We start from the raw sequence: 57,142 nt of genomic DNA, 5'->3' as shown, positions 1-57,142 counted from the left end.
AAGGTCTCCGGCTCGGCGGCGGCTCCGTAGTCGACCTTCTCCAGTTTCGTGACGCCGTCGACCAGATAACGGACCTCCTCCCCGAACTGTTCCCGCACCTGCTCCAGCGTCACATCGGTGTCCTCGACCGTGTCGTGGAGCAGTGAGGCCGTCAAGGTGGTGGTCTCCGCGCCGAGTTCGGCGAGGATGAGGGTCACCGCGAGCGGGTGGGTGATGTACGGCTCGCCGCTCTTGCGCATCTGGCCGCGGTGCGAGGACTCCGCGAGCACGTAGGCGCGGCGCAGGGGGTCGATGTCCGCGTCGGGGTGGTGGGCGCGGTGCGCCTCGACGACGTGACCGATGGCGTCGGGCAGTCTGCCGCGGCCGGCGGGGCCGAGCAGCGCGGCCCGGCCCAGGCGGCGCAGATCGAGCCGGGGGCGGGACTTCCGGCGGACCGTCACCGGCAGCGCGGCCGCAGCGGATGCCGCGGGCGCCACCGGGCCGGGCGTCGCAGGGTTCGTGGCCTCCGCACTCATGGGCACCTCCGGCTCGTGGACCGGCGGACGGGGCCCCAGGGCGTACGCGGCTCAGGGATGGCGACGTTCCCCCGTCCGTGCCGGTGCTTGATGCTATCGAGCCCACCACGTGCGGTAGACCGCCTCTCGCCGAGCGTGAAACGGATCACCCATTCGAGCGACGGGAAAGAGGTTTAGCGTTTGCGCCACGTGCGCTGCGCTCGGCCGGGGTTTCGAACGGCCCCGGTGGCGCGTCACCGCTGATCCGGACGCCCGCAGCCGTCGCCCGAGCGCCTGCGCCGACTCAGCCGACGGCGTTTTCCAGCCATGCGCCGTCGATCTCGCCCTCGGCGACGATCACGGCGGGTCCGGTCATCTGGATCTCGCCGTCGGGCCGTTCGGTGATGACCAGGCGTCCGCCGGGCACGTCGACGGTGTACGTCACCGGGGTGCCCGTCACGGCCGGTTCGGCGCCGTCACGGCGGGCGGCGGCCACGGCGACCGCGCACGTGCCCGTCCCGCACGAGCGGGTCTCGCCGGCGCCGCGCTCGTGCACCCGCATGGCCACGTGGCGGGGGCCGCGGTCGACCACGAACTCCACGTTGACCCCGTCCGGGTAGGCGTCCGCCGGGCTGACCGGGGGCGGGGCGTACAGGTCGCCCGCGTGCGCGAGGTCGTCGACGAAGGCGACCGCGTGCGGATTGCCCATGTTCACGTTGCGCGCGGGCCAGCTGCGCTCGCCGACCCGCACCGTGACGTCACCCTCCGGGAGGCGGGCGCGGCCCATGCCGACGGTGATGTCTCCGTCCTTGGCGATGTGGACGGTCCGCACGCCCGCGCGCGTGGCGACGGCGAGGTCGCCCTCGGCCACATGCCCGGCGTGCTGGAGGTAGCGCGCGAACACACGGACGCCGTTGCCGCACATCTCGGCGATCGAGCCGTCGCCGTTGCGGTAGTCCATGAACCACTCGGCCTCGGCGGCCATCTCCCGGGCCTCCGGATGGGCCGCGGACCGCACCACGTGCAGCACCCCGTCGCCACCGATGCCCGCCCGGCGGTCGCACAGGGCGGCGACGGCGGCCGGGGGCAGTTCGAGGGCGTTGTCGGGGTCCGGGAGGATCACGAAGTCGTTCTCCGTGCCGTGACCCTTGAGGAAGGCGATCCGCGTGCTCATTCCTCGATCGTACGGGAGCGCTCCGCCGGGGAGCCGGTGGGCCGTGGGCGGCGAGCGGTGGGTGCTTCAGAGGAGTCTTGGGTGCTTCAGCGGAGTCGTGCGACGCGCCAGACGGCGAGAATCACCACTACGGCCACCAGCAGCATGTACCCGAGCACCACCCGCCAGTCCACCCGGCGGCCGGAACCGCGCGGGGGCAGCCCCGGCCAGGTGTGTCCCACCCGGCGGGCGGCCATCATGCCCCAGCCCGCGGCGCAGGAGCAGATCAGCAGGCCGAGCATGGCGATCACGGCGCCGCTGTCGCCGAAGTCGAAGGCGAGCGGGAACGCGAACATCAGGGACCCGACGGCGGAGAGCCCGACGATGGGCGCGAGCTGCCAGATCCGCAGGCGGCGCTGCGGGCGCAGCTCGACCTCGACCTCCGGTCCGTCCGGGTACATCTCCTCGGGCGCCGGACCGTCGGCGGTCACGCCGCTGGGGATCTCGTCGGGGCCGTCGTCGGTCAGACGGACCTCGCCGAGCCGGGCCTCGCCGAGGTGGGCCTCATCGAGACGGTCTTCGGCCGGACGGTCGCCGGTGAGGCGGTCGTCGCCCCGGCCCGGGTCGTCACTGTCGGTGGTGACGTGCTCGGTACTCTGTGCGGTGTCGCGAGGGCCGGCCTCCATCGCCACGCGCCCTCCCAACTAGGCTCCACTTGGTCGATCGAAGCTCGATGATGGCACGGCCCCGGAGGCCCGGATGACCGGCGGCGCATCCCGATGCCATCACGTGATCAGGCTGTGACCGGTCGTTCGACCAACGTCAGGGCCTGGTGCGGAAGTTCCCCGCGGTCCGCCGCGGCCCCGCTCAGCCAGTGCACCCGGGGATCGCGCCGGAACCACGAATCCTGGCGGCGCGCGAAGCGCTTGGTGGCGCGCACGGTCTCCGCGCGGGCCTCCGTTTCGGTGCACCCCCCGGCGAGCGCCGCGAGCACCTGCTGGTAGCCCAGCGCGCGCGACGCCGTACGCCCCTCGCGCAGGCCCTGCGCCTCCAGCGCGCGCACCTCGTCCACGAGGCCCGCCTCCCACATCCGGTCGACGCGCCGCGCGATGCGGTCGTCCAGTTCCGGACGAGCCACGTCGACACCGATCTGAACGGTGTCGTAGACGGAGTCGTGGCCCGGGAGGTTGGCGGTGAAGGGCTGGCCGGTGATCTCGATGACTTCCAGGGCCCGGACGATACGGCGGCCGTTGCTGGGCAGGATGGCGCGGGCGGCCTCGGGGTCGGCGGCGGCCAGCCGGGCGTGCAGCGCGCCCGAGCCGCGCAGCGCCAGCTCCTCCTCCAGACGCGCCCGGACCTCGGGGTCGGTGCCGGGGAACTCCAGGTTGTCGACGGCTCCGCGGACGTAGAGGCCGGAGCCGCCGACCAGGATGGGCCAGCGGCCCTCGGCGAGCAGGGCGTCGATCCGGGCGCGGGCCAGCTTCTGGTACTCGGCGACCGAGGCGGTGACCGTCACGTCCCAGATGTCCAGCAGGTGGTGCGGGACGCCGGCGCGCTCCTCCGGCGTCAGCTTGGCGGTGCCGATGTCCATCCCTCTGTACAGCTGCATGGAGTCCGCGTTGACGACCTCCCCGCCGAGCTGCTGGGCCAGGAAAACACCCAGATCGGACTTACCGGCCGCGGTGGGTCCGACGACGGCGATGACGCGGGGGGCGGGGAGTGCGCTGCTCACCGCACCAGTCTCGCAAACCTCAGGGCGAGGTCTCGAACGAGTTACGTGACGGTGCGCATCCCTGGTCGTTGCCCGTGGCGAGATACCGCCCCCGGTTCGCCGGAGGCGGTGACCCGGGCGGCGCAACCGTACGCACCGGGTGACGCGGGAATTCGCCCGCACGAGTACCGTATGGAGTGGATATGGGCGTGTTTGCACGACTCCTCGGCAGGTCGAAGGCGACTCAGGAGGCGTCGGCCGCCGAGGCTCAGGCCGGCACGGAGCCGGCCGGGGCCGAGGCGGAGGCAGCGGAGTCGGCGAAGGCAGCGGAGTCGGCGGAGGAAGCCGGGGCGGCGGAGGCGAAGGCATCGGCCGGCGACGGGCGTGAGAACGGGCACGAGGACGTGCCGGCCCGGTCGGACGCCGGTGCGGACGAGGCCTCCGAGGGCACCGGTATCCCGAAGCAGCAGTCCGCCGGGGAGGCCGCCGACAGCGAGGCCGGCGAGGGCGCCCGCAGGTAAGTGTCCCGCGAGGGAAGGTGGACCATGGGTCTGTTGGACAACATGAAGGCCAAGCTCGGCCCGGCCAGGGACAAGGTGTCGGACCTCGCGCGGCAGCACGGGGACAAGGTCCAGCACAGCATCGACAAGGCCGCGAAGGCCGTCGACGATCGGACCAAGCACAAGTACAGCGACAAAATCCATGCGGGTACGGGCAAGGCCAAGGAGGCGATGGACCGCCTTGCGCACAAGGAGGGTCCGCAGACGGCCACCGACCCGACGACCCCGACACGGCCGGAGGGTCCACCGCCTGCGTCATGAGGCTCTCGGGACTCGCCAGGCTCTCGGCGGGATGATCGGCGGACGGTCGCGGAGCCGAACGGCTCCCGGCCGTCCGCCGTTTTGTGGACGTACGCCGTTCCGCGCGCCCGCCGCTACGACCAGGTGGCCACCAGGTACCCCACGCCGTACGGCGCGTCCTCGTACAGCAGGGCGCCGCTCAGGCCCGCGTCCTCCGCGGCCCCGGCCAGGACCTGCCAGGGGGCCCGGCCCGCGGCCTTCAGCTCGACCGCCAGCTCCGCGTCCAGGGCCTTCACGGCCGCCACGTCCGCCGCTCCCAGCGCACGCGCGACCTCCGCGTCGAAGGGTGCCGCCCGCTCGTCCAGATACCCCGGCGCCTTGACCGACCGGCACGCGCTGGCGTCTCCCAGCACCAGCAGTGCCACCCGTTCCGCCCGGGCGCCGATCTCCCGTCCAGTCTGGATACACCGCTCGGGCGCGAGCGGTTCGCCCACACCGAGCCCCTCGATCGGGGCATCCGCCCAGCCGGTGCGCTCCAGCAGCCAGGCGCCGACGGCCAGCGAGGCCGGCAGCTCGCGCTCGGCGGCGCGATCGGGGGCGTGATCGGGGGCCTGATCGGGGGCCTGATCGGTGCCCAGCGCGGCCCCCAGACGTACGGCCAGGTCCACACCGAATCCGCGAAAGCTGCCCGCCGTCCCCTGCGCGAACGGCCCGCCCCCGCTCTGTTCGGCGGGTCCGACGACCACCAGCAGGTCCGGGCGCGCGGCGGCGAGCACGCCGAGCGCGTCCACGCAGGCCGCGCGAGCGGCGTCCAGTTCGGGCGCGGCGCCGGCGGCGACCTCGGGCACGAGCAGCGGAGGGCAAGGACAGACTGCGGCGGCGACAAGCATGATCGGCAGGGTAACGCCGTACGCGCGGGAGACGGCACTCCGGGGCGAAAGGAGGCAGCGCTCCGGGCGACTGGACACGGCGCTCCGTGGCGGCCGGACACGGCACTTCGTGGCGGCCGGACGCGGCGCTCCGTGGCGGCCGGACGCGGCGCTCCGTGGCGGCCGGACCGAACGTTCCCGGGCCACCGGGCCCAGCCCTTCCGGGGGGGGCGACCTCACTCCATCGGCGCGGCGGGCGGTTCCTCACCGCCGCGCCCTTGGCCCCTTTGCGCTCCGGCCCGTCCTCGGCCCCGCTGCGCTCCGGTCAGTCGCAGCCGCAGCCGGTGCCCGTGGCGACCGGCAGCGGAGCCGGTACCCCGATCTTCGGCAGGCCCAGCATGACACCCGCCGGCTTGGCGGCCTCGGCGGCGTTGCGCTTCTCCCAGGCGTCACCCGCGCGCGTGCGCCGCACGTCGAGGACCGGGCCCTCCGCGAGAAGGTGGTGCGGGGCGGCGTACGTCACCTCGACGGTGACCACGTCACCGGGGCGCACCTCCTGCTCCGGCTTGGTGAAGTGGACCAGCCGGTTGTCGTGAGCGCGACCGGACAGGCGATGGGTGGCGCCGTCCTTGCGGCCCTCGCCCTCGGCGACCATCAGCTCCAGGGTGCGGCCGACCTGCTTCTTGTTCTCCTCCCAGGAGATCTCCTCCTGAAGGGCGACGAGCCGCTCGTAGCGCGCCTGGACGACCTCCTTGGGGATCTGGTCGTCCATGGTCGCGGCCGGGGTGCCGGGGCGCTTGGAGTACTGGAAGGTGAAGGCCTGCGCGAACCGGGCCTCGCGGACGACGTGCAGGGTCTGCTCGAAGTCCTCCTCGGTCTCGCCCGGGAAGCCCACGATGATGTCGGTGGTGATCGCCGCGTGCGGGATGGCGGCGCGCACCTTCTCGATGATGCCGAGGTACCGCTCCTGCCGGTACGAGCGGCGCATCGCCTTCAGGACCGTGTCCGAGCCGGACTGCAGCGGCATGTGCAGCTGCGGCATGACGTTCGGGGTCTCGGCCATGGCGGCGATGACGTCGTCGGTGAAGTCGCGCGGGTGCGGGGAGGTGAAGCGGACCCGCTCCAGGCCCTCGATGGTGCCGCAGGCCCGCAGCAGCTTGCTGAACGCCTCGCGGTCGCCGATGTCGGAGCCGTAGGCGTTGACGTTCTGCCCGAGCAGCGTGATCTCGGAGACGCCCTCGGCGACCAGCGCCTCGACCTCGGCCAGGATGTCGCCGGGGCGGCGGTCCTTCTCCTTGCCGCGCAGGGCCGGGACGATGCAGAAGGTGCAGGTGTTGTTGCAGCCGACGGAGATCGACACCCAGGCCGCGTAGGCGCTCTCGCGCCGGGTCGGCAGGGTGGAGGGGAACGCCTCCAGCGACTCGGCGATCTCGACCTGCGCCTCCTCCTGCACGCGCGCGCGTTCCAGCAGGACCGGCAGCTTGCCGATGTTGTGCGTGCCGAAGACGACGTCCACCCAGGGCGCCTTCTTCACGATGGTGTCGCGGTCCTTCTGCGCGAGGCAGCCGCCGACCGCGATCTGCATCCCGGGCCGCGACGCCTTCCTGGGCGCGAGCCGGCCGAGGTTGCCGTACAGGCGGTTGTCGGCGTTCTCCCGGACCGCGCAGGTGTTGAACACGACCACGTCCGCGTCCCCGTCCGCGCCCTCGGGGGCCCGCACGTACCCGGCGTCCTCGAGCAGTCCGGCCAAGCGCTCGGAATCGTGGACGTTCATCTGGCACCCGTAGGTGCGGATCTCGTAGCTCTTGGGTGCGTGAACGTCCACTGCCGGGCTCCGGTCGCTGCTGCTGGTCATGCCTCAAGGGTAGGCGGTCCCCGGGAGGCCTCCGTCCGGGCTGCCGACGGGGGGCGCACGCCCGGTACGCCAGGGCCGGGCCCCGGGAACGGCGGGCAGGTGAGCCGGGCGGCCCCCCGAAAACCCGGTGGAGGTTGCACGCCCCCGCCCCTATGGTCGCGAGATGAGTACCCGCACCTTCCGGATCACCGTCCGCGGCGTCTTCGACGGCCTCACCGACGAACAGCGCGCCGCGCTGCTGGCCGACGCCGCCCAGCACGACGTGCTGCGCGCCGCTTTCACCCCCGAGGGCACCCTCACCTACGACATCGCCGCCCGGCCGGCCTTCGTCTTCCGCTTCGCCGCCACCGGGGAGGAAGAGGAGGACATCCTGGAGGCCACCGAGCAGGCCGAGGAGACGGCGAAGGCATGGCTCGGCGAGCGTGGCTACGGCTTCAAGAACCTCCGCTCCACCGCCGAGGACCTCGCCCAGGCGCCGCTCGGCAAGCGGCAGCGGCGCGCCGCCCGCGCGAACGGCTTCTGACCTCGCCCATAAACTTGAGCAGTCAAGGAGATGGCAATGAACATGGCGGGGAACGGCGTGACGAGGAACGGCGCGCCGAGGAAGGCGAGGAAGGGGGACGGCCGGACATGAGCGAGCCCCTGGACGCTGCCCTGCGGCTGATGCGGGCCCAGGCCGCGCTCGTACGGCGGTTCGACGCCCGGCTGAGCGGTCTGCACGGGGTCAGCCTCGCCGACTTCACCCTGCTGCTGCGGCTGAGCCGGGCTCCCGGCGGGCGGATGCGCCGGGTCGACCTCGCGGAGGCATTGGGACTGACGGCCTCCGGGGTCACCCGGGGGCTGGCCCCGCTGGAGCGGATCGGGCTGGTGAGCCGCGAACCGGATGCCCGGGACGCGCGCGTGGCCTACGCGTCGCTGACCGGTACGGGCCGGGAGCGGCTGCGGGAGATGCTGGCGACGGCGGAGGAGACCGCGGCGGACCTCTTCGCGGCGCCGGGCTGGAACACGCAGGACATCGCACTGCTCGCGGGCCTGCTCAGCCGCCTCGGCGGCACCGGTCTGCTGTGAGCACCCGGTTTCCGGTCACCGACACCACGGCCTGAACTCGCCGTGGTTCAGGTCACGTTGAGTTGTGGCCGGAATGTGAGGGGCCTATGAGCATGTGCGTGGCATGCTCATGGCCCGTCACCGAGTTACCGCCCGGTTCTACCCCTGAGTAGCCCGAGCGTCGGTACCTCTCTGCCACCCCCCACCTTTTCCAGGACCTACCTTGCGCAGACGCACGAGGCACAGGCGTAGCCTGCTGCCCGCCTTCGCCGTGACCACCCTCTTCCTGGCCGCGGCCTGCTCCGCGCCCGCGCCGCACGCCGAACAGCCCGCGGCTGCCGAGCAGTTGCGGGCCACACCCTCTCCCTCCGACGGCACGCGGCACTCGCTCACCGTCGCCGCCGCTCCCGCCGCGACCGCGACCGCCACGGCGGGCCCGACCGGTTCCGCACGGCGGGCGCACCGGACCACGCTCGCCGTCAGCTCGTACGACGGCCACACCCGACGGGCCGTCATCACCGACCGGCCTCCTCACCGGCCCGGTCAGGCGAACTCGCCCACCCCTTCCGCGCCCTCCCCCACCTCCGCCCCCTCGCATCAGGCCACCGTGGGCGACGTGATCGCCAGCGCGCCCGCGCCGGGGGCGCCGCACGGACTGCTCGCCAAGGTCACCAAGGTGCTCGGTGAGACGGACCACGGCACCGAGGTGCAGACGGAACCGGCCACCCTCAACGCGTTGTTGGGCGACGACACGGCGAGGGGAGGCGTTCCGGTCGACCCCTCGTCCTTCGCCGTCGACAAGCTGTTGCCCGATGTGAAGGTGTCCTGGTCGAAGGCCGGTGACGTGCACATCGGCCCCCAGGGCGCGAAGGTTCCGCTCGGCAGCCTGAGGCTCGACGTGCGCGCCCAGGTGCCGACGGCAGCGGAAGCTCCGGCCTCGGCGACCGCTTCCGTGGACGGGTTCGTCCAGGTCGCTCCTCAGGTCGACTTCGCGTACGGCGGCACGGGAACCGACGCGGCGCCCGGATCGGCTTACCTCGGTGTGTCCGGCCGATGGACCTCCGGCTGGGCGGTCAGGGGCCGGGCCGCGGCGGCCACCGGTACGCCGCTGCGGATCCCGTTCGCCAAGCTGCACGCCGACCCCGTCCTGCAGGTCGGCCCCGTCCCCGTCGTCGTCAACCTCGACCTGACCTGCTACGTCCAGATCAGTGGCGACGGGAAGGTCACCGTCGACGTCGAGCAGAGCCTCAAGGGCGGCTTCACCGCGGGCGGTACCTTCGCCCCGGCCAAGGGCTGGACGCCGGTCAGCTCCTCGGACCTGTCGAGCACGCCCGTGCACGCCTCCGTCACCAGCGCCGGGAACGTGAAGACGGCACTCGGCGCCGAGGCCTCGGTGGGCCTCTACGGCACCGTGGGCGTCACGGCCGACCTGGCCCCCTATCTGCGCGGCGAGGCCACCGCCTCCGCCGAGAGCGGCGGGGCCGCCCCCCAGGCCGACTGGGCGGTGTACGGCGGGCTCGACCTCTCCGGCACCCTGCGCTTCCAGCTGTCCGTCTTCGGCACCCCGATCATCCGGCGGGACGTGCCCCTGGGCACCCTGCATCGCGAGTGGAAGCTGGCGGGCGGCACTCTGCCGGGACAGGGGGCACGAGGGAGTCGGTAGACCGGGCGCGGGCCCGCCGGGGCTCGTACGTCTCTTCCGGGCGGAAGGACCTTCCCGCGCGCCGGCGGAAAGGCCTGCTGCGGGCGCGCGGAAAGCCCTGCTGCGGGCGCGCGGCGAGGGCGCGGCCCGGGGCTCCGGGGCTCCGGGCCGCCGAAGCCCCTCCCCCCGGCGCGCCGGCCCCGGCGAGCGCCCGCCGGCCGCTCCCGCCCCCAGGTCCTTTCCTTCGGATCAGGCCGGCTCCGGCCGACAGGGCTTTCCGCGCGACCCCGGCAACGTCCGAAGGAGATGGCCTAGCCGCACCCGCCCGGCGCACCCTGCTGCGCCGCCGGTCTCCAGCCCTGCCGGCGCAGTACGGCCGACACGTCCGGGGTCCGGTAGTGCTCGCCCTTGAGGACCTTGCCGTCGGCCCGGCGGGCGACCTGTCCGTCCGGGCCGAGCTTGCTCATGTTGGCGCGGTGGATCTCCGCGATCACCTCGTCCAGGTCGATGCCGTGGACCAGAGCGGTGCCGTACGCCACGTAGACGACGTCCGCCAGCTCGTGCGCGAGCCGGTCCAACGGGCCCTCGACGGAGACCTCGGCCACCTCCGCGGCCTCCTCGGCGAGCAGCTCCCCACGGTGCGCGGCGAGTTGGGGGGCCACCTCCGTCGGCGTACTGCGGGCGTCGAGGCCGAAGGCGCGGTGGAACTCACGGACGAGGTCGGCGGGCGAAGGGCTCATACGGCGACTCTAACGGCCACCACTGACACCGCCCGCCGCCCCGCGCCCCTGCCACCGGCCCGCCCCTCACGTGCCCGCGCTCCGTCCCTCAGGTACTCCCGCGAAGTGACCCCGGCCCTGTTCAGGGCAGCGTCCCACTGGCAGGATCGCCGCATGTCCAAGGTGTTCCCCCGTGTCAGCAGGCGTCGAACGCTGCAGTGCGCGGCTGTCGGTGTCGTGGCTCTCGGGCTGCTGGCGTGGTGGCTGCTGCCCCTGGGCGAGAAGCCGCCGAGCGGGACGATCGTCTTCAGCACGGGCACGCCCCGGGGCGTCTACCAGGAGTACGGCGAGCGGCTGCGCAGCGAGCTGGGCAGGGACATGCCCGGTCTGAAGGTGAAGCTGCTCAACAGCGCCGGATCGCAGGAGAACGTCCAGCGCGTGGCGACCGGCAAGGCCGACTTCACCATCGCGGCGGCCGACGCGGTGGAGGCGTACGAACTGCGCCACGGAACCGGCGCCGGACGGCTGCGCGGCGTGGCCCGGCTCTACGACGACTACGTGCACCTCGTCGTGCCGAGCGGCTCGGACGTCCACAGCGTCGCCGATCTGCGGCACAGGCGGGTGGCGACCGGGCTGCCCGACTCCGGGGTGCGGCTGATCGCCGACCGGGTGCTGAAGGCCGCCGGCATCAACCCGCGGAAGGACATCACACCGGTCGCGGACGGCATCGACACCGGCCCGGACCAGCTGGAGCAGGGGAAGATCGACGCTTTCTTCTGGTCGGGTGGCCTGCCCACGAAGGGGCTGCTGTCGCTCGCGAAGAAGGGCGCCTTCAGGTTCGTACCGATCGACGGGGAGGTCGTCACCAGGCTGCACGGCCAGGGCGAGGAGGCGCGCTACTACCGGGCCGCCAACATCCCCGAGTCGGCCTATCCCACCGTCCAGCAGGGCACCGAGGTGCCGACGATCGCCGTGTCCAACGTGCTGATGACCCGCACGGACGTGGATCCACGGCTGACGGAATGGATGACCCGTACGGTGATCAAGAGCCGCGACGGCATCGGCGCCCACGTCCACTCCGCCCAACTGGTCGACGTGCGCACCGCCATCTACACCGATCCGCTGCCCCTCCAGGAGGGCGCCCGGCGCTACTACCGCTCGGTGAAGCCCTAGTCCGCGGGATCGCCCTCCACCTGTCTGGGCACGCTCACCGTCACACACAGTCCCTTCGGCTCGTGGTGCGCGTAGGCGATGGACCCGCCGCCCGCCGCGAGCAGGGCGCGGGTGATGGACAGGCCCAGACCCGAGCCCTTGATGTTCTGGTGACGGCCGCTGCGCCAGAACCGGTCGCCCACGCGCGCGAGTTCCTCATCGGTGAGGCCGGGCCCGGTGTCCGTGACGACGACGGTCGAGGCGTCGCCGTCGGAGGCGACGGTCACCGTGACCGTGCCGTCCTCGGGGGTGAACTTCACGGCGTTGTCGATGATCGCGTCCAGCGCGCTGGACAGGGTGATCGGATCCGCCCAGGCGGTGGTCGGCGGGCAGTCACCGGTCAGCCGGACGCCCTGGGCCTCGGCGGCCGGCGCCCAGGCGGCGACCCGCTCCTCGGCCAGCGCGCCGACGTCGGTGAGCCGCAGATCCGCCTCGGCGTGCTCGGCCAGCGCCAGGCCGAGCAGGTCGTCCAGGACCTGCGCGAGGCGCTTGCCCTCGGTGCGGACCGAGGCGATCTCCTCGTTGCCCTCGGGGAGTTCGAGGGCGAGCAGTTCGATGCGCAGCAGCAGCGCCGCGAGCGGGTTGCGCAGCTGGTGCGAGGCGTCCGCGACGAAGGCGCGCTGCTGCTCCAGCACGTCCTCGACGTTGTCCGCCATCTCGTTGAACGAGCGGGCCAGCCGTCTGAGTTCCGGCGGCCCGCCGGCCGCGGCGACCCGGGACTTCAGCCGGCCCGTGGCGATGTCGTGGGTGGTGGCGTCCAGGACCCGCACGGGCCTGAGCACCCAGCCGGTCAGCCGCAGCGCCGCGCCGACGGCCAGGAGCATCGCGGCGCTCTCGCCGGCCGCTATCAGCAGCCAGCCGCGCAGCGTCTGTGAACGCATCTGCCCGGTGGGTGAGTCGGTGACCACGACCGCCACCACGTCCCCGTCCCGGATCACCGGCGAGGCGACGACCAGTCGGCTGTGCTGCCAGGGCCACACCTGCCGCGGGTCGTGGCTGCGCCGGCTGAGCAGCGCCTCGTCGAACGCCTCGCGCACCTCGCCCTTGCGCGGTACGAACCAGTCGCCGGGTGCGTTGGCCATCGCGGAGCCGTTGCGGTAGAAGACGCCCGCGCGGATGCCGTAGACGCCGTAGTAGCTCTGCAGCTCGCTGCGCAGCGCCTCCCAGCGCTCGTCCGTGCTGGTGCGACGGGAGCCGCTGGGGCCGTCGGTGACGAACTGGGCGAGCGCCGCGAAGCGTGCCGTGTCGTCGATCCGGTCGACGACGACCTTCTGCTGCTCGGCGGCGGCCACGCTGAGGGCGAGCGGCACGCCGAGCGCGAGCAGGACGGCCGCCAGCAGGACGATGAGCAGCGGCAGGAGGCGTGCGCGCACCCGTCCCCGCTAGGCGGCCGGGGCGACGAGGCGGTAGCCGACGCCGCGTACGGTCTCGATCAGCGCGGGCATGCGCAGCTTGGCGCGCAGGGAGGCGACGTGCACCTCCAGGGTGCGTCCGGTGCCCTCCCAACTGGTGCGCCAGACCTCGCTGATGATCTGTTCCCGCCGGAAGACCACGCCCGGGCGCTGGGCGAGCAGGGCGAGCAGATCGAACTCCTTGCGGGTCAGTTGGACGACCGAACCGTCCACGCTGACCTGCCGGGTGGGCAGCTCGATGCGGACGGAACCGAGGTGCAGGGCGCTGTCGCCGCCGCCCGCCGGGTCCTCCTGGACGGTGCGCCGGCTGACGGCGTGGATACGGGCGAGCAGCTCTCCGGTGTCGTACGGCTTGACCACGTAGTCGTCGGCGCCCAGGTTGAGCCCGTGGATGCGGGAGCGGACGTCGGAGCGCGCGGTCACCATGATCACCGGGATGCTGGTGCGCTTGCGTATCTTGCCGCAGACCTCGTAGCCGTCCTGGTCGGGCAGGCCGAGGTCGAGCAGCACGACGCCGAAACCGTCGCCCTCGGGGACGAGGGCCTGCAGGGCTTCTTCGCCGCTGCGCGCGTGGGTCACGTCGAAGCCGTGCCGGGCCAGGACGGCGGACAGGGCCGCGGCGACGTGGTTGTCGTCCTCGACGAGCAGCAGTCTCATCCCAGCCCCCTCCGGTTCAGCGGTCGTACGGTCCCGGTTCTCATCGGTCTCGTAGCGCACACGCGCGCGTGCACCATGGCAGTGACGCCGATGGATAAGGACGGCGTCAAGAGGCATCCGGTTGCCCGGCGCTTTAGTTATCCGGCCGATACGCGCGCGTGGGACAACTGCTACGACACGTGTCCGATTGCTATCGGATCGTGATGCTCAGATCTCCCTCAGATGTGATGACGCAGGTCACAGCCGCTTACTACTGTCCTGCGAAACCGAGGAGGACGGAGCCCGAGAGCGATGACCAAAGTATCGGTGGCCAAGGAAGACGGGGCCGCTTCCGACGAACTGGTCGTCCTGAAGAGCGTCAACAAGCACTTCGGCGCGTTGCATGTGCTCCAGGACATCGACCTGACGATCGCCCGCGGCGAGGTCGTCGTGGTCATCGGGCCCTCCGGGTCCGGCAAGTCGACGCTGTGCCGCACCATCAACCGCCTGGAGACGATCGATTCGGGCACCATCACGATCGACGGCAAGTCCCTGCCCCAGGAGGGCAAGGAGCTGGCCCGGCTGCGGGCCGACGTCGGCATGGTCTTCCAGTCCTTCAACCTCTTCGCGCACAAGACCGTGCTCGAGAACGTGATGCTGGGTCAGCTCAAGGTCCGCAAGGCGGACAAGAAGCAGGCCGAGGAGAAGGCCCGGTCCCTGCTGGACCGAGTCGGCGTAGGCACACAGGCCGACAAGTACCCCGCCCAGCTGTCCGGCGGCCAGCAGCAGCGCGTCGCCATCGCGCGGGCCCTGGCGATGGGCCCGAAGGTCATGCTCTTCGACGAGCCGACCTCGGCGCTCGACCCCGAGATGATCAACGAGGTCCTCGAGGTCATGCAGCAGCTCGCCCGTGAGGGCATGACGATGGTCGTCGTCACCCACGAGATGGGCTTCGCGCGTTCGGCTGCGAACCGGGTGGTCTTCATGGCCGACGGCCGAATCGTCGAACAGGCTGCGCCCGACCAGTTCTTCAGCAACCCGCGCAGCGACCGGGCCAAGGACTTCCTGTCCAAGATCCTGCACCACTGACGGTGCGGGCCCGGCTCCCGCAGCCCAGGGTCGCTTTTCCCAACGGACCTCGTTCCTCACCATTCGAAGGATGTTCAGCATGAAGCTCCGCAAGGTCACCGCCGCGTCGGCCGCCGTACTCGCCCTCACCGTGGGCGCCACCGCGTGTGGCGGCAACAAGTCGGACAGCGGCTCGGACAGCGGCAAGAAGATCAAGATCGGCATCAAGTTCGACCAGCCCGGTCTCGGCCTGAAGCAGCCCGACGGTTCCTACTCGGGCTTCGACGTGGACGTGGCCACGTACGTCGCCAAGGAGCTCGGTTACAAGCCGGGCGACATCCAGTTCGTGGAGACCAAGAGCGCCGACCGCGAGAACGCGCTGGCGCGCGGGGACGTGAAGTTCATCGCCGCGACCTACTCGATCACCGACGAGCGCAAGGCCAAGGTCGACTTCGCCGGCCCGTACCTGCTGGCCCACCAGGACCTGCTGCTCAAGAAGAGCTCGAAGATCGTCCAGGCCAAGGACCTCAACGGCAAGAACCTGTGCTCCGTGACCGGTTCCACCTCGGCGCAGAACATCCACGACACGATCGCTCCGAAGGCCAACCTGAAGGAGTACAGCTCCTACTCGGAGTGCATCGCCAGCCTCCAGAGCGGTGCCGTGGACGCGGTGACCACCGACGACTCGATCCTCGCGGGCTTCGCCGCGCAGGACAAGTACAAGGGCCAGTTCAAGCTCGCCGGTCTGAAGCTGAGCAACGAGAACTACGGCGTCGGCGTCAAGAAGGGCGACTCCGCGACCCTCGACAAGATCAACAAGGCGCTGGAGAAGATGGTCAGCGACGGCTCCTGGAAGGCCGCCGTGGCGAAGAACTTCGGCCCGGCGAACTACAAGAACGAGCCCGCGCCGAAGATCGGCCAGATCGTCAAGTAACGCGGAACTCCGCCGGCGCTCACTCCGGCGGGTGACGCAGGGTCCGAAGGCGCGCCGCCGCCGCTGTCCCGGCGGCGCGCCCTGCCCTCCACGTACGCCACACACCCGGAAGCGCGGGAGATCGTGTTCGACTTTCTTCAAGATTACGACGTCCTTGGGGCGTTCTGGATGACGGTGAAGCTCACCGCGCTCTCCGCGGTCGGCTCCCTGGTCTGGGGCACCCTGCTCGCCGCGATGCGGGTCAGCCCGGTCCCGATCATGCGCGGATTCGGCGCGCTCTACGTGAACATCGTCCGCAACATCCCGCTGACGATCATCATCCTGTTCGCCTCCCTCGGTCTCGCCGACATCTTCCGCATGACGCTGGGCGCTTCCGATTTCAAGGTCCAGGGCTTCCGTCTCGCCGTCCTCGGGCTCATCGCCTACACGGCCGCGTTCGTCTGCGAGGCGATCCGTTCCGGCATCAACACCGTGCCGCTCGGCCAGGCCGAGGCCGCCCGCGCGATCGGACTGAACTTCCATCAGACGCTGCGTCTGATCGTGCTGCCCCAGGCGTTCCGCTCGGTCATCGGCCCGCTGGCCAACGTCCTGATCGCCTTGACGAAGAACACCACCGTCGCGGCCGCCATCGGCGTCGCCGAAGCCGCGACCCTGATGAAGACCATGATCGAGAACGAGGCCCAGACGCTGGCCATCGGCGCCGTCTTCGCCCTCGGGTTCGTGATCCTCACCCTGCCCGTCGGACTGCTCCTGGGCTGGCTCGGCAACCGACTGGCGGTGAAGCGATGAGTTCCGTCCTCTACGACACTCCCGGCCCGCGCGCCAAGCGGCGCAACGCCCTCCTCTCCGTCGTCTTCCTCGTCCTGCTGGCCGCACTGGTCTGGTGGGTCTGGCGGACGATGGACGACAAGCAGCAGCTGAAGTGGGCGCTGTGGCAGCCGTTCACCACCTCCGAGGCCTGGACGACGTACCTGCTGCCTGGCCTCACGAACACCCTGAAGGCGGCGGCTCTGGCCATGGTCATCGCCCTCCCGCTGGGCGCCGTCTTCGGCATAGCCCGCCTGTCGGACCACCGTTGGGTGCGCATCGTGGCGGGCGTGGTGGTCGAGTTCTTCCGGTCCATCCCGGTGCTGCTGCTGATGCTGTTCGCCAACGAGTTCTACAACCGCTACACGCAGGTCACCAGCGACGACCGGCCCCTGTACGCGGTGGTCACCGGCCTGGTGCTCTACAACGCCTCGGTGCTCGCCGAGGTCGTCCGCGCGGGCATCCTCTCCCTGCCCAAGGGGCAGGCGGAGGCGGCGTACGCGATCGGTCTGCGCAAGGGGCAGACGATGAGCTCCATCCTGCTCCCGCAGGCGGTCACCGCGATGTTGCCGGCCATCGTCAGCCAGCTCGTCGTCATCGTGAAGGACACGGCGCTCGGCGGCGTGATGATCGGGTTCGGAGAGCTGCTCAGCGAGCGCGGCACCCTCGCGGCCAACTACGCCAACGTCATCGCCAGCTTCATCGTCGTCGCGGCCATCTACATCGTGCTCAACTTCGCCCTGACGTCCTTCGCGAGCTGGCTGGAGCGCCGGCTGCGGCGCAGCAAGCGCAGCACGGGTGCGGTGCTCGGCGCGGACGACATGGAAGAGCTGAACCCGGCCGCGGTGGGCGGCACCCTCGGCACCGGCACGTACGCCTGACGCTCCGGCACTCACCCGTACGGCTCACAGGGGCAGTGGCATGATCGCCACTGCCCCTGGTCGCTTGACGCAAACTCTGCCAATGGGTTGCATACGTTCTGTGATCGTGCACCCCGCTCCACCTTCCTGTTCACTTGTCTCCGTCAGGGCATCGTCACGGGCAGGGGGCGCCGCGCCGTGGACCCGGTGATCATCGTCGGAGCGGGGCCCGTCGGGCTCACGCTCGCCCTGGCGCTGGCCCGCCAGGAGGTGCCCTCCGTCGTCCTGGACGAGGGACCGGGCAAGGACGAACCACGTCCGGCGCGCACGGTCGTCCTGCGCGAGGACACGGCCGCCCTGCTGGAGCGGCTGACCGCGGCGGCGCTCGGTGAGCAGGGCGTGCGTTGGGCCGGATGGCGCTCCCTGCGGCGCAAGCAGGTGATCAACGAGTTCACCTTCGACGAGGCGGACCCCGCGGCCCCGCTGCACGTCGCCCAGCACGTGCTCACCCACGCCCTGCGCACGGCCGTCGCCGACGAGCCCTTGGTGAAGGTGGTCGTGGACAGCCGCCTGGACGCGATCGAGCAGGAGCGTTCCGGCGTCACCGCACACACGCGTGGCGACAAGGGCACCTGGTGGCGCGGCAGTTACCTCGTCGGCTGTGACGGCCCCCGTTCGACCGTGCGCAAACTCCAGGACATCCGTTTCCCGGGCCGTACGGCGGTGGAGCGGCACGCGGTCGCCGCGCTGCGTGCGGAACTTCCCGGGGAGGGCCGGACGTTGCTCCATCGGATGCCGCCGTGGCGGCAGTCCGGGCCCTCGGCCGGGGAGGTGACCGCCCGCCCCCTCCCCGGCGGTGTGTGGCGCCTGGACTGGCTGCTGCCGCCGGGCAAGGACCTGGTCACGCCCGAGGTCCTGCTGGCCCGGATCCGCGAGACCCTCGCGGGCTGGACGGGCGTTTCCGAACCGGCGTACGAGCTGCTCGACACGGGTGTCCACACGGTGCACCACCGGCTGGCCCGCCGGTGGCGCGTCGGCCGGGTCTTCCTCGCCGGGGACGCGGCCCATCTGCTGGGCGCGCTCGGCACCCAGGGGCTGGACGAGGGCCTCAGGGACGCGGACAACCTCGCCTGGAAGCTGGGTACCGCCTGGCACCACGGCGCACACGAGGCGCTGCTGGACAGCTACCAGTCCGAGCGCCGCGCGGTGGTCGCGGCCCGGCTGCGCGCCGCCGACCAGGCGCTGCCGGTGCTGCGCGGGGGTGGCGGTCTGCGGCAGATCGTCCCGGGCGCCTCCCGGGGACACGACGCGCTGCTCACGGACGGTCATCTGGGGCGCGGCTCGGTGGGAGCGCCGGGGGCGTACGCCGACTCGCCGCTCGCACCCCGGCATCTGGAGGCCGAGATCGCGGTCGACACCTCGCCGGGCGCCGCGGTCACCGACGTGCGGGTCACGGCGGAGGACGGTTCCTTCGTTCAACTGCGCGATCGGCTCGGCCGCGGGGCCCTGCTCGTCGTGCTGATCGCACCGGGTACGGGCGTGTGGGACCGGAAGCACTGGATGTCCGCCGGAGTGATGCCCCGGCTCGCGGCCGCCGTGACCGCGCTGCCGTGTCGGGCGGAGCTGCTGGTCGCCGAGAGCTACCCGGGTGCGCCGGCGCACAGCGTGCTGCTCGTGCGCCCCGACGGCCACCTGGTCACCGCGCTGAACGGGGTACGGCCGGCCGACCTGTACGCGGCGGCGGAGGCCACCCTGGGCGGCGCGGTGAAGGAGGAGGCGCAGGCCGGCTCCGGCGTGCGCTGACCGGGAGACCCGTCGCCCCCGGTCCACATGGTGACAGTGAGTTGACCGCGCTGCGGCCGCATGCTGTACTCCGGATCGTGACCGACACCTGTGTGCGCCTGTGGCGGAGGGTCCATATGGACCTCGTCCGCTATGCGGGCTGCGTGTGTCGCCCGTCCTGCTGAAATTCGCATCCCTTTTCTCCGGGCGCCGTCGCGCGCCCGTTCGGCGAACCTTCATCAGGCCTCAGGACGGTGAACGTGTCTGTCTCCTCTCCTTCCACGTCCCCTGCTTCTTCCGCGTCCCCTGCTTCTTCCGCGTCCCCTGCTTCTTCCGCTTCCCCCGCTGCCGGCGGCCCGGCGCCCACCCAGGCGGACCTTCTCGACTTCGTGCGGCGTACGGCCGCCGACGCCGAGCTGATCGCCTCCCTTCCGCTCGACCCGGAGGGCCGCACCTGGGTGCGGCTGAACGGGCCGCGCGGCAGCGAGGCCTGGCTGATCGGCTGGCCGCCCGGCACCGGCACCGGCTGGCACGACCACGCCGACTCGGTCGGCGCCTTCCTCACCGCCGCCGGCGAGCTCAAGGAGAACTCGCTCGCCGCGCGGCTGCCGACCGACGGCTGGAAGACCCTGGAACTGGCCGAGGGCGTGGACCGCGAACGCCGGCTGTCCGCCGGACAGGGCCGCGCGTTCGACCGTCACCATGTGCACGAGGTGCTCAACGAGTCGCCGGACCGACACGCGGTCTCCGTGCACGCCTATTACCCGCCCCTGCCGCAGATGCGCCGCTACAGTCGCGCCGGCCAAGTGTTGCGCCTGGAGCAGGTCGAGCGCCCGGAGGACTGGCAGTGAGCACCACCACCCGTCGGCCGCCGGTCGGCATCGACACGTTGCTGGAGCGTGTGCGCGCCGGATACCAGCGCATCGAGGCACCGGAGGCGCACGAGGCGGCGCAGAACGGCGACGCCTTGCTGGTCGACATCCGGTACGCGGCCCTGCGTGAACGCGACGGGCTGATCCCCGGCGCCCTGGTCGTGGAGCGCAACGAACTGGAGTGGCGCCTCGATCCCCAGGGCAGCCACCGTCTCCCGGAGGCCACCGGGCACGACCTGCGGGTCGTGGTGATCTGCAACGAGGGCTACGCCTCCAGCCTCGCCGCCGCTTCCCTGCACCAGCTGGGCCTGCACCGGGCGACGGACCTGGTGGGCGGATTCCAGGCCTGGCGGACGGCGGGGCTGCCGGTGGAGCCGGTGGAGCCGGTACGGCCATGACGGCTACGGGGCGCTGCCGACGGTACGGGTGACGTACGTCGGCAGCGCCCCACCGCCCCCTCTTCGCGCTATTCCTGTGCCGTGGCCACCGTCACCGCGCGCACCCGCAGCGCCGCACGCCCCGGTACGGCACCGGCCGCCAGTGCGAGGAGGCCGGCCACCGCGACGACGCTGACGTAGAGCAGCGGCGTGACGCTGGGGGCCGCCCGGCCGGTCATGCCGAGGCTGAACGCGGTGAGTACGGCGAGAGCGATTCCGCTGCCGAGCGAGGTGGCGAGGAGCAGCACGGACAGCGTCTCGGTGCGCAGCATGCGCAGCACCTGGCGACGGGTCGCGCCGGCGAGGCGCAACAGGGCGAACTCCCGGACACGTTCAGCGACGGACATGGCGAGGGTGTTGACGACGGCGATGGCGGTGAACGCCAGGACGAGTCCCATGGCCAGGTAGTTGACCTCGGCGTTTGTCTGCTGCTGCTCGGCGTGGAGGCCGTCGGCGGCGGCCGGCGAAAGAATTTTCAGCCCCGGGAACTCACGGAGTGTAGTCGCGAGTTGTGTCTGTGTACGGGTTGAGCCGACGAGGACGGAGGAGGCGAGCGGGTTGTCGACGTGGCGGGCGATGAGGTCGTGGGCGAAGGTGAGGTCGCCGAAGCCGAGACCGCGGGCATAGACGGCGGCGACGGTGAGCGTGGCGGGCGTGCCGTCGCCGAGCGTGACTTTCAGGGTGCTTCCGGGCTTCAAGTGGTGCTGGTCGGCGGCGAGTTTGCTGACGGCGACCGTTGCGGGGGCGAGCCGGCCGAGGGAGCCGGCGGTGACCTCCGGGTCCCAGGTGCGGGTCAGCCCGGCCGGGGTGACGCCCTGCGCGGGGTACTTGTCGAGGCCGACGCGGACGGTCGTGCGGACCACTTCGGTGACGGTGTCGTGCTGGGCGCGCAGCCGCTGTGCGGCCTCCCCGGGGACGCCGGGGCCCTGGGCGGCGACCACCCAGTCCGCTTTGACACCTTCGCGCGCCTGGGTGCGGGCGGCGTCGCCGAGGGTGGACTGGACGAACAGGACCGTGCAGGTCATACCGACGAGCAGGGTGAGAGGGGTGACGACGGAGGCCATACGGGCGGCGTTGGCCCGCAGGTTGGCGGTGGCGAGCCGGCCGCCGTGACCGGTGAGCCGCAGCGGTCCGGCGAGAAGCAGCGCGGCCGTCCTGACCAGCAGGGGACCGAGGAGGGCGACGGAGGTGGACAGGATGATGACGGCGAGGAAGGTGACGGGGGTCGAGGCGGCCTCGGTGCGCAGGGCGCCGAGGACGGCGACGAGGACACCTCCCCCTGCGAGCAGCAGCAGTCCGGCCGCGAGGCGGCCCCAGGCGGGGCGGGCGCGCTCGGTCTTGGCCTCGGCGAGGGCCTCGGCCGGGCGGATCCTCGCGACCCTGCGCGAGGCGATCCGGGCAGCGGCCCAGGCACCGAGAAGGGTGGCGGCGAGGCCGGCGAGCGGGGGGAAGGCGCTGACGGTGCGCTCCAGCGTGGCGGGCACGGCGCCGAGGGCGACGAACCGGGAGTACAGCCAGCCGCCCAGCGGCAGCCCGAGGAGTGCGCCGGTGGTGCCCGCTGCCGCGCCGACGATCAGCGCCTCCCGGCCGAGCAGCGTACGGATCTGTCCGGACGTGGCGGCGATGGCGCGGAGCAGGGCGAGTTCGCGGTGGCGCTGCTGGACGGTGAGCGCGAAGGTGCCGACGACCACGAGTACGGCCACGAGCAGCGAGGTGCCACCCATGGCGCCGCCCATGCTGACCAGACGGACACGGGCGGCGGCCGCGTCCAGGAACTCGACCGGTCCGCGGGCGTCTCCGGTGCCGACCTGGGCGGTGGTGCCGTGCAGCGCCCGGACCGCCTCCTGCCGCACTCGCTCGGGGTCGGCTCCCTTGGCCGGCAGCACCCCGAACGCCGTGACCTGGCCCGGGTGTGCGGCCAGCCGGCGGGCCTCGGCGGTGGAGAAGAACAGGGACGTCTGGTGGCGTACCGCGGTGGCCGGAGTGGCGACACCGGTGATCCGGTACCGGCGCGGGGCCTGCGTGGACTGCACGGTGAGACGGTCGCCGGGGCGCAGATGCGCCCGTGCCGCGAGGTAGTCGTCGACGACCAGGTCGCCGTCGGAGGTGGGCGGGCTGCCCGCCGTCAGCCGGTACGGCGTCAGCGCGGCCGAGTCCCAGGCATGCCCGTAGGCGGTACGGCCACCGGTTCCGGCCGGGGTCGACGGCTGGGCCAGGAAGGTGAGTTCGGGTACGACCCGGGCCGCGCCGGGGAGGCGGGCGAGTCTGCTGCCCAGGCGGGCGGGCAGCCAGGCGCGCTCGGCGATGGGCTTCGCCTTGTGCTTGACCTTGGTCTTGCCGTGCTTGTGCTTGACGGTGGTCTGGTGGACGTACTGGTCGCCGGAGACCACCACGGGAGTGGCGGCGTAGCGCTCGGTGGGGATGGTGCCGCGCAGGCCGGTGTCGAGCAGCGTCCCGCACGCGGTGATCAGAGCGGCAGCGCACATCAGGGCGAGGAAGGCGCCGAGAAAGCCGGCCTTTCGGGCGCGGACTGTCCGGAGGGCGTAACGCAGCATCATCGGGGAGGGCTCTCTTCTGTTGTGCGTGTGGGTTGTGTCGTACACGTCCGGCCTCGGCCGTGTGTGCCGTGGTCCGGAGTGTGCGTACAGACTCGCCCGCGCGGGGGTGGGAGAGCACTGCGGTGGCCCGGCGTCTTCGCCGGGGGTTACCCCCACCAAGACGACATGCCCATGACAATCATGCGCGCCCGACCGGTGGCCCTTCGTGGCACACACCGATGGCCGTCCGGCCGGCCCCGCCGCGCCGGACGGGGCACCCGGACGTCAGAAGTCCCCGTCTCCGAGGAGTTCCGCGTCCTCGCCCTCCTCCGCCAGAGCCTGACGGACGACACGGAGGGCCATGCCCTCCGGATAGCCCTTGCGGGCGAGCATGCCGGCGAGGCGGCGGAGCCGCTTGTCGCGGTCGAGGCCGCGGGTGGCGCGCAGTTTGCGGGCGACGAGGTCGCGCGCGGTCGCCTCCTCCTGTTCGGAGTCGAGCTGGGCGACTGCCTCGTCGATCAGCGTCGAGTCGACCCCCTTGGTGCGCAGTTCCTGGGCGAGTGCGCGCCGGGCGAGCCCCCGGCCATGGTGCCGGGACTCCACCCAGGCGTCCGCGAACGCGCCGTCGTCGATCAGGCCGACCTCTTCGAACCGCGACAGCACCTCCTCGGCCACCTCTTCGGGGATCTCCCGCTTGCGCAGGGCGTCCGCGAGCTGCTTGCGGGTGCGCGGGGTCCCGGTGAGCAGGCGCAGGCAGATCGCCCGGGCCCGCTCAGCCGGGTCCCCTGAAGACTCCCCCCGCTCGGCCCTCGACGAGGAAGGGGCGCCTTCGTCCTCACCGGGCGCGTCCCCGAAGCCGCGCCGCCGCCGACCGCCGCGTCCCCGCCCGCCTCGCGGACCGGCGGGGCCCCCGGCGCCACGGCCGGGCGAGCCGCCCCCGTGCGGCTCGTCGGCCGCGCCGTCCGGGTGGATGCCGTCGCCCTCCTGGGCACCGGCGGAGCGGTACGCGCCGTGCTCGTCACGTCCGTACCCGCCGTCACCGTCCGCGGCGGAGTCCCCGTGATCCCCGGTGCCCCTCCCCCGTGGGGCACCGGGGGTGGCGTACTCGTACTCGGCCCAGTCGGTTCGTCGTGTCACGGGTCAGCTCTTGGCTGCGGCGGCCTTGGGCTTGGTGGCCTTGGCGGCTGCCGTGGCGGGCGCCGCCTTGGCGGAGTCCTCGGCCGCGGTGGTCACCGCCGCGTCCGCGCCCGGCTCGGCAACGGGCTCCTCCGGCCGGACACCGACGCCCAGCTTCTCCTTGATCTTCTTCTCGATCTCGTTGGCCAGGTCGGGGTTGTCCTTGAGGAAGTTGCGCGCGTTCTCCTTGCCCTGGCCGAGCTGGTCGCCCTCGTACGTGTACCAGGCGCCGGCCTTGCGGACGAAGCCGTGCTCCACGCCCATGTCGATCAGGCCGCCCTCGCGGCTGATGCCGTGGCCGTAGAGGATGTCGAACTCGGCCTGCTTGAAGGGCGGCGCGACCTTGTTCTTGACGACCTTGCAGCGGGTGCGGTTGCCGACCGCCTCGGTGCCGTCCTTGAGGGTCTCGATGCGGCGGATGTCGATACGCACCGACGCGTAGAACTTCAGCGCCCGGCCACCGGTCGTGGTCTCGGGGGAGCCGAACATCACGCCGATCTTCTCGCGGAGCTGGTTGATGAAGATCGCGGTGGTCTTGGACTGGTTGAGCGCACTGGTGATCTTCCGCAGCGCCTGGCTCATCAGCCGGGCCTGGAGACCGACGTGGCTGTCGCCCATCTCGCCCTCGATCTCCGCGCGCGGGACGAGCGCGGCGACGGAGTCGATGACGATGAGGTCGAGGGCGCCGGAGCGGACCAGCATGTCCACGATCTCCAGGGCCTGCTCGCCGTTGTCCGGCTGGGAGAGGATCAGGTTGTCGATGTCGACGCCGAGCTTCTTCGCGTACTCGGGGTCGAGGGCGTGCTCCGCGTCCACGAACGCGACCTGGCCACCGGCCTTCTGGGCGTTGGCCACGGCGTGCAGGGTCAGGGTCGTCTTACCGGAGGACTCCGGTCCGTAGATCTCGACGACACGGCCGCGCGGGAGGCCACCGACACCGAGGGCGACGTCGAGTGCGGTCGAGCCGGTCGAGATGACCTCGATGGGCTCCTTCGACCGCTCGCCCATGCGCATGACCGCGCCCTTGCCGAATTGCCGTTCAATCTGTGCGAGCGCGGCGTCGAGCGCCTTCTCGCGGTCGGTTCCTGCCATGGGTTCCACCCGGTTTGCTTGAGTCGATCGCTTCACGTCAAAGACGCTAACGCCTGCCACTGACAATGCGCCCCGACGCAGGCCCAGCCTGTGGATAACCGAGGTACTTCTCCCCGCAAATCGGGACGAAGTCTCTTGCCGAAAGCCTCGCCTGAGCCTCCATGAGAATGGATGTTCGATTTTGGTGTCAAGCGCGCCACGACGGCACCCCGAGGCCGGCGCGGGGAAGCGGGGCCGTCGGCCCGGACCGGCGGTCGAGCCCCTACTCCCGGCGGTGCAGCGCGACTGCCTTCGGCCGGAGGACGACCTCGCGGCCCGCTCCCGGGAGCCTTGGGCCATGAAGATTCCGCGCGCCACCGACCGTCTCTGTCATGCGACGGGACTGTTCCTCGTCCTGTCGGGCCTCGCGCACCTGGTGGTGTTCGCGGTCGACGGCGGCCCCTGGGACGGCCCCGTGTCCTGGCGCAAGCCGGTCACCTTCGGGCTCTCCTTCGGGCTGACCCTGATGGCGATCACCTGGGTGACGTCGTATCTGCGGGTCGGCGCGCGGCTGCGCTCGGTCCTGCTGCTCGTCTTCGCCGCCGACTGCGTGGTGGAGGTGGGCGGCATCACCCTCCAGGCATGGCGCCGGGTGCCCTCGCATCTGAACATGGAGACCCCCTTCGACACGGCGGTGTCCATGACCCTCGCGGTGGGCGGCGGTGTACTGGTCGCCCTGCTGACCGTCTTCGCCGTCGCGTCCTTCCGGCACCGCCCGACGGGCCCCGCCGGCATGTCCCTCGCCGTCCGCTCCGGCTTCGCGATCCTGCTGGTGGCGCTGGCCTCGGGTGCGGCGATGATCGCGCGCGGGGTCGTACTGACCCGGACCGGCCACCAGGAGGCCGCCTTTCACTCGACAGCCCCGCTCAAGCCGTTGCACGGCGTGAGCCTGCACGCGGTCCTCGTCCTGCCCCTGCTGGCCTGGCTGCTGTCCCGCTCCCCCTGGAGCGAGCCGGTGCGCCTGCGGATCGTCACCACGGCGGCCGGCTGTTACGCGGCGGCCGTCGCCGGAGCGATGGTGTGGGCGGTGCTCACGTACTGAGCGGCTGAAGACGCCCGGCGGACCGGGCCCAGGCGGGCCGGCCTACGACGACTCCTCCAGGCCTGGCCGCCCGTCCCACAGTCGCCGCACCCGCGCGATCAGCCCCGGACCGCCCGGCCCGCGGCCCCGGTGCCCGTGCACCCGCGGGTCGTCCGTGACGGCGTACCGCTTCACGTAGGCCCCGAGGAACGCCTGCAGGGTGGCCACCGCGGGGATGGCGATCAGCGCGCCGACGGCGCCCAGCAGCGCGGTGCCGGCGATGACCGAGCCGAAGGCGACCGCCGGGTGGATGTCGACCGTCTTGGCGGTCAGCTTGGGCTGCAGCATGTAGTTCTCGAACTGCTGGTAGACCACGACGAAGACCAGCACCCACACCGCGTACCAGGGATCCACGGTGAACGCGATCAACATGGGCAGGGCGCCCGCGAGGTACGTCCCGATGGTGGGGATGAACTGCGAGACCAGGCCCACCCAGACGCCGAGCACGGGCGCGTACGGCACGCCCAGGGCCTGGAGCAGGATGTAGTGGGCGATGCCGGAGATGAGCGCCATGAGGCCGCGCGAGTAGAGGTAGCCGCCCGTCTTGTCGACGGCGATCTCCCAGGCGCGCAGCACCTCGGCCTGGCGCGCGGGCGGCAGGACGGAGCACAGGGCGCGGCGCAGCCGGGGGCCGTCGGCTGCGAAGTAGAACGAGAACAGCCCGACCGTCAGCATCTGGAACAGCCCGCCGAGCACCTGTGCGGACACGTCGAGGACGCCGGCCGCGCTGTTCTGCGCGTACTTGCGCAGCCAGTCGGAGTGGAGCAGGCCCTCCTGGACGTCCACTCTTCTGAGCTGCGTGTGGAACGTCTCGTTGATCCAGTGGATGAGCGAGTCAAGGTAGTCCGGGAACCCCTCGACCATCTTGATGATCTGGCCGGCCAGCATGGAGCCGAGCAAGGCGACGAACCCCGCGGTCACGACCGTCAGCGCGAGGAAGACCAGGAAGGTGGCGAGCCCCCTGCGCATGCCACGGGCGGCCATCCGGCTCACCGCCGGCTCGATCGCGAGGGCCAGGAAGAACGCGATCAATATGTTGATCAATAGCCCGGTCAGCTGGTGGAAGGCCCAGCTGCCCAGCTGGAACGAGGCGATCAGCGCGAGTGCGAGCACCATGGCGCGCGGCAGCCAGCGCGGCATGCGGCCGGCCGGGGCGACGGCGCCGGGGGCCGGAGGCCGGTCATGCGGTGTCGTACCGGTCGGTGCCGTGTACCGGGTGGGCGACTCGTTGTCCTCGTCAGTGGGTGCCACGGACCCAGTCTCGCCCACGTCACCGACAACCGGCGCCCACCTGCGGTTTTCGTGACCGATCAGTGCCGTAGCGTGCAACCCTTCCCGGACGATCGGGTCATTTCGGTCACCGTTCCGCGCCCCGTCCGCAGGAGGGGAAGGACGCGAGACTCCGAGGTCCGCGTCAGCGCCTCTCGCCCGGCACGTTCATGACCGTGCAGACGACGCGCCAGACGTCCCTCGCCTCCCAGCCGGCGTCCAGCGCCTCGTTCACGGTGCGCCCGCCCAGCTCCGACATGACGTGATCGCGCGCGAAGGTGTCGGCGTACCCCGGACCGAAGTGTTCCGCCATCCGCTGCCAGAAGACCGTCAACCGCATGACTCCAGTATCCCGCCCCTGGGGGTGGGGCCTGCCCGGGACGGCCTTGCGAGAACGCTTTCCGCCCTACGGTCTGACGCATGGCCGAAACCGGAGCTTCCCCACTCCCCTGCACGCCCCCGGCACGCTCCCCGCTGTTCCGCGCCGAACAGTTCGTGTGGCTCACCGCGCGCGTGCTGGAGCAGCACCTCTTCGCGTACCACTTCCTGAACGGCGCCGCGGCCGCGGTGGAGACGGCGCTGGACGCCTATCGCAACGAGGACGGCGGCTACGGGCACGCGCTGGAGCCCGATCTGCGCGGACCTGTCAGCCAGCCCCTGCACACCGCTCACGCCCTGCGGGTCCTGGACGCCGTCGGGCGGTGCGGCGGGCAGCGGGTGGAGCGCGTGTGCCGCTATCTGACGTCCGTCTCGACCGCCGACGGCGCCCTGCCGGCGGTCTGTCCCAGCCAGCGCGGCTATCCGGCGGCACCGTTCGTCCCGGTCGTCGACGACCCTCCCAGCGAGCTGCTCGCCACCGGACCGGTGGTCGGGCTGCTGCACCGCAACGAGGTGTGGCACGCCTGGCTGTTCCGGGCCACGGACTTCTGCTGGCAGGCGGTGGAGAGCCTGGACAAGTCCCACCCCTACGAGGTGGAGGCGGCCGTGGCCTTCCTGGACACCGTTCCCGACCGCCCACGTGCGGAGGCCGCCGCCGACCGGCTGGGCCGCCTGGTGCGCGACCAGCGGCTCGCGGCACTGGACCCGGACCGGCTCGAGGCCTACCCGGTCGCCTCCGGCTACGCCCCGGGCGAGCACCACTTCCCGCACGACTTCGCCAGAACCCCGGACTCGCTCGCGCGCGCGTGGTTCACCGACGACGAGATGGCGCGTTCCCTGGACCGGCTGGCCGCCGAGCAGGAAGAGGACGGCGGGTGGCCGGTCCGCTGGCGCCACTGGGCAGCGGCCCCCGCGCTGGAGGCACGCTCCATGGTCACGATCGAGGCGCTGCGCACGCTGCGGGCCCACGGCCGCTTCGTGGGCTGAACCGGCTCCTGCCCCCCTCCGGCGGGCCGCCGTTCACCCGCCGAGAGCCCGTACGCCCGCCGTCACCACCACCGCGGCGGCGACGACCAGCAGGAACGGTGCCCGTAGCACCAGGGCCACGGCGGCCGCGCCGAGCCCGGCGGCCCGGGCGTCCAGCACGAGCGCGTGCCCGTCGGCGAACGACTGCTGTGCGGTGAGCGCGGCGAGGAGGGCGACCGGCAGCAGGGCGGCGAGCCGCCGCACGACCGGTCGCTCCAGCGCGCCCGCGGGCACCAGCAGCCCGGCGAGCTTGACGGCGTAGCAACCCAGGACGGTCACGCCGATCGCGATCCAGGTGTTCACCGGTCCTCCTCCGATCCTTCCGGTACGCCCGAGGCGGCCGGTCCTGCCTGTACGCCGGACGCGGCCGGACCCGCCTGCGCGCCCGACGCGGCGTCCCCCTCCTGCACTCCCGATACGGCGGACCCTCCCTGCGGGCCCGATTTCACGGACCCACGGGGTCCACCCGGTACGTCCCCGCGCGCACGCCCCTTGCGCCGGCCCTCGGCGTAGAGCGCGACCGGTGCCGCCAGCGCCGCCGCCAGGACCGGCACACCGGCCGGCAGGACCGGCAGCAGGCCGAGGCCCAGCAGCACCGCGAGGCCCGCGACCGTGCGCTCGGTGGCCGTCTTCAGCATCGGCGCGAGCAGGGCCAGGAACACGGCGGGGCCGGCCGCGTCCAGGCCCCACGCGCGCGTGTCGCCGATGGCCTTCGCGCCCAGCACGCCGAGCAGCGTGGTGAGGTTCCACAGCACGTACAGGGAGAGCCCGGTGACGGTGAACCCGATGCGCGCGGCGCGCCGGGTCGGCTGCGCCAGGGTGACCGCCGTGGTCTCGTCGATCACCCACTGGGCGGCGAACGGCCGCACCGCGCGCGGGAGAGCGAGCACCTGCGACAGGCGCAGCCCGTAGAACGCGTTGCGCACGCCCAGGAAGAAGGCCCCGGCGGCGGCCGTGAACGGACCGCCCCCGGCGGCGAGCGCTCCGACCAGCGCGAACTGGGAGGCACCGGTGAACACCAGAAGGCTGAGCGCGCAGCTCTGGAGCAGCCCGAGTCCGCTGCCGGCCGAGGTCACCCCGAAGGCGAATCCGGACAGGCCCACGGCGATGCCGACCCCGAGGGCGTCCCGCACCACCGCCTTGTCCGGCTTTTCCGTTTCCTGCGCACCGTCGGCGGTCATGTCCGCGCGTGCTGTCTGCTGTGCCACGCCCCGGACGCTACGGGTGGCCGTCAGCCGGCGTCTTGTACGTTCTTGCGCTCGCGCTGGTAGGCGCCCGGGGGCACGCCGACGATCCGGGCGAAGTGCCGGGTGAGGTGGGGCTGGTCGGTGAAGCCGACGGCGACGGCCGCCTCGGCCGGTGTCGTCCCCGCGTCCAGCAGCAGCCGTGCGCGGCGCACGCGGGCGTCGGTCAGCCAGGTGTGCGGCGGCATGCCGTGGACGTCACGGAACGCCCGCAGCAGCGCGAACGGGCCGGTCCCGAGGTCGGTGGCGAGCTGTTCGAGGGTCGGCGGCGCGGCCATCCGCTCTTCCAGCACGGCACGCGCGCGGTCGGCGACGCGGGCTCCGGCCGGCCGGGTCCGCCGCTGCGGCAGCGGTCCGCCGTTGAGGCGCAGCAGCCGGGTCACGACGACCCGCAGCAGTGTGTCGGCGGCCAGCGCGTTGCCCTCGTCGGCGGCCCGGAGCACCTGGTGGACCAGGCGGACGGTGTAGGGGTCGTCGAGGACGGGGCTGACGAAGCCCGGGGTGCCGCGGATGGTGGTGGTCTCGGCGGCGATCGCGGCGACCACGTCGGGCGAGGGGTAGACCGCGCCGTACCGCCAGCCCTCGGGGACGCCGGCCCGGCCGGTGTGCGGGGTGTCGGGGTTGACCAGGGCGAGGGCTCCCGCGCCCACGGACACGTCGGAGCCGCGGTGCTGGAAGACCTCGACGCCGTCGGCGACGGCCGCGATCACGAAGTGCTCGTGGGTGTGCCGCACGAAGGTCTTGTGTATGTACCGGGCCCGCAGCAGATCGACACCGGGCAGTTCCTCGTACCGCCAGTGCCGCGCCCGCTCCGCCGGCCGCCGGCCCCGGTCATCGGCCGCCCGGTCGTCGGCCGCCCGGCCCTCACCCGGCCGGTCCCCGCGCCGTCCCGCTGTACCCGCCATGCCCCCATTCTCCGCCCCACCGCCCGCAGCCCGCTGCGCCCCACCGCCAGGAGCCGGCCGCGGCTCCCGCCCGACGGCACGACGTCTACGCAGGTCAGCGCGATTGTCAGTGGCCGGGTGCAGGATGGACGCATGGTCAGCTCCGCACATCGAGCCCTCGACGGCTTCTCCCCCGCGACCCGCGGCTGGTTCACGGGGGCCTTCTCCGCGCCCACCGCGGCCCAGGCGGGCGCCTGGCAGGCCATCGGCGAGGGCTCGGACGTGCTGGTGGTCGCGCCGACCGGTTCCGGCAAGACGCTGGCCGCGTTCCTCGCCGCCTTGGACCAGCTGGCCTCGGCCCCGCCGCCGGCCGACCCGAAGAAGCGCTGCCGGGTGCTGTACGTGTCACCGCTGAAGGCCCTCGCGGTGGACGTCGAGCGGAATCTGCGCAGCCCGCTGACCGGCATCCGCCAGGAATCCGTGCGCCTGGGCCTGCCCGAGCCCGAGGTCAAGGTCGGCATCCGCTCCGGCGACACCCCGGCCGCCGAGCGCCGCGCGCTGTCCACGCGCCCGCCGGACATCCTGATCACCACGCCCGAGTCGCTGTTCCTGATGCTCACCTCGGCGACGCGGGACGCGCTGACGGGTGTGGAGACGGTGATCCTGGACGAGGTGCACGCGGTCGCGGGCACCAAGCGCGGTGCGCATCTCGCGCTGTCCCTGGAGCGGCTGGACGAGCTGTTGCCGGCACCGGCCCGCCGGATCGGCCTGTCGGCGACCGTCCGCCCGGTGGACGAGATCGCCCGGTATCTGTCCCCGCGCCGCAAGGTGGAGATCGTCCAGCCGGAGTCCGGCAAGGAGTTCGACCTCTCCGTGGTCGTCCCCGTCGAGGACATGGGCGAGCTGGGCGGCGCCCCCGCCGCCGACGCCGGCGAGGGCGCCGAGCGGCCGTCCATCTGGCCGCACGTGGAGGAGCGGATCGCCGACCTGGTCCAGGCCCACCGCTCCACGATCGTGTTCGCCAACTCCCGCCGGCTGGCGGAGCGTCTGTGCAACCGGCTCAACGAGATCGCCTACGAGCGCGCGACCGGCGAGACCCTGGACGAGCACCACGCTCCCGCCGAACTGATGGGCGGCTCGGGGGCGGCGCAGGGCGCGCCCCCGGTGATCGCCCGCGCGCACCACGGATCGGTCTCCAAGGAACAGCGTGCCCTGGTCGAGGAGGACCTGAAGGCCGGGCGCCTGCCCGCGGTGGTCGCCACCTCCAGTCTCGAACTCGGCATCGACATGGGCGCCGTCGATCTCGTCGTCCAGGTCGAGTCCCCGCCCTCGGTCGCCTCCGGGCTCCAGCGCGTCGGCCGCGCGGGCCACCAGGTCGGCGCCGTCTCCACCGGTGTCGTCTTCCCCAAGTACCGCGGTGACCTGGTCCAGGCGGCCGTGGTCACCGAGCGGATGCGCTCGGGCTCGATCGAGTCCCTGAAGGTGCCCGCGAATCCGCTGGACGTGCTCGCGCAGCAACTGGTCGCCATGACGGCTCTGGACACCTGGCAGTTCGACGATCTGCTCGCGATGGTCCGCCGCGCCGCCCCGTTCGCCTCGCTGCCCGAGTCGGCGTTCACGGCGGTCCTCGACATGCTCGCCGGCCGCTACCCGTCCGACGCGTTCGCGGAGCTGCGCCCCCGCGTGGTCTGGGACCGCGTGGCCGGCACCGTGACCGGCCGGCCGGGCGCCCAGCGGCTCGCCGTCACCTCCGGCGGCACGATCCCCGACCGCGGCCTGTTCGGGGTGTTCCTCGCCGGTTCCGACCCCAAGAAGGGCGGCGGCAGGGTCGGCGAGCTGGACGAGGAGATGGTGTACGAGTCCCGGGTGGGGGACGTCTTCACCCTGGGCACGAGTTCCTGGCGCATCGAGGACATCACCCGCGACCGCGTCCTGGTCTCCCCCGCGCCGGGCGTGCCGGGCCGACTGCCGTTCTGGAAGGGCGACCAGCTGGGCCGCCCGCTCGAGCTGGGCCGCGCGGTGGGCGCGTTCCTGCGTGAGGTCGGCTCCCTGGCCAAGGAGGACGCCCGGCCGCGGCTGCTGGCGGCGGGCCTGGACGCCTGGGCCGTGGACAACGTGCTGTCGTACCTGGCCGAGCAGCGCGAGGCCTGCGGCCACGTCCCGGACGACCGGACGATCGTCGTGGAGCGCTTCCGCGACGAGCTGGGTGACTGGCGGGTCGTCGTCCACTCCCCCTTCGGGGCCCAGGTCCACGCCCCCTGGGCGCTCGCGCTCGGCGCCCGCCTCTCCGAGCGGTACGGCATGGACGCGCAGGTCATGCACGCCGACGACGGCATCGTGCTGCGCCTGCCCGATGCCGACCTGATGGGCCTGGACCTGCTCGACCAGGAGCCGATGAAGGCCGGCGCGGAGTACGACAGCGAGCAGGCGCCGGTCGGCGCGGGGGACGTCGCCTTCGACAAGGGCGAGGTCGACCAGATCGTCACCGACCAGGTCGGCGGCTCGGCGCTGTTCGCCTCCCGGTTCCGCGAGTGCGCCGCCCGCGCGCTGCTGCTTCCGCGCCGCAACCCCGGCAAGCGCACCCCGCTGTGGCAGCAGCGCCAGCGGGCGGCCCAACTGCTGCAGGTGGCGAGCGAGTTCGGCTCCTTCCCGATCGTCCTGGAGGCGGTCCGCGAATGCCTCCAGGACGTCTTCGACGTACCCGGCCTCGTAGAGCTGATGGGCGACATCGAGTCCCGCAAGGTGCGCCTGGTCGAGGTCACCACTCCGGAGCCGTCCCCGTTCGCCCGCTCCCTGCTCTTCGGGTACGTCGCCCAGTTCCTGTACGAGGGGGACTCCCCGCTCGCCGAGCGCCGGGCCGCCGCGCTCTCCCTGGACTCCCGGCTGCTGGCCGAGCTGCTGGGCCAGGCGGAACTGCGCGAACTGCTCGACGCGGAGGTCCTCACCGAGCTGGAGCGGGAACTGCAGTGGCTCACCGAGGACCGCCGGGTCAAGGACGTGGAGGGCGTGGCCGACGTGCTCCGCCTGCTCGGCCCGCTGACCGACGCCGAGCTGGTCGCGCGGGGCGCGGACCCGCAGTGGGCACGGGAGCTGGCGGGCGCCCGCCGGGCCATCAAGGTCCGCATCGCGGGCGCCGACCACTGGGCGGCGATCGAGGACGCGGGCCGGCTGCGCGACGCGCTCGGCACCGCACTGCCCGTCGGAGTCCCCGAGGCGTTCACCGAGCCCGTCAAGGACCCGCTGGGCGACCTCCTCGCGCGGTACGCCCGCACGCACGGCCCGTTCACGTCGGCCACGGCGGCGGCCCGCTTCGGCCTGGGCGTCGCGGTCACCGAGGGCGCCCTCCAGCGCCTCGCGGCGGCCGGTCGCGTCGTACAGGGCGAGTTCCACCCGGCGGGCATCGGCCAGGAGTGGTGCGACGCGGCCGTACTGCGCCGCCTGCGCCGCCGTTCCCTGGCCGCGCTGCGGCATGAGGTGGAGCCCGTGCCGCCCGCCGCCCTCGCCCAGTTCCTGCCACAGTGGCAGCACATCGGCAAGGGCCACGGACTGCGCGGCATCGACGGACTGGTGCGCGCCGTCGAGCAGTTGCAGGGCGCCTCCGTACCCGCTTCCGCGCTGGAGAAGCTGGTCCTGCCCTCGCGCGTCGCGCACTACACGCCGTCGATGCTCGACGAGCTGACCGCGGCGGGCGAGGTGGTGTGGGCCGGGGCCGGCGCCCTGCCCGGCAAGGACGGCTGGGTCTCCCTGTACCTGGCGGACGCGGCTCCGGTGCTCCTGCCGCCGCCGCATCCGCTGGAGCTGACCGCGCTCCACCAGTCCGTGCTGGACGCGCTGTCCGGCGGCTACGGCCTGTTCTTCCGGCAGATCGCCGACCAGGTGCGCGCCACCACCCATCCCGACGCCACCGACCCCCAGCTGGCCGACGCGCTCTGGGACCTGGCGTGGTCGGGCCGGCTCACCAACGACACCCTCGCGCCGATGCGCTCCCTGCTGGGCTCGGGCCGTACGGCCGGCTCGACCGCCCACCGTGCCAAGCGCACCGTCCCGCGTGGACGCTACGGCTCGCTGACGGCCGCCGCGCGCACGGCCTCCCGCACCGGGCCGCCGACCGTCGCCGGCCGCTGGTCGCTGCTGCCCGTGACCGAACCGGACGCCACCGTGCGCGCCCACGCGCTGGCCCGCACCCTGCTCGACCGGCACGGCGTGGTCACCCGGGGCGCGGTCGCCGCGGAGGGCGTGGAGGGCGGCTTCTCGGCGGTCTACCGCGTGCTGTCCGTCTTCGAGGAGAGCGGACAGGCCAGACGCGGTTACGTGGTCGAGGGCCTGGGCGCGGCCCAGTTCGCCATGGACGGCGCGGTGGACCGGCTGCGCGCGGTGTCCAACGCCCGCGACCGGAGCGAAGGCCTGCCCGTCCCGGCCGCCGGAAGCGGCTTCGCGGACCCGGGCCCGACGAACGGCTTCGCCTCCCGGGACTTCCCGGGCGGCTTCACCGGCACCGACGGCGCCCCGCACGGCCACACGCCCCCCAACGCCTTCGACGGAGCCGACGGCGGCTTCGCCCACCCCGGTCTCGACGGCGACTTCACCTGGCCCCCTGCGGACCCCCCGCCGGCCCCGGGCGACTACGTCTCCCCCCGCGATCTCGCCGACCCCTTCTCCTCCCCCGGCTACGGCGGCCCCCGAGGAGGCGGCAGCAACGTCTACGGCCCGACCGCGAACCGGCGCTACGGCAACGGCCGTAACGGCGGCTCGCAGCCCGATCCCCGTGCCGTCGTCCTCGCCGCGGCCGACCCCGCCAACGCCTACGGCGCCGCCCTTCCCTGGCCGGAGCCGCCGACCGGTGCGGGACACAAGCCGGGCCGCAAGGCCGGTTCACTCGTCGTGCTGGTCGACGGCGAGCTGACCCTCTACATGGAGCGTGGCGGCAAGACACTGCTGGCCTGGCCCGCCGCCCCGGACACCGCGGCCCCGGACGACCCCCGCCTCCGTACGGCCGCCGAGGCCCTGGCCGCGGCGGCCCGCGCGGGCTCCCTCGGCACGGTCACGGTCGAAAAGATCAACGGCGCCCAGGCACTGACCTCGCCCATAGGCGCACTGCTGGAAGCCGCGGGCTTCGTGGCGACCCCACGCGGCCTGCGCCTGAGAGCCTGACGGGCCCCAGCCCCCACCCAGCGCCACACTGAGCCCGCGCCCGCACCCGCACCCGCACCCGCACCCGCACCCGATCCACCAAACCCACCAGCCCCACCGGCGCGACCAGCCCACAACCACCTCCGCACGACCGTGCCACCGCACCACCGCGTCACCCCACAACCACCACCGACCACCACGCCACCCCACCACCGCACCCCCGGCCTCCCCGCCGTGGCACCCTTGACGCATGCCCGAAGGTGACACGGTCTGGCAGGCCGCGCGGCGGCTGCACGAGGCCCTCGCGGGCAAGGTGCTGACACGCAGCGACTTTCGGGTGCCGAAGTACGCCACGGTCGACCTCGCCGGCCGTACCGTGCTCAACACGATCCCGCGCGGCAAGCACCTGCTCACCCGGTTCGAGGGCGGCCTCACTCTGCACACCCACCTGCGCATGGAGGGGGCCTGGAAGGTGTTCGGCACGGGCGAGCGCTGGCGGGGCGGGCCGGCGCACCAGATCCGGGCGGTGCTCGCCACCACCGACCGCACCGCCGTCGGCTATCGCCTCCAGGTCCTGGAACTGCTGCGCACGACCGACGAGGAGCGGGTGGTCGGGCACCTCGGTCCCGATCTGCTGGGCCCGGACTGGGACCCCGAGCGCGCGCTGGCCAACGTCCTCGCCGATCCCTCCCGCGAGCTCGGCGAGGCCCTGCTCGACCAGCGCAATCTCGCCGGCATCGGCAATGTGTACAAGAGCGAGCTGTGCTTCCTGCTGGGCGTCACGCCCTGGCTGCCGGCCGGCGCGCTCCCCGCGGACCGCGCCGAGAAGCTGCCCGCCCTGGCCAAGAAGATCCTCGAGGCCAACCGTGACCGCCCCGTCCGGCAGACCACCGGACTGCCCCGCCCCGACCTGTTCGTGTACGGCCGCGCACCCCGCCCCTGCCTGCGCTGCCACACCTCGGTCCGCGTGGCCGACCAGGGCGACGGCACCCAGGAACGCCCCACGTACTGGTGCCCCACCTGCCAGATCGGCCCCGCGCCCGCCCCCGGCACGCCACAGCGCTGGCGGGAGCGCTATCCCCGCCGGACCACCTGACGCCGCGACACGACCGGAACAGGTGCCCATACCCCACCAATTGACGGGCCGTCAGAAACACTCGTACGGTCCTTGCATGCCCCTCACGGCGTACGACCTCACCGGACGCACCGCGTTCGTCACCGGAGCCGCCGGCGGTATCGGCCGGGCGTCCGCAGTCCTGCTCGCCGAGGCGGGCGCGACGGTGCACTGTGCCGACCGGGACGCGGACGGTCTGCACGGCACGGCCGCGCTGATCAAGGACCGGGGCGGCACGGCCCTCGTCCACGTCCTCGACGTCACCGACCGGGCCGGGCTCGGCGAGGCCGTCCGGTCCAGCGGGAGCCTGGACGTCATGGCGGCGATCGCCGGGATCATGCACAGCAGCCCGGTACTGGAGACCCGCGACGAAGACCTCGACCGGGTGCTGAACGTCAACTTCAGGGGTGTGCTGTACGCCTGCCAGGAGGCGGCCCGGCTGATGCTCGCCCGGAAGACCCGCGGCAGCATCGTCACCATGGCCTCCGGCGCGGTCGACACCGGCGGCCCCGGGCTGCTCTGCTACGGCGCGGCGAAGGCGGCCGTGGTGCAGCTGACCAAGACGCTGGCCACCGAGGTCGGCCGGCACGGCATCCGGGTCAACGCGATCGCGCCCGGCTGGGTCCGCACTCCCATGACCGACCGCCACGACCGCGAGGCGCAGGCGCACACCGAGGCCGCGATGGCCCGGATGGCACCGCTGGGACGGGTGGGCGAGCCGGAGGACGTCGCTCACGCGGTGCTGTATCTGGCGTCGGACGCCTCGGCGTTCACGACGGGTCAGATACTTCGCCCGAACGGGGGTGTGGCGATGCCCTGGTGACGAGTCCCGTCCGCCAGGCGGCCGACCACCGCCCCGCGCCCAGGGCGCCGTTCGCACCCCGCTTGGGCACACAGTGCACGGGCAGCAGACTCACTCCCCACCCACCGGTCACGACGGCCCCTTCCAGCACCCCAGAGCCCTGCCCCAGGGCGAGCCGCAGCGCGGCCCACCACCACACCGCCCCGAGTCCCAGCGCCACCGCCCTGCGCACGCTGCGCCCCACCATGGCGTCACCTCCAGCCGGACGCTAGAACCTCACCTGCCCGGCACGGGAGGCGCACCGACGGGCTCACCGGTGCAACGCCGGTCACCACGGAGCGGAGCCCGCCGTGCCCCGCTACGCGTTCTCCGCCTGGAACATCCAGTGATGCTTCTCCAGGTCCGCGGTGATCCCGATCAGGAGGTCCTGGGAGACCGGGTCGGGCTGCCCGGTCGCTTCGACGCGCTCCCGCATCCGGGTGATGACCGCGCCCAGTGCGTTCACCATCGCCCCCACCGCGTCGGCGTCCTTGATCCAGCCCGACGGGGTGGCCCCGATGCCGCTGTCGGAGGCCACCGTGGCGGCACGCCCGTCCGGGGGGACGCCCAGCGCCGAGGCCCGCTCGGCCACGGTGTCGGAGTGAGCGCGCGCGGAGGTCACGACCTCGTCCAGCTGGAGGTGGATGGAGCGGAAGCGGGGCCCGACGATGTTCCAGTGGATCTGTTTGCCCACCAGGGAGAGGTCCACCAGGTCGACAAGGGCGCCCTGCAGCGCCTCGGAGACCGTCTTCAGTTCCGCGTCGGCCAACGGGCTCTTCACGACGTACATCCGCTTCCTCCGGTACTCGGGCGCCCCCATCACGTCCCTCCACCATGACCGCACCACTCGAACACGGCAAACGCACCCATCACGGTCATACCGGGGCCCCCGTGTCCATGACCGGCCGGGAACGGCGAAGGCCCCGGCCACCTCCCCAGGTCTTCCTGGAGAGGCTGCCGGGGCCTCGCTCGTATCGGGTCGCTGGGCCGCGTGCACGAACCTCAGGCGGCGACCACGTCCACCGCCTCCGCGGGCGCCTTGATGGTCACCCGTTCCGGTGGCACACCGGCCACCGACACGGAACCCAGCATCGGACGGACCGGCGTGGGCACGGGCTCGGTTGCCGCGGCGGACTGGGCCAGCTCGGCGAGCGCCAGCTCGTCGCTCACTTCCCGCATGAGTTCCGACATCCGTACGTCCAGCGCGTCGCAGATGGCGGAGAGCAGCTCGGAGGAAGCCTCCTTCTGCCCCCGCTCCACCTCGGAGAGATAGCCGAGTGAGACTCGGGCGGACGAGGAGACTTCGCGCAGAGTACGGCCCTGGCGCTGGCGCTGCCGACGCAGCACGTCACCCAGCAGGCGACGGAGCAGAATCATCGGTGGCTCCCTCCTCGGACCGCGTAGCCGCATCCTTCTCGCCCCACCGTACCGCCTCGCGCCGCGGCCGTGCGGGGAGCGATGTCGTGTTCACTCAGGGCTGCAAACATCAAAACCCCCCGTTCCGTTCCGTATCCTGTGCCCGCTCATTCCCAGTCTGTTCGCCGACAAGCTCCTTCAGGAGCAGGGCGAGTACGCTCCGTACACTCTCCATACGAATTTCCGCACGGCTGCCGTTCAACCGCAGCGCCTCGACTTTTCCGCCACCGGCAGAACCGGACCCGGCGGTCAGGGGTCCGTCGACGGCCACGAAGACCGTTCCGACGGGCTGTCCGTCCTGCGGATCGGGGCCGGCGACCCCGGTGGTCGCGATGCCCCAGTCGGCACCCAGAGACGTGCGCACTCCGGCCGCCATCTGCGCAGCGACCTGCGGATCCACCGCGCCCCGCTGCGCCAGCAGGGTGGCGTCCACGCCCAGCAGCTCGTGCTTCAGCTCGGTGGCGTAGGCGGTGACCGAGCCCCGGAACACCTTGGACGCTCCGGGTACCGAGGCGATCTCCGCCGCCACCAGACCACCGGTCAGCGACTCGGCGACGGCGAGGGTCTCGCCGCTCACCGTCAGTAGTCGCACCAATTCGGTGGCCTGAGTGCTCATGCTTCCGTCTCCTCCAACGCCGCCGCGCGCTCGGCGATTCCCTGCCGGCGCAGCACAATGGCTTGTCTCACGTAGTCGAGGCCGGTCACGACGGTGAGGACGACCGCCGCGGCCATCACCCAGAACCTCAGCGTGGCCAGCCACCCCGTCAGTGCGAGGACGTACATCCCCACGGCCACGCCCTGGGTCAGCGTCTTGAGCTTCCCGCCCCGGCTGGCGGGGATCACGCCGTACCGGATGACCAGAAAACGCAGCAGCGTGATGCCGAGTTCCCGGCCGAGGATCACTCCGGTCACCCACCACGGCAGATCACCGAGGGCGGACAGACAGATGAGCGCCGCCCCCATGATCGCCTTGTCGGCGATGGGGTCGGCGATCTTCCCGAAGTCCGTGACCAGGTTGTAGGTGCGCGCCAGGTGCCCGTCGAACAGGTCGGTGATCATGGCGATGGCGAAGGCCGCCCAGGCCAGCGAGCGCCAGGCCGGGTCGTAGCCTCCGTCCGCCAGCATCAGCGCCACGAAGCCCGGCACCAGGACCAGCCGGAGCATCGTCAGCAGATTGGCGACGTTCCAGACGCTCGCCTGGTTGACCGCCGCGGCCGCGATCTTCCCGCCGCGCGCGGGCCTGGCGTCGGACGTCCCGTCGGAGCCGGGGGCAGGAACGGAGCCGGAGACCTCGGGCGCCACGCCGTCGGCAGCGGCGCCGGAACCCCGGGCGCCGTGCGCACCGGAGGAGCCGCCCGCGGCGGATGCCGGGACTCCGGTCATCTGCCCGCCTCCTCGCTCCATGCGGGCGAGCCGGTCAGCGGCTCGGCCACCAGGTCGACACCTTCCGTGCCGACCACCTTCGCCTCGACCATACGTCCGACGGCGAGGCCCTCGCCGCTCGTGAGGAGCACCTGGCCGTCCGTCTCCGGCGCCTGGTGCGCGGCGCGGCCGTGGACGCCCTCCTCCCCGTCCACGGACTCCACCAGGACGTGCACGGTTTCCCCGACGCGCTCCTCGGCGCGCTGGGAGACGAGTTCCTCGGCCAGCCGGGAGATGTGGGCGAGACGCTCGGCGACGACGTCCTCGTCGAGCTTGTCCTCGTACGTCGCCGCCTCCGTGCCCTCCTCGTCGGAGTAGCCGAAGACGCCGATGGCGTCCAGCCGGGCGCCGTTCAGGAAGCGCTCCAGCTCGGCCAGGTCCGCCTCGCTCTCGCCGGGGAAGCCGACGATGAAGTTGGAGCGCACGCCGGCCTGGGGGGCCTTGGAGCGGATGGTGTCCAGCAGCTCCAGGAAGCGGTCGGTGTCGCCGAAGCGGCGCATGGCGCGCAGCACGCCGGGCGCGGAGTGCTGGAAGGACAGGTCGAAGTACGGGGCGACCTTCGGAGTGGAGGTCAGTACGTCGATCAGGCCGGGGCGCATCTCGGCCGGCTGCAGGTAGCTCACCCGGACCCGCTCGAGGCCGTCGACCTCGGCCAGCTCCGGCAACAGGGACTCCAGCAGGCGGATGTCGCCCAGGTCCTTGCCGTAGGAGGTGTTGTTCTCGGAGACCAGCATGATCTCCTTCACGCCCTGCTCGGCCAGCCACCGCGTCTCGTTCAGCACGTCGCTCGGGCGGCGGGAGATGAAGGAGCCGCGGAAGGAGGGGATGGCGCAGAAGGAGCAGCGCCTGTCGCAGCCCGAGGCGAGCTTGACCGAGGCCACCGGGGAGCCGTCCAGCCGGCGCCGCAGGGGCGCGCGGGGGCCGGAGGCGGGCGCGACGCCCTCCGGGAGGTCGGCCGGGCCGTGGCCGGGCAGCGCGACGGAAGCGGCCGTCTCCTGCCGCTCGGCCGGGCTGATCGGCAGCAGCTTGCGCCGGTCGCGCGGGGTGTGGGCGGCGTGGATGCCGCCGGACAGGATGGTCTGCAGGCGGTCGGAGATGTCGGCGTAGTCGTCGAAGCCGAGCACGCCGTCGGCCTCGGGCAGCGCCTCGGCCAGCTCCTTGCCGTACCGCTCGGCCATGCAGCCCACCGCCACGACGGCCTGGGTTCTCCCGTGGTCCTTGAGATCGTTGGCCTCGAGGAGGGCGTCGACGGAGTCCTTCTTCGCGGCCTCGACGAAGCCACAGGTGTTGACCACGGCGACATCGGCGTCCGCGGCGTCCTCGACGAGCTGCCAGCCGTCCGCCTCCAAACGGCCTGCGAGCTCTTCGGAGTCCACCTCGTTACGAGCGCAGCCAAGAGTGACGAGTGCGACGGTACGGCGTTCAGGCATGGGCTCAAGACTACTTTGTCTCACCGACAGCCCACGTCGACGGGGTTGGCCGATCTTGGCCGACCCCGTCACATCGGCGCCCCGCGCGGGAGCCGTCAGCCCGCGACCGGGTCACCCTTCGTGTACGTGAGGCGCTGCACCGCGCCCGGCCGGAAGTTGCCGTCGATCTTCTTGCCGTTGACGTAGAGCTCGATCGCGCCGGCGTCACCGAGGATCAGGTTGATCTTGGTGCTGTCCTGGAAGGTCTTGGAGTCGCCCTTCTTCAGCAGGCCGTCGAAGAGCATGCGCCCGTTGTGGTCCTTGGCCGAGATCCAGCTGCGTCCGTTCGGGGCGCTGACCTGGACGGTGACCTTGTCCTGGGGGGCCGCGGCGATGGCGCTGTCGGAGGGCTCGCCGGTCGGCGCGGCGGGCTTGTCCTTCGTGGGCGTGGGCGACGCCGGCTTGCTGGTGGCGGGTGTGGAGCCCTCGGCGACGGACGACTTCGCGTCGCTGTCGGTGTTGCCGCTCTTGAACGCGGTGAACCCGACGAAGCCGATCACGACGACGATCGCGGCGACCATCGCCGCGGTCCAGTTCGGTCCGCGGCGCTCGGGACGGATCCGCTCGGCCTCGAACAGAGGTGCTGCCGGAGTGGGTGCGGGACGGCCGCCGTGCTCGGCTTCATACTGGGAGATCAGCGGCCCGGGGTCGAGGTGGACGGCCTTCGCCAGCGTGCGGATGTGCCCGCGCGCGTACACGTCGCCACCACAGGGCGTGAAGTCGTCCGCCTCGATGGCGTGCACGATGGCGATGCGGACACGAGTGGCGCTGCTGACGTCGTCCACGGTGAGCCCGGCCGCGATCCGCGCCTGCTGGAGGGCACGGCCCACGGAAGTTCGGGTTTCCCGGGACTCGTCGTGGAAGGGACGCTCGTCTTCAGGGGAGTTGCCGATGGACACGGGGGCGCCTTTCGAGCGTGTAGCCACCTGTGCTGGAAGCTCAGTCTAGGGGGGGTACGAAAGGGTGAGGCAACCGGCGGTCGTACTTTGTACGCCATCGGAATGGCCGGACACTCCGAGGGCTGGACAGGCGGCTACCCGGAATCGGGAGGTCCACCTGTCCTCTCGCTCAACTTGACGTACGGCAAAGGGAAACGGTTGCTCGCCGCTCTCTAACGGGTGGATCACGACGAGGCACCGCCCGGCGCAACGCGCGCCCGCCGGACGGCTCTTCGTACTATCCCTCGGATTCGCCTCGAATCATGGCGAGCACGCCGTCCAGCTCGTCGGGTTTCACCAGAACGTCCCGCGCCTTGGAGCCCTCGCTGGGCCCCACGATGGTGCGGGACTCCATGAGGTCCATGAGGCGGCCGGCCTTGGCGAAGCCGACGCGCAGTTTGCGCTGCAGCATGGAGGTCGACCCGAACTGCGTGGAGACGACCAGCTCGGCCGCCTGGCACAGCAGGTCGAGGTCGTCCCCGATGTCCTCGTCGATCTCCTTCTTCTGCTTGGTCCCCACGGTGACGTCGTCCCGGAAGACGGGCGCCATCTGGTCCTTGCAGTGCTGGACGACGGCCGCGACCTCGTCCTCGGTCACGAAGGCGCCCTGCATACGGGTCGGCTTGTTCGCGCCCATCGGCAGGAACAGGCCGTCGCCCTTGCCGATCAGCTTCTCGGCGCCGGGCTGGTCGAGGATGACCCGGGAGTCGGCGAGCGAGGAGGTGGCGAAGGCCAGCCGGGAGGGCACGTTGGCCTTGATCAGACCGGTGACCACGTCGACCGACGGGCGCTGGGTGGCGAGCACCAGGTGGATGCCGGCCGCGCGCGCGAGCTGCGTGATCCGCACGATCGCGTCCTCGACGTCGCGTGGGGCGACCATCATCAGGTCGGCCAGCTCGTCGACGATCACCAGCAGGTACGGGTAGGGCTGCAGCTCCCGCTCGCTGCCCTCGGGCGACTTCGCCTTGCCCTCGCGGACCGCGCGGTTGAAGTCGTCGATGTGCCGGTAGCCGTAGGCGGCGAGGTCGTCGTACCGGAGGTCCATCTCGCGGACGACCCACTGCAGCGCCTCGGCGGCCCGCTTGGGGTTGGTGATGATCGGCGTGATCAGGTGCGGGATGCCCTCGTAGGCGGTCAGCTCGACCCGCTTGGGGTCGACCAGGATCATCCGGACGTCCTCCGGGGTCGCCCGCATCATGACCGAGGTGATCAGACAGTTGATGCAGGACGACTTGCCGGAGCCCGTCGCACCGGCGACCAGCATGTGCGGCATCTTCGCCAGCGAGTGCATCACGTACCCGCCCTCGACGTCCTTGCCGAAGGCGACCAGCATCGGGTCGTCGTCCTCGGCGGACTCCGCGAGGCGCAGTACGTCGCCGAGGTTGACCATCTCGCGGTCGGTGTTCGGGATCTCGATGCCCACCGCGGACTTGCCGGGGATGGGGCTGATGATCCGCACGTCCGGGCTGGCGACCGCGTACGCGATGTTCTTGGTCAGCGCGGTGATCCGCTCGACCTTCACGGCGGGGCCCAGCTCGACCTCGTAGCGGGTGACCGTCGGGCCGCGGGTGAAGCCGGTGACGGCCGCGTCGACCTTGAATTCCGTGAAGACCTGGGTGAGCGAAGCCACGACCGCGTCGTTCGCGGCGCTGCGCGCCTTGCCGGGGCCGCCGCGGGTGAGCAGGTCCAGCGACGGCAGCGCGTAGGTGATGTCGCCGGAGAGCTGGAGCTGCTCCGCGCGCGCGGGCAGGTCGCGGGGCTCCTCGGGGGCCTTCTTGGTGAGGTCGGGGACGCTGCCGCTGGTGAGCTTCTCCTGTTTGGGGCGCGCGGCCGGGACCGGGGAGGGAGCGGGAGCCGGCTCGGGCTGGGACGCGGGCACCGGGGTGGTGTCCTCGCGGTCGCCGACGCTGACGCCCTGCGTGAGATCGGCGACGAGCGGGGACGGCGGCATGCCGTGCAGGACGGCGCCGTCGAGCGCGGCGGCGGCCGCCGCCGCCACGTCCACGGCGTCCATCTGACGCTGCAGATCGGGCTGGGGCACCGCGGAGCGCCGGGGACGGCCGCGGCGCTGCGAGAGCGCCTCCTCCTCGGCGCCGTCCGGGTCGTAGGACTGGGGGGCGCTCGAGCGCTTTCGGGGGCGCGCGGGCAGCGCCTCGCGCCACTGCTCGTCGTAGCGCGCGTCGTCCTCGGTGAATTCCTCCGCCTCGTGGTCGTGCAGGACGCCCAGGCGTACGCCGAGCATCCGCAGCCGCTGCGGGATGGCGTTGACCGGGGTGGCGGTGACCACGAGCAGACCGAAGACGGTCAGCAGCACCAGCAGGGGCACGGCGAGCACCTCGGTCATGGCGTACGTCAGCGGGGTCGCCGCCGCCCAGCCGATGAGGCCGCCGGCGTCCCTTATGGCCTGCATGCCGTCGCTGCGCGCGGGCGAGCCGCAGGCGATGTGGACCTGGCCGAGCACGCCGATCAGGAGCGCGGACAGGCCGATCACGATCCGGCCGTTGGCCTCCGGCTGCTCCGGGTGCCGGATGAACCGTACGGCGATCACCGCGAGCAGTATCGGCACCAGCAGGTCGAGCCGGCCGAAGGCGCCCGTGACCAGGATCTCCACCAGGTCGCCGACGGGACCCTTCAGGTCGGCCCAGGTACCGGCCGCGACGATCAGCGCGATGGCGAACAGCAGCAGCGCGACGCCGTCCTTGCGGTGGGCCGGGTCCAGGTTCCTGGCGCCCTGCCCTATGCCGCGGAAGACGGCGCCGACGGCGTGCGCCAGGCCGAGCCAGAGGGCGCGCACGAGGCGGTACACGCCCCCGGTCGGGTTCGGTGCCGGCTTCGGGGGCGTGGCCTTCTGCACCGCTCTCTTCGCGGGTGCCCGCTTGGCCGGGGCTTTCTTGGCCGGGGCCTTCTTCGCTACGGCCTTCCTCGCCGGAGCCTTCGCGGGAGCGGCCGCCTTCTTGGCGGGCTGCTTCTTGGCTGCGGAGGGACGTGAGGCCATGGTGTGAGATTACCGGTGGAGACGACAGCGGACACGTGTGCCCACAGCTTCACCCGTTCGTGTCGCCCTTGCCGAGGCGCAGAACTGACGCACGCTCATGAGCAACTCCGCTCCCGTCCCGGATCAGTTCTGGGACGGCACCGACGAGCCGCCCGGGCCGGCGCCCGGCTCCAGGGCGTCGAGCGCGCGGCGCAACCCGGTGAGTTTGCGCTCCAGATGGGCCGCCGTGGCCACCGCGGCGGCGTCCGCGGAATCGTCGTCCAGCTGCTTGGACAGGGCCTCGGCCTGCTCCTCGACGGCCGCGAGCCGGGCGGACAGCTCGGCGAGCAGCCCCGCCGACTCCTTGCCGCCGACCGCGCCCTTGCCGCCGCCCTCCAACTGCAGTCGCAGCAGCGCCGCCTGCTCCCGCAGCTGGCAGTTCTTCATGTACAGCTCGACGAACACCGAGACCTTCGCGCGCAGCACCCACGGGTCGAACGGCTTGGAGATGTAGTCCACCGCCCCCGCCGCGTAGCCCCGGAAGGTGTGGTGCGGGCCGTGGTTGATCGCCGTGAGGAAGATGATCGGGATGTCCCGGGTCCGCTCCCGCCGCTTGATGTGTGCGGCCGTCTCGAACCCGTCCATGCCCGGCATCTGGACGTCCAGCAGAATGACCGCGAAATCGTCCGTGAGCAGTGCCTTGAGCGCTTCCTCCCCGGACGATGCCCGTACCAGCGTCTGATCGAGCGCAGAGAGGATCGCCTCCAGCGCCAGCAGATTCTCCGGCCGGTCATCGACCAGGAGGATCTTGGCCTTCTGCACCATGGCCCGCCCTCCTCGCCCCGGCGGTACACCGGGCGCCGCCCCAGGGGACGACTCCGTTTCGCCGCCCGTCCTTGTGCCGGTCATCGTAGCCGCACCCCGCCTGTCGACACACCCTGTCACCGCGATGTCACTGTGCACGTAACGGAAACGCGGGACGAGCCCGGATGGTTCCCGGAATCCCGCGTTCCCATACGCTCACAGCCACCTTAAGCAGGCAACTCCCCGCACACCCCGGAGGTTCCCACGGTGTTCACATCCCGGTCGACGGATCCCGTCAGTTTCCGCCCATCCACTGCTGCATCACGGCCAGCAGGTGGTCCGGGTCGACCGGCTTGGTGACGTAGTCGGAGGCGCCCGACTCGATCGCCTTCTCCCGGTCGCCCTTCATCGCCTTCGCCGTCAGCGCGATGATCGGCAGCCCCGCGAACTGCGGCATCCTGCGGATCGCCGTGGTCGTCGCGTACCCGTCCATCTCGGGCATCATGATGTCCATCAGGACGACCGCCACGTCGTCGTGCTGTTCCAGGACCTCGATGCCCTCGCGGCCGTTCTCCGCGTACAGCACCGACAGCCCGTGCTGCTCCAGCACGCTGGTCAGCGCGAACACGTTACGGATGTCGTCGTCGACGATCAGCACCTTCTGGCCACCGAAGCGCACCCCGCGCGCGGGCTGCGGCGCGCCCTCCTGCTCCGGCACCGCCAGCCACTGCTCGGTCCGCTGCTCGCCCTGCGGCAGGCCCCGGCGACGACGCCGGAACAGCGCCGCGGGACCGTTCTGCGTCTCCCGGTACGACTTCACCTCGGCCGGGGTCTCGATCTCCACGGCGGACAGCTCCGAGGACTGCTCCGCCTGCGAGGCGACCAGCTCACCGGCCTCCAGCGGGGCCACGGACTGCTGGTAGCCCTGCGGCGGCAGCTCGCTCGGGTGCAGCGGCAGGTACAGCGTGAACGTCGAGCCACGGCCCGGTTCGCTCTGGGCGTGGATCTCACCGCCGAGCAGCTGCGCGATCTCCCTCGAGATCGACAGGCCGAGGCCGGTGCCGCCGTACTTGCGGCTGGTCGTGCCGTCCGCCTGCTTGAACGCCTCGAAGATGACCCGCATCTTGCTGGCCGCGATCCCGATGCCGGTGTCCGTCACCGAGAACGCGATCAGCTCGCCGTCCGGGTCGGTGAGCGAACCCGCCTCCAGCAGCTGCTCCCGGATCTTCTGCGGCACATTCGCGCCCGCCGGCCGGATCACCAGCTCCACCGACCCGGAGTCGGTGAACTTCACGGCGTTGGACAGCAGGTTGCGCAGCACCTGCAGCAGCCGCTGCTCGTCGGTGTGCAGGGTCGCGGGCAGCTCCGGGGAGACCCGTACGGACAGGTCCAGGCCCTTCTCCGCGGTCAGCGGCCGGAAGGTGGCCTCCACGTAGTCCACGAGCTGGACGAGCGCGATACGCGTCGGCGAGACGTCCATCTTGCCCGCCTCGACCTTCGACAGGTCGAGGATGTCGTTGATCAGCTGCAGCAGGTCGGAACCCGCGCCGTGGATGGTCTCGGCGAACTCCACCTGCTTCGGCGAGAGATTGCCCTCGGCGTTGTCGGCGAGCAGTTTGGCCAGAATCAGCAGCGAGTTCAGCGGGGTGCGCAGCTCGTGCGACATGTTGGCCAGGAACTCGCTCTTGTAGCGCATCGACACCGCGAGCTGCTCGGCGCGCTCCTCCAGGACCTGCCGGGCCTCCTCGATCTCGGTGTTCTTCACCTCGATGTCGCGGTTCTGCCGGGCCAGCAGCTCGGCCTTCTCCTCCAGTTCGGCGTTGGAGGCCTGCAGCGCCTTCTGCCGGTTCTCCAACTCGGCCGACCGCTCCCGGAGTTGCTCGGTCAGCTCCTGCGACTGCTTCAGCAGCAGCTCGGTCTTGGTGTTGACCGAGATGGTGTTGACGCTCGTCGCGATCATCTCGGCGATCTGGTTCAGGAAGTCCTTCTGGATCTGCGTGAACGGCGTGAAGGACGCCAGCTCGATCACGCCGAGCACCGTGCCCTCGAACAGCACCGGCAGCACGATCACCTGCGCCGGCGGAGCCTCGCCGAGCCCCGAGGAGATCTTCAGGTAGCCGCTGGGCGCGTTCTCCACGAGGATCGCGCGCCTCTCCTCGGCCGCCGTGCCCACCAGTGCCTCACCGGGCCGGAACGACGCCGGCATCGAGCCCATCGAGTAGCCGTAGGAGCCCAGCATCCGCAGCTCGTAGTTCTCCTCGCCGGCGCCGGCGTCCTTGCCCTCCATGAGCGGCATCGCCACGAAGAACGCGCCGTGCTGCGCCGACACCACCGGGGTCAGCTCGCTCATGATCAGCGACGCCACGTCCTCCAGGTCCCGGCGGCCCTGCATCAACGCCGAGATGCGCGCCAGGTTGCCCTTGAGCCAGTCCTGCTCCTTGTTGGCGATCGTGGTGTCGCGCAGATTGGCGATCATCTTGTTGATGTAGTCCTGCAGCTCCTGGATCTCGCCGGACGCGTCCACGTCGATCTTCAGGTTCAGGTCGCCGCGGGTCACCGCGGTCGCCACGCGCGCGATGGCACGCACCTGCCGGGTCAGGTTCCCGGCCATCTCGTTCACCGACTCGGTGAGGTCCCGCCAGGTGCCGTCGACGTCACGCACGCGTGCCTGACCGCCGAGCTGCCCCTCGGTGCCCACCTCGCGGGCCACACGCGTGACCTCCTCCGCGAAGCTGGACAGCTGGTCGACCATCGTGTTGATCGTCGTCTTCAGTTCGAGGATCTCACCGCGGGCGTCAATGTCGATCTTCTTCGTCAAGTCACCCTTGGCGATGGCCGTGGTGACCATGGCGATGTTGCGCACCTGACCGGTCAGGTTGGACGCCATCTGGTTCACGGACTCGGTCAGGTCCTTCCAGGTGCCCGCGACACCCGGGACATGCGCCTGACCGCCCAGGATGCCGTCCGTACCCACCTCGCGGGCCACCTTGGTGACCTGGTCGGCGAACGAACTCAGCGTCTTCACCATGGTGTTGATGGTGTCGGCGAGCTGCGCCACCTCACCGCTCGCCTCGATGGTGACCTGCCGCGTCAGGTCACCGTTGGCGACGGCCGCGGCCACCTGGGAGATGTTCCGCACCTGCATGGTCAGGTTGTTGGCCATCAGGTTGACGTTGTTGCTGAGGTCCTTCCAGATGCCGGTGACGCCCGGCACGTGCGCCTGACCGCCCAGGATGCCCTCGGTGCCCACCTCACGGGCCACCCGGGTCACCTGCTCGGCGAAACTGGACAGCTGGTCGACCATCGTGTTGACCGTCGTGACGAGTTCGAGGATCTCGCCCTTCGCGTCAACGGTGATCTTCTTCGACAGGTCACCCTTGGCGACCGCCGTCGTGACCTCGGCGATGTTGCGCACCTGGATCGTCAGGTTGTTCGCCATGAAGTTCACGGACTGCGTGAGGTCCTTCCAGGTGCCGGAGACACCCTGCACCTCGGCCTGACCGCCGAGGATGCCCTCCGTACCCACCTCACGGGCCACACGCGTGACCTCCTGGGCGAACGACGACAGCTGGTCCACCATCGTGTTCAGGGTGTTCTTCAGCTCCAGGATCTCCCCGCGCGCGTCCACGGTGATCTTCTGGGAGAGGTCACCGCGGGCCACGGCGGTGGCGACCTGCGCGATGTTGCGCACCTGGGCCGTCAGGTTGCCCGCCATGCCGTTCACGGAGTCGGTCAGGTCACGCCACACACCGGCGACACCGGGCACCTGCGCCTGACCGCCGAGACGGCCCTCCGTACCCACGTCCCTGGCGACCCGGGTCACCTGGTCCGCGAAGGCGGACAGCTGATCGACCATGGTGTTGATCGTGTTCTTCAGCTCGAGGATCTCACCGCGCGCGTCCACGTCGATCTTCTGCGACAGGTCGCCGTTGGCCACCGCCGTCGTCACCTGGGCGATGTTGCGCACCTGCGAGGTCAGGTTGCCGGCCATGAAGTTGACGGAATCCGTCAGCTCCTTCCAGGTGCCCGACACGCCGTCCACGCGGGCCTGGCCGCCGAGCCGGCCCTCCGTGCCCACGTCCCTGGCCATCCGCGTCACCTGGTCGGCGAAGCTCGACAGCTGGTCCACCATCGTGTTCACGGTGTTCTTCAGCTGGAGCATCTCGCCGGAGACGTCCACGGTGACCTTCTGGGACAGATCGCCGTTGGCCACCGCCGTCGTCACCTGGGCGATGTTGCGCACCTGACCGGTGAGGTTGCGGAACGCGGTGTTGACGGAGTCGGTCAAGTCCTTCCAGGCACCGGCGGCCCCGGGCACCTGCGCCTGACCGCCCAGCTCACCCTCGACACCGATCTCCCGCGCGACCCGCGTCACCTCGGCACCGAACGCCGACAGCTGGTCCACCATCCCGTTGACGGTGTTCTTCAGCTCCAGCATCTCGCCGGCCACGTCGACCGTGACCTTCTGCGACAGGTCACCGCTGGCCACCGCGGTCGTCACGGTGGCGATGTCCCGCACCTGCGTGGTCAGGTTCCGGAACACCGTGTTGACGGAGTCCGTCAGGTCCTTCCAGGTGCCGGCGGCCCCGGGCACGTTCGCCTGCCCGCCCAGCCGCCCCTCCTCGCCGACCTCGTCCGCGACGCGCGTGACCTCGTCCGCGAAGATCCGCAGCGTCTCGGTCATCTGGTTGATCGTCTCGGCGAGCTGCGCCACCTCGCCACGCGCCGGAACCGTCACCTTCTGCGACAGATCACCGTTCGCGACGGCGGTCGTGACCTGCGAGATCCCGCGGACCTGAGCCGTCAGGTTCCCGGCCATCGTGTTGACGGAGTCGGTCAGCTCCTTCCACACACCGGCCACCTCGGGCACCTGCGCCCGCCCGCCGAGGATGCCCTCGGTGCCCACCTCGCGGGCCACGCGCGTCACCTCGGAGGAGAAGGCCGACAGCTGGTCCACCATCGTGTTGACGGTGTTCTTCAGCTCCAGCATCTCGCCGGCGACATGGACGGTCACCTTGCGTGACAGGTCACCCTTGGCGACCGCCGTGGTGACCAGCGCGATGTCCCGCACCTGGGCCGTCAGCCGGTCCGCCATCGTGTTGACGGACTCGGTCAGGTCCTTCCACGAACCGGACATACCGCGCACCTGGGCCTGCCCGCCGAGCTTGCCCTCGGTGCCGACCTCGCTGGCCACGCGCGTGACCTCGTCCGTGAACGTGGACAGCTGGTCGACCAGGTTGTTGACGGTACGGCCGACCTTCAGGAACTCGCCCCGCAGCGGATGCCCCGTGCCGTCGTCCTGCGCCTGCGTCCGCAACTCCATCCGCGGCGACAGGTCGCCCTCCGCGACCGCCGTCAGCACCCGGCCGACCTCCGAGACCGGCCAGACGAGGTCGTCGACCAGCGCGTTGGAGGCGTCGATCGCGGACGCCCAGGAGCCCTCACAGGCCCCCGTCTCCAGCCGTTCCGTGAGCTTTCCCTCACGGCCCACCATGCGCCGCACCCGGGACAGCTCGCCGGTGAGATGCAGGTTCCGGTCGGCCACCTCGTTGAAGACGGCCGCGATCTCCGACATCACACCGTCCCCGGAGACGGTGAGCCGCTTGCGGAAGTTCCCGTCACGCATCGAGACGAGAGCCGCCAGCAGCCGGTTCAGGGCAGCGGTGTCCACCTCGGTGGTGGTTCCGCGCCTGCCCAGGGACGGTCCGCCTTTCGCGCGCGCCTTCGTGCCACGCGTCGCCGCGCCAGACTCCACTGTGTCCCTCCCGGAGGGGTAGACCGTTACTGCTGTGCTCGGCCGCTTCGGCCCGGCGTGCCGGTCATCGGCATACCGGATACTTCGGCGTACCAGTTACTGCTGCGTATTTCTGCCAGACGAGATCCGGCCACACCAGGGGCTGCTGCCCTCCGTACACGGAACACACGCAGCTCGACCCGACCTTCATCAGAAGCTTGCCCAGTGTTTCACTCTGCCCGAACCAGGCCATAACAGTTCGGCAGCTTCGCACATCGTCCGCACACCCTGGGGGGTAAACACCGGCGACCGGCATCCGCTCGGACGGCGAAGGTAAGTAACCTTGCATGCGGCTGTCCAGCCGCACCGGTCCGACCGGCCTGGGCGGTGGCACGAGCACGAGCGGGCATCGGAGGGGCGGCCGCAGACCATGACCACCGGAGTCATCCCCGGGGGACAGCCCCCGGAGCCACAGCCGACCGGCGAGCTGATGCCGCAACAGCGGCGCGAGCCGGCCGGCCACGCAGCCCTGCACGTCGACAACCGGCCGAGGAGTTCTGTGATCACCGCGCGCGCGGCCGCCACCTTCGAGCCCGTCGGACGATCGGTCGCGACGGCCCGGTCGTTCGTCCGCGACACCCTCCAGGGCTGGGGCTTCGCCGACATCGTCGACGACGCCGTCGTCCTCACCAGCGAACTCGTGACCAACGCGGTCGTCCACGCGGGCACGCACGCGGACGTGCTGTGCCTGCGCACCGAGGACGGCGTACGCATCGAGGTCTCCGACCGCTACCCCGAGCGCGAGGTCCCCCTCCAGAACGCCGCCGCGACCATGGGCAGCCCCGACCGCGAGGGCGGCCGCGGACTCCAGCTGTGCGCGGCCCTCGCCACGCGCTGGGGCGTCGACTACACGCCCACCCACAAGAACGTCTGGTTCCAGCTCAACCTGCCCGAGCGCCCGGTCGGCACCCGCACCGCCGGCCCCTCCCTGCCCGCCGACCTGCTCCCGCTGGCCGACGGCCGGGTCCGCGTCGCCGTCCTCCAGGTCGACCGGAAGGGCGCCCTCACCGCCTGGAACGAGGACGCCGAGGAACTCTTCGGCTACCCCGCCGCAGAAGTCATCGGCAAGCCCCTCACCGAACTGGCGGCCTGGCCCCACACCCCCGGCACCGGCACCGGCGTCGCCGAGGCACTCCAGCTCTCCCGCTGGGAGGGCAGCTACGGCATTCGCGGCGCCGACGGCCGGGTGCTCCGGGTGTATGCCTCCCACCTCAGGGTCCGCGACACCGGCGGCGAGCCGTCCACGGTCTGCCTCCTGGTCCGCGACCACGAGCGGGCCGTCCTGCAGACGCCCTCCCGCGTCCCGGCCGGCGACCAGAACCCCTCGGCCGACGGGCAGAGCACGGACCCCTTCGAGGTCTTCATCGGCTCCCCCGCTCCGGACGACCTCGACGGCCTGCTGCAGCGCACGGTGGAGCGCGCCCGCGACATGCTCGACGGCGACTCCGCGTTCCTGCTGCTGGCCACCGACGACGAGACGGAGCTGGAGGTCCGCGCCTCCACCGGCCTGCCCTCCGCCCGCCAGCGCTTCGCGCGCGTGCCCGTCGAGGCGGGCCCCGGCCGTTACGGCTCCGCGCGCATGCCCGCCGTCCACGACGATCTCAGCGCCGTTCCCGGGGCCGTACCCCTGCTCACCGGCACCGGCATGCGCTCGGTCGTCACCGTCCCGCTGAAGGTCGAGGGCCGCCTCACCGGCTCCCTCGGCGTCGCGGCCGAGGCGCCGGGCAGGTACTCGAACGAGGAGGCGCTGCGCCTGCAGTTCGCCGCCGACCGCATCGCCCTGGCCGTCGAGTCGGCCCGCCTCGGCGAGCTGGAGCGGCTGCGCCGTGGCTCCCTGAGCTTCCTCGTCGAGGCCTCCGACCTGCTGGCCGGCACCCTGGACCGCGACCAGACGCTGGCCCTGATGGCCCAGATGACGGTCCCGACCCTGGCCACCTGGTGTGCCGTCTACACGATCGCCGACCAGGCGTCGGACCCCTATCTCTCGTACGTCCTGCACGAGGACGAGGAACTCATCGACGGCATCAAGTCCTTGCTGTCGAAGATCGCCCCGCCGGACCCGGTCCCCACCCCCGGCGCCCGCGTCTGGACCGTGCCCGGCGAGATCGCCCACCAGGCGGCCCTGCGCAGCTCCATGCGCAGCCTCGGCCTGTCCGCCGGCCCCACCCACCGCATCTCGTCGAGCATCGGACCGACGCTCGCCACGGCCTCCGCGGTGGGCGGCGAGACGGTCGTCCTGCCGCTCGTGGCCCGCAACCGCGTCATCGGCATGCTCGTCCTCGGCAAGCCCACCGACGAACACTTCCGCCAGGAGATCCTGGAACTGGCCGAGGACCTGTCCCGCCGGGCCGCCCTCGCCCTGGACAACGCCCGCCTGTACTCGGAGCGCACGGCCATCAGCCAGGCCCTCCAGCGCAGCCTGCTCCCGCCCGGCACCCCGCACATCGAGGGTGTCGAGGTCGAGGTCATCTACCGCGCGGCCGGCGAGGGCAACGAGGTCGGCGGCGACTTCTACGACCTCTTCCCCATCGGCAACGGCGCCTACGGCTTCGCCATCGGCGACGTCTGCGGTACGGGACCCAACGCGGCGGCGGTCACCGGCCTCGCCCGGCACGCCCTGCGCCTGCTGGCCCGCGAGGGTCTGAGCGGCCCTGCGGTACTGCAGCGCCTGAACTCCGCGATCCTCGACGAGGGCGACCGCAGCCGCTTCCTGACGCTCCTGTACGGCGAGATGCGCCCGCAGGAGGACGGCAGCGCCGAGCTCAAGGTCGTCTGCGCCGGCCACCCGCTGCCGCTGCGCCTGCGTCAGGACGGCACGGTGGCGGCCGCGGCCGAGCCGCAGCCCCTGCTGGGCGTCATCGAGGACCTCGAGCTGTACGAGGAGCACGTCACCCTCGACCCGGGCGACGTGCTCCTGTGCGTCACGGACGGCGTCACCGAGCGCCGCGAGGGCACGCGCATGCTGGGCGACGACGGCCTCGCCGACGTCCTCACCACCTGCACGGGCCTGACGGCGGGCGCGGTCGCGGCCCGCATCATGCGCGCGGTCGAGCGGTTCGCCTCGGACGCCCCGTCGGACGACATGGCGATCCTGGCGATGCGGGTCCCGGGAATCCACAAGGAAGCGTGAGAAAGCACGAAAAGGCCCCACCCGGAAGGGTGGGGCCTTTTTTCTGGAGCCCCCAAACGGAATCGAACCGTTGACCTTCTCCTTACCATGGAGACGCTCTACCGACTGAGCTATAGGGGCCTGTCGTTTGCGCGGTTTCCCTCGCGGCGACAAAGAAACTGTACCCCGAACAGGCCCGACTTCCCAAACTCGTTCGGGACCCGATCAGAAGGCGGGCTGCAGCAGACCGCCGAGGGCGTTGCAGGCGGACACTATCCGCTGCATCTCGCGTTTGGTGAGCGCCGCGTCCACGGGCAGGGTGAGCGTCTCGTCGGCGGCCAGCTCGGTCTCCGGCAGCGACACACACCGCCGGAACTCCGGCAGCCGGTGCACGGGCGTCTTCACGGGAACCCGGCAGTCAACTCCCTTGGCGCGCAGGGCCCGTGCGAAGGCGTCCCGGTCCGGCCGGCCGTTCCCGGGCACTCGTACGACGTACTGCTGATAGGTGTGCCCGTCGCCCCCGTCGGGCGTCCGTACGCCCTTGAGCTTGGCGTCGAGATACGTGGCCCGCTCCCTGCGCTGGGCTATCTCGTCGTAGGGCGCCTCGGACTCGCCCTGCTCCAGCACCAGCAGCTCGTGCCGCTGCCCGAGCGCGTGCAACCGCCCGATGTCGGCACGCCGTCCGAAGCGGTGCACCACAACGACCGCCGCGGTGCGGTCCGTTATGGCCGCCTCGACCGCGAGCGGCTCCAGGCAGTACGTCACCGGGTCTATGTCGGCGAACACCGGGAGCGCGCCCGCCAGGGTCACGGCCTCGGCGACCTCGACGTTTCCGAAGGCCGGTACGACGACCTCGTCACCGACCCCGACGCCGGCGGCCCTGAGCATTGCTGCAGTTCCCATGTGCTGGATGCTGGGCGCGCAACGTGAACGACACGTTACGCACAACAGAAAAAGGCCGGACCCCGAACCGAAGTTCAGGATCCGACCTTTTCAATAATTGTTCGGCGGCGTCCTACTCTCCCACAGGGTCCCCCCTGCAGTACCATCGGCGCTGTGAGGCTTAGCTTCCGGGTTCGGAATGTAACCGGGCGT

48 protein-coding genes, 1 tRNA gene and 1 rRNA gene (1 of these 50 cut by a window edge) are annotated in these 57,142 nt (G+C 71.8%); 20 read left to right on the top strand and 30 right to left on the bottom strand.

Features of this window, described 5'->3' with window-relative positions; translation table 11 throughout:
- The 4 genes from AB0N17_RS26465 to miaA form a co-directional block, all read right to left on the bottom strand.
- A protein-coding gene (locus tag AB0N17_RS26465; RefSeq protein ID WP_366013984.1) for an HD domain-containing protein crosses the window boundary here: on the bottom strand, positions 1–515 show its 5' portion. The gene continues 1,732 nt to the left of window position 1, outside the view; only the first 515 of its 2,247 coding nucleotides appear in the window; its start codon is at positions 513–515; its stop codon lies beyond the left edge, outside the window.
- Positions 516–798: 283 nt separating this feature from the next.
- The gene (gene dapF / locus AB0N17_RS26460) at positions 799–1,668 is read right to left on the bottom strand and encodes a diaminopimelate epimerase (protein WP_366013983.1); all 870 of its coding nucleotides are present in this window, start codon (positions 1,666–1,668) and stop codon (positions 799–801) included.
- An 86-nt stretch (positions 1,669–1,754) separates the two neighbouring features.
- Positions 1,755–2,333, bottom strand: a complete 579-nt coding sequence (locus AB0N17_RS26455; RefSeq protein WP_366014047.1) for a hypothetical protein — start codon at positions 2,331–2,333, stop codon at positions 1,755–1,757.
- A gap of 107 nt (positions 2,334–2,440) precedes the next feature.
- Entirely contained in the window at positions 2,441–3,379 is a 939-nt protein-coding gene (miaA, locus tag AB0N17_RS26450) for a tRNA (adenosine(37)-N6)-dimethylallyltransferase MiaA (RefSeq protein ID WP_366013982.1), read from the bottom strand.
- A gap of 182 nt (positions 3,380–3,561) precedes the next feature.
- Between miaA and AB0N17_RS26445 the strand changes: the two genes are divergently transcribed.
- Complete coding sequence (locus tag AB0N17_RS26445; protein ID WP_366013981.1) at positions 3,562–3,879, top strand: hypothetical protein; 318 nt, start codon at positions 3,562–3,564, stop codon at positions 3,877–3,879.
- A gap of 24 nt (positions 3,880–3,903) precedes the next feature.
- Complete coding sequence (locus tag AB0N17_RS26440; RefSeq protein ID WP_366013980.1) at positions 3,904–4,179, top strand: antitoxin; 276 nt, start codon at positions 3,904–3,906, stop codon at positions 4,177–4,179.
- A 113-nt stretch (positions 4,180–4,292) separates the two neighbouring features.
- On the opposite strand, the gene AB0N17_RS26435 is transcribed toward AB0N17_RS26440, so the two are convergent.
- Positions 4,293–5,048: a class III extradiol dioxygenase subunit B-like domain-containing protein gene (locus tag AB0N17_RS26435; RefSeq protein ID WP_366013979.1), complete on the bottom strand. Its 756-nt coding sequence runs from the start codon at positions 5,046–5,048 to the stop codon at positions 4,293–4,295.
- Between the two features lie 304 nt (positions 5,049–5,352).
- Complete coding sequence (gene miaB, locus AB0N17_RS26430) at positions 5,353–6,882, bottom strand: tRNA (N6-isopentenyl adenosine(37)-C2)-methylthiotransferase MiaB (protein WP_366013978.1); 1,530 nt, start codon at positions 6,880–6,882, stop codon at positions 5,353–5,355.
- Positions 6,883–7,045: 163 nt separating this feature from the next.
- Between miaB and AB0N17_RS26425 the strand changes: the two genes are divergently transcribed.
- The 3 genes from AB0N17_RS26425 (at position 7,046) to AB0N17_RS26415 (ending at position 9,592) form a co-directional block, all read left to right on the top strand.
- A complete protein-coding gene (locus tag AB0N17_RS26425) occupies positions 7,046–7,405 on the top strand; it encodes a DUF6204 family protein (RefSeq protein WP_366013977.1) in 360 nt (119 codons plus the stop codon).
- Between the two features lie 107 nt (positions 7,406–7,512).
- The gene (locus AB0N17_RS26420) at positions 7,513–7,950 is read left to right on the top strand and encodes a MarR family transcriptional regulator (RefSeq protein WP_366013976.1); all 438 of its coding nucleotides are present in this window, start codon (positions 7,513–7,515) and stop codon (positions 7,948–7,950) included.
- Positions 7,951–8,152: 202 nt separating this feature from the next.
- A complete protein-coding gene (locus tag AB0N17_RS26415; protein WP_366013975.1) occupies positions 8,153–9,592 on the top strand; it encodes a hypothetical protein in 1,440 nt (479 codons plus the stop codon).
- Between the two features lie 290 nt (positions 9,593–9,882).
- On the opposite strand, the gene AB0N17_RS26410 is transcribed toward AB0N17_RS26415, so the two are convergent.
- A complete protein-coding gene (locus tag AB0N17_RS26410; protein ID WP_366013974.1) occupies positions 9,883–10,311 on the bottom strand; it encodes a MazG nucleotide pyrophosphohydrolase domain-containing protein in 429 nt (142 codons plus the stop codon).
- 153 nt (positions 10,312–10,464) lie between these two features.
- On the opposite strand from AB0N17_RS26410, the gene AB0N17_RS26405 reads away from it, so the two are divergent.
- A complete protein-coding gene (locus AB0N17_RS26405; RefSeq protein ID WP_366013973.1) occupies positions 10,465–11,463 on the top strand; it encodes a TAXI family TRAP transporter solute-binding subunit in 999 nt (332 codons plus the stop codon).
- Here the strand turns inward: AB0N17_RS26405 and AB0N17_RS26400 are convergent.
- Together AB0N17_RS26400 and AB0N17_RS26395 are read right to left on the bottom strand one after the other, a co-directional pair.
- Positions 11,460–12,875 carry a HAMP domain-containing sensor histidine kinase gene (locus AB0N17_RS26400; RefSeq protein WP_366013972.1) on the bottom strand — a complete coding sequence of 472 codons (1,416 nt, stop codon included), beginning with the start codon at positions 12,873–12,875 and terminating at the stop codon, positions 11,460–11,462. The two genes, AB0N17_RS26405 and AB0N17_RS26400, sit on opposite strands and share 4 nt — an antisense overlap.
- Before the next feature lie 9 nt (positions 12,876–12,884).
- Positions 12,885–13,571 carry a response regulator transcription factor gene (locus AB0N17_RS26395; protein WP_366013971.1) on the bottom strand — a complete coding sequence of 229 codons (687 nt, stop codon included), beginning with the start codon at positions 13,569–13,571 and terminating at the stop codon, positions 12,885–12,887.
- A 291-nt stretch (positions 13,572–13,862) separates the two neighbouring features.
- On the opposite strand from AB0N17_RS26395, the gene AB0N17_RS26390 reads away from it, so the two are divergent.
- From AB0N17_RS26390 to AB0N17_RS26355, 8 genes are all read left to right on the top strand, one after another.
- Entirely contained in the window at positions 13,863–14,639 is a 777-nt protein-coding gene (locus AB0N17_RS26390) for an amino acid ABC transporter ATP-binding protein (RefSeq protein ID WP_366013970.1), read from the top strand.
- Between the two features lie 79 nt (positions 14,640–14,718).
- Positions 14,719–15,552, top strand: coding sequence for a glutamate ABC transporter substrate-binding protein (locus tag AB0N17_RS26385; protein WP_366013969.1), 834 nt, complete (start codon positions 14,719–14,721; stop codon positions 15,550–15,552).
- A 123-nt stretch (positions 15,553–15,675) separates the two neighbouring features.
- Positions 15,676–16,341, top strand: coding sequence for an amino acid ABC transporter permease (locus AB0N17_RS26380; protein WP_366013968.1), 666 nt, complete (start codon positions 15,676–15,678; stop codon positions 16,339–16,341).
- The gene (locus AB0N17_RS26375; RefSeq protein ID WP_366013967.1) at positions 16,338–17,240 is read left to right on the top strand and encodes an amino acid ABC transporter permease; all 903 of its coding nucleotides are present in this window, start codon (positions 16,338–16,340) and stop codon (positions 17,238–17,240) included. The genes AB0N17_RS26380 and AB0N17_RS26375 overlap by 4 nt, the downstream gene beginning before the upstream one ends.
- A 177-nt stretch (positions 17,241–17,417) precedes the next feature.
- Complete coding sequence (locus tag AB0N17_RS26370) at positions 17,418–19,022, top strand: FAD-dependent monooxygenase (RefSeq protein ID WP_366013966.1); 1,605 nt, start codon at positions 17,418–17,420, stop codon at positions 19,020–19,022.
- A gap of 77 nt (positions 19,023–19,099) precedes the next feature.
- Positions 19,100–19,186 (top strand): putative leader peptide, encoded by an 87-nt coding sequence (locus tag AB0N17_RS26365; protein ID WP_313960178.1) that lies wholly within the window; start codon positions 19,100–19,102, stop codon positions 19,184–19,186.
- A gap of 75 nt (positions 19,187–19,261) precedes the next feature.
- A complete protein-coding gene (locus AB0N17_RS26360) occupies positions 19,262–19,852 on the top strand; it encodes a cysteine dioxygenase (protein ID WP_366013965.1) in 591 nt (196 codons plus the stop codon).
- Entirely contained in the window at positions 19,849–20,271 is a 423-nt protein-coding gene (locus AB0N17_RS26355) for a rhodanese-like domain-containing protein (RefSeq protein WP_366013964.1), read from the top strand. The genes AB0N17_RS26360 and AB0N17_RS26355 overlap by 4 nt, the downstream gene beginning before the upstream one ends.
- Positions 20,272–20,339: 68 nt before the next feature.
- Here AB0N17_RS26355 and AB0N17_RS26350 read toward each other — a convergent pair whose 3' ends face one another.
- From AB0N17_RS26350 to recA, 3 genes are all read right to left on the bottom strand, one after another.
- Positions 20,340–22,868 (bottom strand): ABC transporter permease, encoded by a 2,529-nt coding sequence (locus AB0N17_RS26350; RefSeq protein ID WP_366013963.1) that lies wholly within the window; start codon positions 22,866–22,868, stop codon positions 20,340–20,342.
- Positions 22,869–23,132: 264 nt separating this feature from the next.
- Positions 23,133–23,984 carry a recombination regulator RecX gene (recX, locus tag AB0N17_RS26345; RefSeq protein ID WP_366013962.1) on the bottom strand — a complete coding sequence of 284 codons (852 nt, stop codon included), beginning with the start codon at positions 23,982–23,984 and terminating at the stop codon, positions 23,133–23,135.
- Between the two features lie 3 nt (positions 23,985–23,987).
- Positions 23,988–25,115: a recombinase RecA gene (gene recA / locus AB0N17_RS26340; protein WP_366013961.1), complete on the bottom strand. Its 1,128-nt coding sequence runs from the start codon at positions 25,113–25,115 to the stop codon at positions 23,988–23,990.
- 337 nt (positions 25,116–25,452) lie between these two features.
- Here recA and AB0N17_RS26335 point away from each other — a divergent pair, with 337 nt between their 5' ends.
- Positions 25,453–26,196 carry a hypothetical protein gene (locus AB0N17_RS26335; protein ID WP_366013960.1) on the top strand — a complete coding sequence of 248 codons (744 nt, stop codon included), beginning with the start codon at positions 25,453–25,455 and terminating at the stop codon, positions 26,194–26,196.
- 42 nt (positions 26,197–26,238) lie between these two features.
- On the opposite strand, the gene AB0N17_RS26330 is transcribed toward AB0N17_RS26335, so the two are convergent.
- A complete protein-coding gene (locus AB0N17_RS26330) occupies positions 26,239–27,486 on the bottom strand; it encodes an AI-2E family transporter (RefSeq protein ID WP_366013959.1) in 1,248 nt (415 codons plus the stop codon).
- Between the two features lie 163 nt (positions 27,487–27,649).
- Entirely contained in the window at positions 27,650–27,844 is a 195-nt protein-coding gene (locus tag AB0N17_RS26325; RefSeq protein ID WP_366013958.1) for a DUF3046 domain-containing protein, read from the bottom strand.
- 80 nt (positions 27,845–27,924) lie between these two features.
- Here AB0N17_RS26325 and AB0N17_RS26320 point away from each other — a divergent pair, with 80 nt between their 5' ends.
- Positions 27,925–28,869 (top strand): hypothetical protein, encoded by a 945-nt coding sequence (locus tag AB0N17_RS26320; protein WP_366013957.1) that lies wholly within the window; start codon positions 27,925–27,927, stop codon positions 28,867–28,869.
- 33 nt (positions 28,870–28,902) lie between these two features.
- Here AB0N17_RS26320 and AB0N17_RS26315 read toward each other — a convergent pair whose 3' ends face one another.
- The 3 genes from AB0N17_RS26315 to AB0N17_RS26305 are packed head-to-tail and all read right to left on the bottom strand — an operon-like array spanning position 28,903 to position 31,057.
- Positions 28,903–29,211 (bottom strand): AzlD domain-containing protein, encoded by a 309-nt coding sequence (locus AB0N17_RS26315; RefSeq protein WP_366013956.1) that lies wholly within the window; start codon positions 29,209–29,211, stop codon positions 28,903–28,905.
- The gene (locus tag AB0N17_RS26310; RefSeq protein ID WP_366014046.1) at positions 29,208–30,089 is read right to left on the bottom strand and encodes an AzlC family ABC transporter permease; all 882 of its coding nucleotides are present in this window, start codon (positions 30,087–30,089) and stop codon (positions 29,208–29,210) included. The genes AB0N17_RS26315 and AB0N17_RS26310 overlap by 4 nt, the downstream gene beginning before the upstream one ends.
- A 50-nt stretch (positions 30,090–30,139) precedes the next feature.
- Positions 30,140–31,057: an AraC family transcriptional regulator gene (locus AB0N17_RS26305; protein WP_366013955.1), complete on the bottom strand. Its 918-nt coding sequence runs from the start codon at positions 31,055–31,057 to the stop codon at positions 30,140–30,142.
- A gap of 132 nt (positions 31,058–31,189) precedes the next feature.
- Between AB0N17_RS26305 and AB0N17_RS26300 the strand changes: the two genes are divergently transcribed.
- The 3 genes from AB0N17_RS26300 (at position 31,190) to AB0N17_RS26290 (ending at position 38,103) form a co-directional block, all read left to right on the top strand.
- Positions 31,190–36,187 (top strand): ATP-dependent helicase, encoded by a 4,998-nt coding sequence (locus tag AB0N17_RS26300; protein WP_366013954.1) that lies wholly within the window; start codon positions 31,190–31,192, stop codon positions 36,185–36,187.
- Between the two features lie 229 nt (positions 36,188–36,416).
- Positions 36,417–37,262, top strand: a complete 846-nt coding sequence (locus AB0N17_RS26295; protein WP_366013953.1) for a DNA-formamidopyrimidine glycosylase family protein — start codon at positions 36,417–36,419, stop codon at positions 37,260–37,262.
- A gap of 76 nt (positions 37,263–37,338) precedes the next feature.
- Positions 37,339–38,103, top strand: a complete 765-nt coding sequence (locus tag AB0N17_RS26290; protein ID WP_366013952.1) for an SDR family NAD(P)-dependent oxidoreductase — start codon at positions 37,339–37,341, stop codon at positions 38,101–38,103.
- On the opposite strand, the gene AB0N17_RS26285 is transcribed toward AB0N17_RS26290, so the two are convergent.
- The 10 genes from AB0N17_RS26285 to AB0N17_RS26240 form a co-directional block, all read right to left on the bottom strand.
- Positions 38,051–38,329, bottom strand: a complete 279-nt coding sequence (locus AB0N17_RS26285; RefSeq protein ID WP_366013951.1) for a hypothetical protein — start codon at positions 38,327–38,329, stop codon at positions 38,051–38,053. The genes AB0N17_RS26290 and AB0N17_RS26285 overlap by 53 nt on opposite strands.
- A gap of 111 nt (positions 38,330–38,440) precedes the next feature.
- Entirely contained in the window at positions 38,441–38,911 is a 471-nt protein-coding gene (locus AB0N17_RS26280) for a DNA starvation/stationary phase protection protein (RefSeq protein WP_366014045.1), read from the bottom strand.
- A 212-nt stretch (positions 38,912–39,123) separates the two neighbouring features.
- Positions 39,124–39,498, bottom strand: coding sequence for a helix-turn-helix transcriptional regulator (locus AB0N17_RS26275; RefSeq protein ID WP_067133278.1), 375 nt, complete (start codon positions 39,496–39,498; stop codon positions 39,124–39,126).
- 109 nt (positions 39,499–39,607) lie between these two features.
- Positions 39,608–40,153 (bottom strand): CinA family protein, encoded by a 546-nt coding sequence (locus AB0N17_RS26270; RefSeq protein ID WP_366013950.1) that lies wholly within the window; start codon positions 40,151–40,153, stop codon positions 39,608–39,610.
- On the bottom strand, positions 40,150–40,920 hold the full coding sequence (pgsA, locus tag AB0N17_RS26265; protein ID WP_366013949.1) for a CDP-diacylglycerol--glycerol-3-phosphate 3-phosphatidyltransferase: 771 nt from the start codon (positions 40,918–40,920) through the stop codon (positions 40,150–40,152). Before pgsA ends, AB0N17_RS26270 begins: the two co-directional genes overlap by 4 nt.
- Positions 40,917–42,389 carry a 30S ribosomal protein S12 methylthiotransferase RimO gene (gene rimO / locus AB0N17_RS26260; protein ID WP_366013948.1) on the bottom strand — a complete coding sequence of 491 codons (1,473 nt, stop codon included), beginning with the start codon at positions 42,387–42,389 and terminating at the stop codon, positions 40,917–40,919. The genes pgsA and rimO overlap by 4 nt, the downstream gene beginning before the upstream one ends.
- 95 nt (positions 42,390–42,484) lie before the next feature.
- Positions 42,485–43,327: a RodZ domain-containing protein gene (locus AB0N17_RS26255; RefSeq protein ID WP_366013947.1), complete on the bottom strand. Its 843-nt coding sequence runs from the start codon at positions 43,325–43,327 to the stop codon at positions 42,485–42,487.
- A 277-nt stretch (positions 43,328–43,604) separates the two neighbouring features.
- Positions 43,605–46,361, bottom strand: a complete 2,757-nt coding sequence (locus tag AB0N17_RS26250) for a DNA translocase FtsK (RefSeq protein ID WP_366013945.1) — start codon at positions 46,359–46,361, stop codon at positions 43,605–43,607.
- Between the two features lie 123 nt (positions 46,362–46,484).
- Positions 46,485–47,165, bottom strand: a complete 681-nt coding sequence (locus AB0N17_RS26245; protein ID WP_366013944.1) for a response regulator — start codon at positions 47,163–47,165, stop codon at positions 46,485–46,487.
- 274 nt (positions 47,166–47,439) lie between these two features.
- On the bottom strand, positions 47,440–52,899 hold the full coding sequence (locus AB0N17_RS26240) for a HAMP domain-containing protein (protein ID WP_366013943.1): 5,460 nt from the start codon (positions 52,897–52,899) through the stop codon (positions 47,440–47,442).
- Between the two features lie 409 nt (positions 52,900–53,308).
- On the opposite strand from AB0N17_RS26240, the gene AB0N17_RS26235 reads away from it, so the two are divergent.
- Positions 53,309–56,068 (top strand): SpoIIE family protein phosphatase, encoded by a 2,760-nt coding sequence (locus AB0N17_RS26235; protein ID WP_366013942.1) that lies wholly within the window; start codon positions 53,309–53,311, stop codon positions 56,066–56,068.
- 44 nt (positions 56,069–56,112) lie between these two features.
- Here the strand turns inward: AB0N17_RS26235 and AB0N17_RS26230 are convergent.
- The 3 genes from AB0N17_RS26230 to rrf form a co-directional block, all read right to left on the bottom strand.
- A tRNA-Thr gene (locus AB0N17_RS26230) sits at positions 56,113–56,188 on the bottom strand.
- Positions 56,189–56,272: 84 nt separating this feature from the next.
- The gene (locus AB0N17_RS26225; RefSeq protein WP_366014043.1) at positions 56,273–56,935 is read right to left on the bottom strand and encodes a DegT/DnrJ/EryC1/StrS family aminotransferase; all 663 of its coding nucleotides are present in this window, start codon (positions 56,933–56,935) and stop codon (positions 56,273–56,275) included.
- A 114-nt stretch (positions 56,936–57,049) separates the two neighbouring features.
- Positions 57,050–57,142: ribosomal RNA gene (gene rrf, locus AB0N17_RS26220) — 5S ribosomal RNA — on the bottom strand; the annotation flags it as partial.

Origin of the sequence: Streptomyces sp. NPDC051133 (assembly GCF_040682635.1) — a bacterium.
GTDB lineage: Bacteria > Actinomycetota > Actinomycetes > Streptomycetales > Streptomycetaceae > Streptomyces.
Note: the sequence above shows the minus strand (reverse complement) of the source record. Positions and strands in the feature narration are given on the sequence as shown.

What these genes read in the sequence shown, in the direction of transcription:
- dapF (WP_366013983.1), bottom strand. Translation starts at nt 1,668, where the DNA reads ATGAGCACGCGGATCGCCTTCCTCAAGGGTCACGGCACGGAGAACGAC.
- AB0N17_RS26455 (WP_366014047.1), bottom strand. Translation starts at nt 2,333, where the DNA reads ATGGAGGCCGGCCCTCGCGACACCGCACAGAGTACCGAGCACGTCACC.
- AB0N17_RS26445 (WP_366013981.1), top strand. Translation starts at nt 3,562, where the DNA reads ATGGGCGTGTTTGCACGACTCCTCGGCAGGTCGAAGGCGACTCAGGAG.
- AB0N17_RS26440 (WP_366013980.1), top strand. Translation starts at nt 3,904, where the DNA reads ATGGGTCTGTTGGACAACATGAAGGCCAAGCTCGGCCCGGCCAGGGAC.
- AB0N17_RS26435 (WP_366013979.1), bottom strand. Translation starts at nt 5,048, where the DNA reads ATGCTTGTCGCCGCCGCAGTCTGTCCTTGCCCTCCGCTGCTCGTGCCC.
- miaB (WP_366013978.1), bottom strand. Translation starts at nt 6,882, where the DNA reads ATGACCAGCAGCAGCGACCGGAGCCCGGCAGTGGACGTTCACGCACCC.
- AB0N17_RS26425 (WP_366013977.1), top strand. Translation starts at nt 7,046, where the DNA reads ATGAGTACCCGCACCTTCCGGATCACCGTCCGCGGCGTCTTCGACGGC.
- AB0N17_RS26420 (WP_366013976.1), top strand. Translation starts at nt 7,513, where the DNA reads ATGAGCGAGCCCCTGGACGCTGCCCTGCGGCTGATGCGGGCCCAGGCC.
- AB0N17_RS26410 (WP_366013974.1), bottom strand. Translation starts at nt 10,311, where the DNA reads ATGAGCCCTTCGCCCGCCGACCTCGTCCGTGAGTTCCACCGCGCCTTC.
- AB0N17_RS26405 (WP_366013973.1), top strand. Translation starts at nt 10,465, where the DNA reads ATGTCCAAGGTGTTCCCCCGTGTCAGCAGGCGTCGAACGCTGCAGTGC.
- AB0N17_RS26395 (WP_366013971.1), bottom strand. Translation starts at nt 13,571, where the DNA reads ATGAGACTGCTGCTCGTCGAGGACGACAACCACGTCGCCGCGGCCCTG.
- AB0N17_RS26390 (WP_366013970.1), top strand. Translation starts at nt 13,863, where the DNA reads ATGACCAAAGTATCGGTGGCCAAGGAAGACGGGGCCGCTTCCGACGAA.
- AB0N17_RS26385 (WP_366013969.1), top strand. Translation starts at nt 14,719, where the DNA reads ATGAAGCTCCGCAAGGTCACCGCCGCGTCGGCCGCCGTACTCGCCCTC.
- AB0N17_RS26375 (WP_366013967.1), top strand. Translation starts at nt 16,338, where the DNA reads ATGAGTTCCGTCCTCTACGACACTCCCGGCCCGCGCGCCAAGCGGCGC.
- AB0N17_RS26350 (WP_366013963.1), bottom strand. Translation starts at nt 22,868, where the DNA reads ATGATGCTGCGTTACGCCCTCCGGACAGTCCGCGCCCGAAAGGCCGGC.
- recA (WP_366013961.1), bottom strand. Translation starts at nt 25,115, where the DNA reads ATGGCAGGAACCGACCGCGAGAAGGCGCTCGACGCCGCGCTCGCACAG.
- AB0N17_RS26335 (WP_366013960.1), top strand. Translation starts at nt 25,453, where the DNA reads ATGAAGATTCCGCGCGCCACCGACCGTCTCTGTCATGCGACGGGACTG.
- AB0N17_RS26325 (WP_366013958.1), bottom strand. Translation starts at nt 27,844, where the DNA reads ATGCGGTTGACGGTCTTCTGGCAGCGGATGGCGGAACACTTCGGTCCG.
- AB0N17_RS26320 (WP_366013957.1), top strand. Translation starts at nt 27,925, where the DNA reads ATGGCCGAAACCGGAGCTTCCCCACTCCCCTGCACGCCCCCGGCACGC.
- AB0N17_RS26310 (WP_366014046.1), bottom strand. Translation starts at nt 30,089, where the DNA reads ATGACCGCCGACGGTGCGCAGGAAACGGAAAAGCCGGACAAGGCGGTG.
- AB0N17_RS26305 (WP_366013955.1), bottom strand. Translation starts at nt 31,057, where the DNA reads ATGGCGGGTACAGCGGGACGGCGCGGGGACCGGCCGGGTGAGGGCCGG.
- AB0N17_RS26300 (WP_366013954.1), top strand. Translation starts at nt 31,190, where the DNA reads ATGGTCAGCTCCGCACATCGAGCCCTCGACGGCTTCTCCCCCGCGACC.
- AB0N17_RS26295 (WP_366013953.1), top strand. Translation starts at nt 36,417, where the DNA reads ATGCCCGAAGGTGACACGGTCTGGCAGGCCGCGCGGCGGCTGCACGAG.
- AB0N17_RS26290 (WP_366013952.1), top strand. Translation starts at nt 37,339, where the DNA reads ATGCCCCTCACGGCGTACGACCTCACCGGACGCACCGCGTTCGTCACC.
- AB0N17_RS26285 (WP_366013951.1), bottom strand. Translation starts at nt 38,329, where the DNA reads ATGGTGGGGCGCAGCGTGCGCAGGGCGGTGGCGCTGGGACTCGGGGCG.
- AB0N17_RS26280 (WP_366014045.1), bottom strand. Translation starts at nt 38,911, where the DNA reads ATGTACGTCGTGAAGAGCCCGTTGGCCGACGCGGAACTGAAGACGGTC.
- AB0N17_RS26275 (WP_067133278.1), bottom strand. Translation starts at nt 39,498, where the DNA reads ATGATTCTGCTCCGTCGCCTGCTGGGTGACGTGCTGCGTCGGCAGCGC.
- AB0N17_RS26270 (WP_366013950.1), bottom strand. Translation starts at nt 40,153, where the DNA reads ATGAGCACTCAGGCCACCGAATTGGTGCGACTACTGACGGTGAGCGGC.
- pgsA (WP_366013949.1), bottom strand. Translation starts at nt 40,920, where the DNA reads ATGACCGGAGTCCCGGCATCCGCCGCGGGCGGCTCCTCCGGTGCGCAC.
- rimO (WP_366013948.1), bottom strand. Translation starts at nt 42,389, where the DNA reads ATGCCTGAACGCCGTACCGTCGCACTCGTCACTCTTGGCTGCGCTCGT.
- AB0N17_RS26250 (WP_366013945.1), bottom strand. Translation starts at nt 46,361, where the DNA reads ATGGCCTCACGTCCCTCCGCAGCCAAGAAGCAGCCCGCCAAGAAGGCG.
- AB0N17_RS26245 (WP_366013944.1), bottom strand. Translation starts at nt 47,165, where the DNA reads ATGGTGCAGAAGGCCAAGATCCTCCTGGTCGATGACCGGCCGGAGAAT.
- AB0N17_RS26235 (WP_366013942.1), top strand. Translation starts at nt 53,309, where the DNA reads ATGACCACCGGAGTCATCCCCGGGGGACAGCCCCCGGAGCCACAGCCG.
- AB0N17_RS26225 (WP_366014043.1), bottom strand. Translation starts at nt 56,935, where the DNA reads ATGCTCAGGGCCGCCGGCGTCGGGGTCGGTGACGAGGTCGTCGTACCG.